Raw genomic sequence first — 57,671 nt, forward strand, 5'->3', positions numbered from 1 at the left:
CGCGCCGAAGTCCTGCCTCGGCTTCTTCGGTCCGGAAGAAGACGATCCGATCAGCTACGGCTCCTCGTACCACTCGTGCGCGGGCAAGCTGTACGCTCCGGGTGAACAGCGTCTGCCGTGGGTGAAGCAGCTCGATCTCGCCGTGGAGTACCGTCCGGCCTTCGCCGATCACAAGCTGGCCTTCGGCTTGCAGTTGTTCAACGTCACCAACGAGCGCAAGCCGCTCTTGCAGGACTACACTTACGAAGACGACAAGTTCACGCTGTCGAATACCTACGGTGCCGGCCTGTACTACCAGACGCCGCGTTACGCCCGTCTGACCGCGACCTACGACTTCTGATCCCCTCGTAGGCAAAGGGAGTAGCGGACGGAAACGTCCGCTACCTCCCCTGTGTTGACTCCCGTTTTTACTTAATTACAAGAAAAACCGGTCCAGGGACGGATCCTCATTGCAATATCCCCTCGCCGCCGTGCCAAACGGTGGCGCTTTTTTATGCGCGGGACTTCAGCTCCCCGGACTTTGCCGGTCGTTCTCCGCCTCGATCTGCTGGAGATCCAGGTCGCGTTCGAGATAGTGCAGCACCTCGTCGTGGATGCGCCCCGAGCGGTGCAGGCGCAGGAGTTCCGCGCGGCCGGCGGCGATCGCTGCCAGCACCAGGTCGTAGTGGGCCTCGCGGCCGCCGGCGAATGCCTCCGGCGTCGCGTTGTAACGCTCCAGTACCGATACGCGGTACGTGTATTGCTCCAACAGCCGCGGATGGACGAGCCTGCCCTCGTCGTCGTATGCCCTCGCCTTCACCGCTTCCAGTTGGGCGCCCTCGACGAGCAGCGACGCCTGCGGTTCGCTCAGGTAGGTGGTGTCGACATGCCGCTCCCCTTCCAGTCCCAGCCAGCGGATCACCGCGCCGACCGTGCTGCCCTGGATGACGACGGTCACGAGGATCACGGCAAACGCCGCCGCCAGTGTCAGGTCGCGCCCTGGCATCGCTTCCGGGAGCGAGAGCGCGATGGCCAGCGTCACCACGCCGCGCATGCCCGCCCAGCCGAGCAGGAACGATGCCCGCGGCGATGCCGGCAAGGGCTTCCGGCCTACCATGCGGGCCAGCGGCACGCGCAGGTAATCGGTGGCGTAGATCCACACGAAACGCGACAGGATCACGGCACCCAGCACGGCGAGGATGGGGATGCCCAGGGTTCCCACCGCATTCCCGATACCGCCCAGCCGCTCCACGACGCCGCGCAGGGAGAACCCGATGAGGATGAACACGAGCGCCTCGAGCAGGAAGATCAACACCTGCCAGAAGGCGGTGCTGCGCACGCGCACGTTCGCGGTGAAGACATCGTGCTGGTACCAGCCGAAGATGATGCCGCAGGTCACCACGGAAATGACGCCGGAGACGTGCACCGACTCGCCGCCGATATAAGCGGCCCAGGGGGACAGGCAGGCGGCCGTGATGGTGAGGAAGACATGGTCGATGCGGCGAAGCGCGAAGACCAGGATGCCGCCGACGACGAGACCCGCGGCAACGCCACCTACACTGAGTCCGACGAAGCTCAGCAAGGCGTCCTGCATGCTGAAGGCACCGGTCAGCGCGGCGGCCACGGCGAAACGGAACAGCACGAGGCCGGTCGCGTCGTTGAGCAGGCTCTCGCCTTCCAGCAGGACCATGAGGCGGCGCGGAAGGCGCACCTTGTCGAGCACCGCCTTCGCCGCGATGGCGTCGGGAGGCGACACGACGGCACCCAGGGCGAAGCAGGCGGCCCAGGGCAACGACGGCAACGCCCAATGCACGGTGACGCCCACGGCGAAGGTGGTGAACACCACGGCGCCCACCGCCAGCCACAGGATGCCGCCAAGGTATTTGCGGAATTCCGACCACACCGTATAGAAGGCGCCGTCCATCAACAGGGGCGGCAGGAACACGGTGAGCACCAGCTCGGGATCGAACCTCACCTCCGGCATGCCCGGCAGGAAGGCGATGCCGATGCCGCCGGCCAGCAGCGCGGCCGCGGACGGCAGGCGCAGGCGGCGCGCGATCAACTCGAGCGCAAGGATCGCGACGAGCAATACGAGGATGAACTTGAAAGTTTCGGTCGAAGCCATGCGTCCCCCGGGTGCGATGCCCCGCATCTTAGCCGCCGCCGATGCCGGCGCTCTTGCATATAGGAGCGCGACCCCTGCCGGAAGTCATGATTTAACTGACGCGGACATTTTGCCAGACTCGATGAACCGTCCCTGAAAACAGGTATGACCGATGTCATCCAAGCGCCCTGCCCTCCGCCACCTCAGGACCGCCTTGTCGGTCGGCGTCTCGTCGTTCTGCCTTGCCCTCCTCGCCGCGCCTGTCGCCGCACAGCAGACGAACCTCACGCGCGAGCAGATGGCGACGATCGCCAAGCGCAACGACATCGAGAATCAGCTCGAAAAGATCGCCGTCGTCGACCGCAAGGTGATGGTGAAGATGCGCGACGGCAAGCATATGGCGGCCGACGTCTACCGGCCGAAGAACGCTGCCGGCAAGGTGCCGGCGATCTTCGTCCGCACCCCGTACAACTTCAATTTCTGGGACGTGAAGCTCGGCGCTCCGCGCGACTTGTCGCATGAGCTCGAAGCCGTCAAGCGCGGCTATGCCTTCGTCGAGATGAACGAGCGTGGCCATTACTTCTCCGAAGGCAACTACGACATCCTGGGCGCGCCCCTGTCGGACGGCGTGGATGCCGTGCGCTGGATCACGTCGCAACCCTGGTCGAGCGGCAAGGTGGGCACCACCGGTTGCTCGTCCACCGCCGAATGGCAGATGGCCGTGGTGGCGCAGGGCGAACCCGGCCTGGCCACCTTCAATGTGCAGGGCTTCGGCGCCGGCGTAGGCCGTGTGGGTCCGTATTACGAGCAGGGCAACTGGTATCGCGGCGGCGCCGTGCAGATGCTCTTCATCGACTGGCTCTACAAGGAACAGAACCAGCTGCGCCCGATGTTCCCGCCGAACCTCTCGCAGGCCGAGCGCATCCAGGCCTCGAAGATGTTCGACCTCGATTCGCAGCCACCTCCGGCGGACTGGGACAAGCTTTTCTGGACCCTGCCCGAGAAAGACATCATGAAGGCGGCCGGCGGCCCGAAGGGTATCTTTGCCGATGCGATGGACGTGCCCACGGGCGGCAACATGATCGCGCGCACGCCGAACGGCGCAGCCTGGTACAAGGGCGGCCTGTGGCACGACAACATGAAGATCGACAAGCCGGGCCTGTGGTTCATGAGCTGGTTCGACGTGTCCGTGTCGCCCAACCTGGCCGCGTACAACCACGTGCGTGCCACGGCGCCGAAGAAGATCGCCGATGAACAGTACGCGGTCATCGCCCCGGTGCTGCATTGCGCCTACACCCGCGCAACCGAGCACACCATGATCGGCGATCTCGACGTGGGCGATGCCCGCTTCGACTACGAAGGCCTGGTCTACGGTTGGTTCGACAAGTTCCTGAAGGGCGTGGACAGCCCCGTCGTCGACAAGCAGCCGAAGGTCATGTACTACGTGATGGGCGAGAACAAGTGGCGCGATTCGCCGACCTGGCCGCCGGCCGGTTCGAGCACGCGCGACCTTTACTTCAGCAGCGGCGGCAAGGCCAACACCCTGTACGGCGACGGCAAGCTGGTTGCCACGGCGGACGGCACCGATCATCCGGACAACTTCCTCTACGATCCGATGAACCCCGTGACCACGCTCGGCGGCGGCGGTTGCTGCCAGGGCACGGCGGTCAAGTTCGGCTCGTTCGACCAGAACACCCAGCTCGCCCGTAACGACATCCTCGTGTACGACTCCGAACCGTTCAAGGAAGGCACCGAGGTCAGCGGTCCGATCACGGTCACGCTCTACGTTTCCTCCGACGCGAAGGACACCGACTTCACCTTCAAGGTGATGGACGTCTACCCGGACGGCCGGGCATTCAACCTCACCGAGAACATCCAGCGCATGCGCTACCGCGACGGTTACGACAAGCCGCCGGTGTGGATGAAGGACGGCGAGGTGTACAAGGTCACCTTCCAGCCGATCGACACCAGCAACTTCTTCTTCCCGGGCCACAAGCTGCGCGTGGCGGTCTCGAGCAGCAACTTCCCGCGCTTCGATCGCAACCTCAACACGGGCGGGAACAACTACGACGAGGCGAAGGGCGTGATCGCGCATAACGTGGTGCACCACGATGCGGGCCATCCCTCGAAGATCACCTTCACGGTGGTGCCGCGCTGACGTCGCCTCTGCGCAGGCGGGGGCGTAGCGACTTTTTCTCCATGTTGCGAGGAAGTCGCTGGGTTCCTGCCTTCGCAGGAAGGACGGGTCAGGCTCGGTCGCAGTTTGCCGTCTGTTTTTCATCGACGGGCGTCACGCACAACCTGAATCCGGGAGGCAGGTCGTCGACCAGCCGTTCCTCGGAGACCGCGAGCGAGAATCTCCGCACTTCCTTCGCTCCATCGAACACCGTGTAGTAACAGTGCCCTCCCTTGCTCGCCTCGCAGGCGAAGCGGGCGCGGCCCATGCGTACCTCGGTATGGCTTTCCAGGGTGGTCGCGCCGTTCTCCTGCGCGGTGGAGACCAGCGTGCGGTTCTGCGTGTCCGTGCAGCCGGCGAGGTTCATGAAGCAATAGATGATGGCCAGGAAAATGCGCATGGATGCCTCCTCGCTCACATGGCCCGGAACAGGGTCATGAAGGGCTGGCTCACGGCCAGGGTCTCCGGGCGGCCGCGCAGGCGCAGGCAGCCCTTGCCGCTGTCGTCGCGCTCCACCGAAGCCACCTGGCGCAGGTTGACGATGGTCGAGCGGTGGATCTGCCGGAACGTCTTCGGATCGAGCTGGCGAAGCAGCTCGCGGATCGGTCTGCTCAACAGCGCATCGCCTTCGGCCGTCGCGACCAGGGTGTATTTGTTGTCCGCGCGGAAGTAGATCACGTCTTCCACGAGGATCAACCGTGTCGCCCGGCCCGTGCTGGCGGTGATCCAGGTCAGCGGCTCGTCCTGGGCACCCTCCAGGCGTTCGCCCAGGTCGCGCGCGACCTGGGCCGTACGGCTCGCATGCCGCGAGGCGTCGGCCAGCCGCGTGCGCAGCCGGGTGACGGTCTGCGCCAGCCGGTCCGGCGTCACCGGCTTCAGCAGGTAGTCCACGGCACCGCGCTCGAAGGCGTCGATCGCGTATTGATCGTAAGCGGTGATGAAGACGACCAGTGTGCGCGGGCTGGCGTCGGCCGCCGCGGCGGCGACTTCCAGTCCGGTGAGGCCGGGCATGCGGATGTCGAGGAACGCCACGTCCGGCCGGTGCGTGGCGATCGCGTCGAGCGCCGCGCCGCCGTCCTCGGCCACTTCCACCACCTCCAGCTCCGGCCAGGCGATGGCGAGCTCGCGTTGCAGGGCCGCGGCGAGCAGCTTCTCGTCTTCGGCCACGATGCAGGAAGGCGTGTTAGGCATGGTCGCTCACTCCGGTCGCCGGCAACGTGATCGTCGCGGCGACCCCATGGGGAAAATTGTTGCCGATGGAGAAAGCGGCGGAGCTTCCGTACATCAGCCGCAGGCGCTCGCGCAGGTTCTTCAGGCCGATGCCGGTGCCCGCGCCGTCGCTGCGGAAACCCAGGCCGTCGTCGGCCACGGTAAGCGAAAGGCCGGAACCGTCTACGCCCGCCCTGATCCAGATGCCGCCGCCACCCTGCTTCGGCTCCAGGCCGTGCTTGATCGCGTTCTCCACGAGTGTCTGCAGCATCATGGACGGCATCGGCACTTTCAGCGCATCCTCCGGTACGTCGGTGTGCACGGCGAGGCGCTCGCCCATGCGCAGGCGCATGATTTCCAGCCACGCCGTCGAGCGTTCCAGTTCCTCGCCGAGCGTGGACAGCGAACCGTCCGTGCGCGGCAGCGAGCGGCGCAGGTAATCGATCAGATGGCCGAGCATGCGATCGGCGCGGGCGGGATCGGTACGCACCAGCTCCTGTGCGCTGGCCAGCGTGTTGTAGAGGAAATGCGGCTCCACCTGGGCCTGGAGCAGGCCCAGCTGCGCGGCGGTGAGTTCCTTTTCCATCTTCGTCTGGCGGACGTCGGCGCGTTCGCGATTGCGCCGTTCGGACAGACGCTGCGTCATCGCGCGCACCAGCGTTTCCACGTATTCCAGCGAATTGCCGCCGTCGGGATTGAACCAGTCGCTCCACGCGCCGCTGTCCGGCTCGCAGACGAACATGACGCTGCTCGAGCCGTCGCCTGGCGTGACGGTCGCCGAGACCTTGGTGGGGCGATCGAAGGTGTTCGGCCACTGGAACCGGCCACGGCGGCGCGGCTGCTCGCTCGTCGGCACCCGGATCAAGGCACGCAATTGCAGGCCGCCCCGCGCGCTGGCCACTTCCTGCACGTTCGGGAGTTCGCGGACCACGTCCTCCGCGAGCGCGAAAGCCTCGTCGGCCGGGTACGGCACTTCCACCCGGCGGCGCTGGCGGTTGGAGACCGTCTCGCCGTCGATACGGCCGGCGACGACCCGCACGCGATAGAGGTGGGTGAGGCCACGCCCGAGGGCCACCAGGAGCCCGACGAACCACGCGAGCGTGAAGATCCAGGGCAGTTCGCCGCGGTTGAATCCGATCGCGGCCCAGACGACGAGCAGCACGCACCATGCCGCGACCCACGCCACCACGATACGTCCAAGGAACATCAGGCTTGCCATCTCGCGCGCTCCATCTTGGAAACGCCGTGGAGCATACGCCGCGCATCGCCGCGACTGGCGCCCATTCCGACGAAACGACCCATGCGCCGACGAAACACCGCTTGCGCGGCGCAGCATGACCTCCGCGCCGCAATAGGCCATCCTCGGGAAACGGCTTTCGCGGTGGGGACCGCAGGCCACGACAAAGGGGTTAATGCATGGCGTTGCTGCTCGTCGTTTTCGCTGTCGTCGTACTTTCGATCTTCCTCGGCATCAACATGCTGCCGAAGCACCACCCCGCCAACTGGCTGCTCGGCATCGTCGGCGGAGCCTGCCTTGTCCTGGCCTGGTATGCGATCTTCCGTCCCATGCTGATCGCTTCCGGCGGCAGCGATCCTTCGCTCGTCGCACTCGGCCTCACCGCCGCCGGCATCGTGTCCTGCGTGCTCGGCGTGGTATGCCTCGGTGTGTGCGTATGGCGCGACCCGGCGCGCTTCTGGATGCTGTCGATCGTCTTCATCGGCGTGATCGGCGCCACCCAGGTCACCGCCCTCGCCTGATAGTCGCTACGCCCCGGGCAAACCGGGGCGGTGCAAGGCATGATCGGCCACGAAATCCGTGGGAACGTGCACGCCACGGCGTGCGATCTTCTCGGTCATGATCGTGTGGCGCATCATCAATCCCGACACGATGTAGGCCGTCGTGCAGGCGGCCAGCAGCGGCAGAAGCGCATGCGGCTGCATCGTCGTCTCGAATACGAACACCGCCGAAGTCATGAGGGCGCGCGATGCGCCGGCGAAGAGCGCCGCCATGCCGATCAGGGCCGCCATGTGCGGATCCACATGCAGTGCGGGCCACCCCGACAGCAGCACGCCGCACACGCCGCCCAGCGCGCCGCCCACGGTGAACAGCGGCGCGAGCGTGCCGCCCGAGGTACCGCTGCCGAGTGCGACCGACCATGACACCAGCTTGGCGAACGCGAGCAGCGCCATCGCGGCAAGACCCAGACGGCCGGATATCACGTTCGTGATGTTGTCGTAGCCGACGCCGAGCGTGGCAGGCATGACGTAACCGACCGCGCCGACAACGAGGCCGCCGAGCGCCGGCCACCACATCCAGTGGATCGGCAGCTTCTCGAACGCATCCTCGATGCCGTACGTCAGGCGCGTGATCAGCACGCCGGCCACGCCCATCAGGAGGCCGAGCAAGGCATAGACGATGAGCGCCTGCGGCGCCACCGCGGCGAGCGCGGGCATGGGGAAGACGGGACCGGGACCCTCCAGCGCGAAACGCACGCCAGTGCCGGTGACCGCCGCGAGTGCCACCGGCAGGAGCGACCGCGCACGGCGTTCGAAGAGTAGAAGTTCGATGGCCAGGAGCACCGCGGATACCGGAGCGCTGAAGACCGCCGCCATGCCGGCCGCGGCACCGGCGGCGAGCAGCGTCTTGCGCTCGTTCTCGTTCACGGGAAGGCGTTGGCCCAGCAGCGAGCCGAGCGCGCCGCCGGTGGCGATGATCGGCCCTTCGGCGCCGAATGGACCGCCCGTGCCGATGGCGATCGCCGACGACACCGGCTTGAGCCAGGTCATCCGCGCGGGAATGCGGCTCTCGTTGGTGAGCACCTGCTCCATCGCCTCGGGGATGCCGTGTCCGCGGATGGCGCGCGATCCCCAGCGGGCCATGCCGCCGACGATCAGGCCACCCGCGGCCGGCACGAGGATCACCCACGCGCCCAGCAGATGGCCCGCCGGCGAGGTGAGTTCGGCGCTCCACGTCTGGTGGAAGGCCAGGTTCGTCACCAGTCCGATCAGCATCGTGAGCAGCCGCGCGACGCAGCCCACGACCAGACCGAGGCCGATCGCGAGGAGGCCGATGCGCAGCACCCGCGTGCTGAGCAACGGCAGCCGCGGAGGCATGTGGGCGTCGGCGAGCGACGGATCCAGCGCGGGCGCAAGCGGAATCGCCGCACGATCGTGCGGTGGCGTATGCAGGGGATCGATCATGGGACGGCCGAAGGTGGAGAGTGCGGCGCAAGGCTACCGGGATATCGGTGGCGTAGCTGGCTGGCAGATGAACGGCTTTTCTCAGGCCGGAGCGACGGGGCCGCCATCCACGGCACCGGCATATCGATAGCCGGACGCCGTGAGGCTGGCCGCGCCATCCGCCACCGAGAGCACGGCAGGCGCGCCGAACGGCAACGTCCACTTGTCCGGGCCATGGCCGAAGGCGAGGCCGCGCAGGATGGGAAGGCCGCATGCCCGCCCGAACCGCTGCAACGCATGCTCGATGTCGTAGCCGTTGTCGTATTCGCTGACGCGCTGGCCGCCAAGGCCGCCGACGACGATCGCCCGCTGGTTGTCGAGCACGCCGGCGAGCTTCAGCTCAAACAACATGCGTTCGATACGCCAGGCCTGCTCGCCGGTTTCTTCCACGCAGAGGATGCCTCCCGCCACCGTCGGCAGGTACGGCGTGCCGGCCAGGCTGCAGAGTGCCGACAGGTTGCCGCCCCACAACGTGCCTTCCACCAGCAGGTCGCGCTGCTCCTCGCCGCAGACCCAGCTCGCTTCGGTACGCGGCGATGTCACCGTCTGCCAGAAATGCCGCCAGGTGTTTTCGCGAAGGTACCCCGCTCCGAAATCCTGCACGAGCATCGGCCCGTGCAACGATCCGATGCCGCAGCGGGCATACAGGGCGCACTGGATGGCGGTGAAGTCGCCGTGGCCCACCAGCACGGAAGAATCGTCGAGGAAGCGTGCGGCCAGGCCGTCGAAGTCGAGGCGATCGAGCAAGGGTATGGCGCCATAGCCGCCGCATATGGCCATCACGATGTCGGGCAACGGCTTGTCGGGATCCGCCAGCCGGTTGATGTCGGCGGCACGCTCGGCGTCGCTCCCCGCGAAACGCAGCAGCACCCGATCGACCACCTCCGTGCCGTGCACCCGGTGTCCGGCGGCCTGGAGCCGTTCGATGCCTCGATGGCAGGCGGCGCGGTCTTCCGCGTAGCCGGAGGGGGCGACGAGCTGGATATCGAATCGTTTCGGCATGTCGGGCAAGGGGTGGCGAGCCTTACCAATACCCCCGCCTTCCGGCGAAGGCAACCATGGGACCGCTCACCACTCGTAGTATTCGTCGGCCGGCGTGAGGTCCTCGGCGGGCGCGTGACGGGTAAGGGTCTCGCGCGGCTGCTCGCCGAACACGCTGCGGTACTTCTCCGCGAAGCGCGAAAGATCCCACATGCCGCAGCTCAGCGCCACCGATTTCACCGAGCGACGACCCGCTTCCGCCGTGACCAGGCTGCGATGCGCCGTGCACAGGCGAAGCATGGCAAGGTAGCGATTGGGCGGGATGCCGAGGAGGTCGTCGAATGCGTAACGCAGCCCGCGCTCGCTCGCCCCGGAGGCCTGGCAGAGTTCCTGGGAATAGATGTCGCGGCGCAGGTTGGCGCGCATGAAGCGCTCCGCCCGACGGACCACCTGGTAGTGCGCCCGGCGTCCACGCGACGCCACGGGGCGCTCCTCCGAAGAGGAAGCCAGCGCGACACGGATATGTTCGTCCAGCAGGTCTTCGACGGGGCCCATCACGTGCTCGCCGCCGTCGCGCACCTTCGCCGCGATCTGCCGGTAGGCGCGCTTCAGATGTTCCGAACGCACCGAGAACAGGCGCAGCCGCTGCGCGGCCATGTCGACGTCGGCATGGTCGGAGGCCAGGAACCGCGAACGGAACTTTGCGTAGGGCGCCACGACCAGCGTGAAGCGCGTGCCGCGCTCGAACATGAAGTCACTGGGCGTGCCGCGCAGCAAGGTCACGGCCATGTCCGACTCGATACCGATGCCCTGGCACCAGCTGCGTTCGCCTGTCTCGTGAAGGTAGACGAGCATGCAGGCGTCTTCGGGCACGACGAGCGAGCCGCGTACGTCGAAGTCGATATACGCGGAGAAATAAGTCACCCCTTCATACACCCGGGAGGCGATGGCGGCGCGTGGTCGCGCGGGGCTCAACGTCAGCAGGTCGACCTCGCAGACGCCGAGGACAGCGCCCAGTTTCACGAGGTCGTAGTCTTCCAGTCCCTGTATATCGGCAAGGCGGCTCATGCGATTACCTCCCAGTGCTCACTTCCCCAGACATGCCGCTCACGCTTTGGCGTCACCCTGCAGGAGTCCCCCCATTTCCTGACCCCGTGCCGGAGCGCCTTCGAAAAGGCGGCTCCGTTGACGCTTATAACTAACGATGTATGGGATCAAATGCCAGCACTTTGTGAATTTGCCGAATATGCACACTCGATAGCGGGTAACCCTCGTCCGTTTGGCGAAGTTCGTGCTTTCGGCCCTGCCCCGCCCCCGGGCTGGTGAGGCTACACTCGGATGGTTACCAGCCATGAAGGGAAAGCTCCGCCGATGCGACGCCTCGCTCTCGCCTGCCTGACCGCCCTCACCCTGGCGGCCTGCCAGTCCCACGACGAAGACAAGACCGCCGCCGCTCCGCCGGCCGCGCCGGCCGGCCCCTCCACCGCGCCGCCACCGCCCTTGCCCGCGGTGGCCAACGAACACCACGACTTCACTCCGGATATCACCGGAGCCGACTTCGCCGCGCACCTCCGGGTGATCTCGTCCGACGAGTACGACGGCCGCAAGCCGGGCACCCTGGGCGAACGCCTCACCACGAACTACATCATCGAACAGTTCAAGCAGGCCGGACTGGAGCCGGGCAACAAGGGCGAATGGATCCAGACGGTACCCTCGGTATCGACGGCCCTGAACGGCAAGGACTCGCTTGCACTGGACGTCGCGGAGGGCGGGGCCGACGAGCGGTTCGCCTTCGGTAGCGACATGGTCGCCGGAACGCTGCAGGCCAAGGCCGATGTCGACCTGAAGGACTCCGATATCGTTTTCGTGGGCTACGGTGTCGATGCGCCCGAAGCGCAGTGGAACGATTTCGACGGGCTCGACGTCAAGGGCAAGACCCTGGTGATCCTCGTCAACGACCCGGGCTGGGACGGCAACGACGCGAGCCTCTTCAAGGGCCGCGAAATGACCTACTACGGTCGCTGGACCTACAAGTACGAGGAAGCCGCGCGGAAGGGCGCGGCCGCGGCGTTCATCGTCCACCAGACCGAGCCGGCCGGGTATGGCTGGAACGTGGTCCGCAGCGGTTGGACCACCCCGCGCCTGGACCTCCCTGAAAGCGAAGACCCGGCACCGCGCCTGCCGGTGGCCGGCTGGCTGACCCGCGACGCCGCGGTGCGTCTGTTCGCGAAGGCCGGCAAGAACTTCGACGACCTCGCGAAGCAGGCCGGCGTGCGCGGTTTCAAGCCCGTGCCGCTCGACGCCAAGGCATCCATCCACCTGCAGAGCACGATCACGCATTCGCTCAGCAATAACGTGATCGGCATGGTCAAGGGCTCGGACAAACCGGACGAGGCCGTCGTCTACACCGCGCACTGGGATCATCTCGGCCACGATCCCGCGCTGAAGGGACACCAGATCTACAACGGTGCCATCGACAACGGCACCGGCATCGCCGCGATGCTCGAGATCGCCGGCAAGTTCGCCCACGAGAAACCGGAACGCTCGGTGATCTTCGCCGCCGTGACCATGGAGGAATCGGGACTTCTGGGTTCGAAGTACTACGTCGCGCATCCGCCGTTCCCGCTCGCGAAGACCGTGGCCGAGATCAACATGGATGCCCTGCCCATCGGCGGCGCGACGCACGACATGGCGGTGGAGGGCCATGGCCAGAACGACCTCGAGGACATGCTGGCGGAAGTGCTCAAGGCGGATAACCGCGTCGTCAGCGGCGATACCGCGCCGGAGAAGGGCTATTACTTCCGCTCCGATCACTTCAACTTCGCGCAGGCCGGCGTGCCGGCATTGGCCGCGGGCGGCGGCATCGACATGGTGGTGGGTGGCAAGGCCGCCGGCATGGCGGCCGAAGAAGACTACGGCAAGAACCGCTACCACCAGCCGACCGACGTGTACGACATGCGCTGGAACTTCGACGGTGTGATGCAGAACGTGAAGGCCTTCTATGCCCTGGGCGACAAGCTGGCGAGCAGCGATGTCTGGCCGGCATGGAAGGAAGGCAGCGAGTTCAAGGCGGTGCGCGAGAAGTCGCTGGCCGAAGGGGCCAGGAAGAAATGACCTAGGGCGGGAGTCGCTGGGCCCCTGCTTGCGCAGGCAGGGGCCCAGCGGCCCGTCTCTCAGTAATTCACCTGCAGTTGCACCCTCAGCAACTGTCCGTGAACCCGCCGGTACGGCGCGGCGCTCACATCCGTGCGTCGCATGTTCGCCCAGGCCACCGCCAGCTCGACGGCATTCGACGGCTGCCACTCGACGCCCGCCTCCAGTTCGTCCACGTCCATGCGCGGCGCGTTCGTGTCGAACTTCGCCGCGCCGCGATAGGTCTGCCATTTCGCATACGGCATGAGCGAGCCATACCCCCCGTCGAACTTGTACATGACCTGCGCATAGCCGCCGCGCAGCGACTTTGTGCGGATGGTGCGACCGGCGATATCCAGCTCGGGCCCCTTGCCCACCGTCCACTCCGCCTGGAAACCGAATGGCTGCGGGTAATAGATGACGTGCGCCGCGACACGACGGTCGGTGGAGCCCGCCTCGGGTGCATCGACGGAAGGGGTGAACGTGTTGCCGTCGATGGTCGCCGACGCGGTGGAGACCTTGTAGCGTCCCGAATAGGCATCGGCACCAACCTCCAGGTACTGGCCGTTCGCGAACTTGAACGGATACGAGACGTGGATGACCGCATGCAGCTGGTCGTTGCGATCCGGTCGGTTGGCACCTTGTCCGTTATAGACGCCGAAACCGACCACCCCGTAATCGCCGGAACCCTTCAGGCCCGACTTCTGCAGGTAGGCGAACCGCTCCTTCGCCACGGTCGGCGACCAATATGCGATGACGCCGAGGTCGCGCTCGTCGCGCACGCCCGAATTCAAGGCATCCGCGCGATCGGGCGCGAGACGGTTCTGGCTCGACTGGAGGTCCTCCCAGCCATAGGGGATCTTCGACTGGCCCGCGCGGATGCGCCAGGTCTTGTCGCTGTCGAGCCACAGGTCGGCATAGGCGTCGCGCAACTGGGCGAAGTGCGTGGTGCTCGAACCCGAAGGCGTGCTGGCGAGATCCGGCTGGATGTAGATCGACATCCGATCGGTCACGTCGCCGCTGATGACGACTCGGGCGCGGCGGATGCCGAAGCCCTGCTCGCGCCCGATGAAGCGGTCGCCGGGGGATTTCAGGTCCTTGGCCTGCTCGCCCAGCTCCTGGTTGTAGCGCATCTGCACGTAGCCGCGAATGCCGATCTTCTCGTACCAGGCCTTGGCCGAAGCGGACGGGCTTCGGGGTGCGGAGGTGTTCGCGGATACCGTTGGGACGGCGGCGACCGCGCCCTTCGCGCCGCGAGCGGAGGCCGTCGCCGCGGGCGCCACCTCGTCCCCGGCAGGCACGAATCGGCCGAGCCGCTGCCGGCCCGGACCAGGCTCCGCGAAGATCTGCCGCGTGGCCGCATCGACATACAGCTCCACGGCGGCCTGCGGGGCGCCTTCGGCGGCCGCGGTTCCGCACATCGTCCAGAAGGCGGCGGCCAGGGGAATTCGCTTCATGGGTCGGGCGCTCCGAAAGAATTGAGAAAATACTCAAACGTCGGCCATCACGACGGCAACGGTCGACAAATGGCGAGAACCTCGCCAGTCGCCGGAACCATAATCGGCATCCATTGCACTTCAATGACAGCCAGCCGGCCGCGTTACACGCGAACGGCGCGAAAGAGCAACACTTTCGTCATCACCACGTCACAGTGGATAATCCGCCGCAGACGCGCCTCGCCAGGGGACCGGCTCCATCGTAGTTGGCGAGGCACCTCTCCCTACCCCAGCATCCCAGGCGGAACACAACTCATGTCCTTCGCAAGCCCGCGCCGCACCCCGCGACGTCTCGTCATTGCCTTGTCCATCGCTGCGGCGCTCGCCGCCGGTACGGCTATCGCCCAGGACACTCCCCAGGACGCCCAGCCGTCCGGCGCGCCGCCGCGGACGGCGACGCTGCAGACCATCAACGTGACCGCCGAAAAGCGCACGGAAGACCTGCAGAAGGTGCCCATCTCCATGACCGTGGTGACTGCCGAGAAGCTCGAGGCGTTCGGCCAGGCTGGCGACGGCGTGCTGCAGCTCGCTTCGCGCGCGCCCAGCGTGTATGCGGAAACCTCGTACGGCCGCGAATTCCCGCGCTTCTACATCCGCGGCCTCGGCAACAGCGACTTCGACCTCAACGCGTCGCAGCCGGTGTCGATGGTCTACGACGACATCGTCCAGGAAAACCCGATCCTCAAGGGCTTCCCCCTGTTCGACCTCGAGCAGGTGGAAGTGCTGCGTGGCCCGCAGGGCACCCTGTTCGGCCGTAACTCGCCGGCCGGCGTGATCAAGTTCGAATCGCGCAAGCCCACGCAGGAAACCGAGGGCTATGCCCGCGTGTCGTATGGCTCGTACGGCACGGCCAACGCCGAAGCCGCGATCGGCGGCAAGCTCAGCTCGAGCTGGTCCGGCCGCGTCTCCGCCCTCGCCCAGCACCGCGACGGCTGGATCGACAACGACTACACCGGCAAGAAGGACGACCTCGGCGGCTACAACGATCGTGCCATCCGTCTGCAGGCGCTGTACAAGGCTTCGGAAGACTTCGACGCCCTCATCAACGTGCATGGCCGCTGGCTCGACGGCAGCGCCATGGTCAATCGCGCCAACTCGATCACCCTGGGCGGCGACCAGTTCGTGCCGGGCTTCGATCGCGACTCCGTCTCGCAGGACGGCCGCAACAAGCAGCACCTGTTCACCTGGGGCAGCAACCTGCACCTGAACTGGCACTTCGGCGACCTCAACTTCGCCTCGATCACCGGTCTCGAGCGCGCCACCACGTACAGCCTCGGCGACGTCGACGGCGGCTACGACGCCTCCGGCACGCCGGCCAAGCCCAGCTTCACCAACCGCGTGACGCCGTTCTATTCGGAGACCGCGGACGCGCTGCCGAAGGACCGCCAGATCACCCAGGAATTCCGCCTGTCCAACGACAGCGCGGAGCGCCTGAAGTGGCAGGTCGGCACCTATTATTTCGACGAAGACATCGCGATCACGAACTTCTCGTACGACACGCTCAACCATCACGCGCTCAATGGCTGGGTAGACCAGAGCCAGCGCACGAAGGCCTGGGCGGTGTTCGGTTCGGCGGACTACCAGTTCACCGACGACTTCGACGTGCGCGCCGGCGCGCGCTGGTCGCACGACAAGCGCGACTTCAAGGCCGAGCGCTTCCTCGGCTTCACCGGTCCCGTTGGCCCGCTCACCTCCAGCCCGACCGACGCACGCTGGAGCGGCGACCTGACCGGCACCTGGCAGCTGTCGAAGAACTCCAACGTCTACGCCCGTATCGCCAACGGCTTCCGTGCGCCCAGCGTGCAGGGCCGCATCAACTTCGCCAATAGCATCTCCACGGCGAAGCCGGAAACGATCACCTCCTACGAGATCGGCTACAAGTCCACGTCGGACGACAACAAGCTCCGCTTCAACGCCGACGTGTACAAGTACAACATGCACAACCAGCAGCTCACCGCCGTGGGCGGAGCGACCAACGTCACTCAGCTGATCAACGCGAAGAAAACGGAAGGCTACGGCGCCGAGTTCGACCTCGAGGCCTACCTCACCCCGAACTTCTACATGACGGCCGGCGGCAGCTACAACCACACCGAACTGAAGGACCGCAACCTCGCTGTCGCGCCGTGCGGCGGCGGTTGCACCGTGGTGGATCCGCTCAATGCCAGCGGCAACGCCCTCATCGACGGCAACGTGCTCCCCAACGCGCCGAAGTGGATCGGCACCTGGACCGCCCGCTACGGCATCCCGTACGGCGAGAGCGGCGAGTTCTTCGTCTACACCGACTGGAACTACCGCAGCGAGGTGAACTTCTTCCTGTACGACTCGGAAGAGTTCCGCAGCAAGCCATTCCTCGAAGGCGGCATCCGCATCGGCTACAACTGGGAGTTCGGCAAGCGCGAGATTGCCCTGTACAGCCGCAACATCACCAACAAGAAGGTCATCACGGGCGGTATCGACTTCAACAACCGCACGGCCTTCGTGAACGACCCGCGCATCATCGGCGTGGAGTTCCGCGCGGAGCTGTAAGGCCTGCAGCACGTCGATCGGCCAACGGCCGGCCCCTTCCGGGGGCCGGCCGTTTTCGTTTGCGGGCTTTCGCCGCTATAGCGGCTTCTACAACGTCCCGGCCCCTCTGTAGGAGCCGCTATAGCGGCGAGAGCCCGTCGCCTAAACCTTTCCAGTGAAAACGGCATCAGAACAGGTGCCCGCCCGGACCACCCCACCAGCACACCCCGGCACGGCATAGGCCATAAGTCATATGGAATTTCACGAAATTCCGGTTGACGACTCAAAATTCGGTGTTATAGTTCACTACAACACCGGTCACCCACAGCACCACAGGAGCAGACACCATGAAAAGCCCGAACTACATCGCCCTGGCCGCCTCCTTCGCCATCGCCGCCTCCGCCCTGGTCGGTTTCAGCAGCACCTCCACCAAGGTCGCCCCGCTGAGCGAGATCAACGGCACGAAAGTCACCGACCTCGCCCCGATCGTCGTCTACGCCGACGCCGGCCCGAACGTCGCTTCCCTCTAACCCGAGCACCCCGCAACACGTCATCGGAGTCGTCTCATGAAAGCGCCGAATCTGATCGCCCTGACCGCATCCGTCCTGATCGCCGGCACCGCCGTGTCCGCCTTGCGCTCCTTCGATGACCGCGCCGCCGCGATGCTCGCCGCACCGCATTTCGTCAACGGCACGCGTGTCGTCGACCTGCCCCCGCTCGAAGTACGGCCTACCGACGCCGATGTGCGCGACGCCGCCCTCCTGAGCGAGGCCACTTTCGATTCGGCCGCCGACGCCCTGAAGCGCAGCGCCGAAGACCGTGCCGCAGCGCTGATCCGTGCGCAGCTGGCCATGCCCTACTATTCGTTCGGTAACGCACTGCGCCAGACGGCGAAGGAATGACATACATGTCCATCACCTGGAACGACAGCGTCCCGATCTACCGCCAGCTCCGCGAACGCGTGGTGGCCATGATCCTGGACGGCGCCTTGAACGAAGGCGACCCGCTGCCGTCGGTACGCCAGGTCGCGGGGGATTTCCAGATCAACCCGCTGACCGTTTCCAAGGCGTACCAGGAGCTGGTCGACGAACAACTGGTTGAGAAACGGAGGGGTCTTGGCATGTTCGTGATCGATGGAGCGCGCGAAGCGCTGCTGAAGAGTGAAAGGGAGCGCTTCCTGCGCGAGGAATGGCCGGCCCTGTACGCCCGCCTGCAGCGCATGGGCCTCGATCTGAAAACCCTGATGCGTGAAGCCAACGGCTCCGCGGAGGACCCGTCATGACAGCGGTCGTCACCGCCACCGGCCTGACCAAGCGTTACAAGACGTCGCTTGCCCTGGATTCGGCTTCGTTCCAGATCGAATCCGGCCGCATCGTCGGCCTTATCGGTCCCAACGGCGCCGGCAAGACCACGGCACTCAAGGCCATCCTGGGTCTTACGACGTTCGATGGCCAGCTCAGCGTCCTCGGACTGGATCCGCGCAAGGAACGCGACAAACTGATGGAACAGGTGTGCTTCATCGCCGACGTGGCCGTGCTGCCCCGCTGGCTGAAGGTGGGCGACGCCGTCGATTTCGTGGCCCATACCCACCCCCGCTTCGACCGCGCCAAATGCGACGCCTTCCTGGCCCGCACCAAGCTGCAGCGGGGCCAGAAGGTGAAGCAGCTGTCCAAGGGCATGATCGTGCAGCTGCACCTGGCGCTGGTGATGTCCATCGACGCCAAGCTGCTGATCCTGGACGAACCGACCCTCGGCCTGGACATCCTCTACCGCAAGCAGTTCTACCAGAGCCTGCTGGAGGATTATTTCGACGAGGAGAAAACGATCCTGGTCACCACCCACCAGGTCGAGGAGATCGAACACATCCTCACCGACCTGATGTTCATCCGCGACGGGAAGATCGTGCTCGACACCGACATGGACAGCCTGGGTGAGCGCTTCGCCGAAGTGCTGGTGGGCGCCGAGCTGGCGGCCGCGGCACGCGAGCTGAAACCGCTCGACGAACGGCAGGTCTTCGGTAAGAGCGTCTTCCTCTTCGACAACGTGAGCCGGCCGCAACTCGAACGGCTCGGCGAAGTGCGGCGACCGTCGATCAGCGACCTCTTCGTCGCCACCATGAAGGGCACCTACGCATGAAAACCTTCTACTGGCTGGTCAAGCGCGAATTCTGGGAACACAAGGGCGGCTTCTTCTGGGCGCCCGTGGTCACCGGCATCGTTTTCCTGGCGCTGAACATCATGGGGATCGTCCTCGGCGAAATCTTCGGTCGGCGCAACAACTGGGGCGTGTTCAAGTATGGGGAAATGAAGTTCCACCCCGAGGATCTGAACAACGTCGGCGCGATGATGGACATCTCGCTCTACGCCATCGCGGGCATCGTGTTGTGCGTCACGGCCATCGTCGTGTTCTTCTACTGCCTCGGTGCGCTCTACGACGATCGCCGCGACCGCAGCGTGCTTTTCTGGAAGTCGCTGCCACTGTCGGATACCTCGACGGTGCTCTCCAAGGTCGCCAGCGCCATCGTGCTGGCCCCGGCGATCGCCGTGGTGATCGGGGTGATCGTGGGCCTGGCGATGAGCCTCCTGTTCGCCGTGGTCGCCTCCATGCACGGTGTCGGCCTCTGGAGCCTGCTGATGGCCTCGCACCCGATCCGCGTCGTGCTGAACATGATCCTGCTGATCCCGTTGTATGCGGTCTGGGCGCTGCCGACCATCGGCTGGCTGCTGCTGTGCTCCTCCTGGGCCCGCAGCAAGCCGTTCCTCTGGGCCATCGCCTTGCCCGTCGGCGCCGGCGTGATCGTGTCCTGGTTCGGCCTCATGGGCATCGCCGGCCTGTCGAGCGAGTGGTTCTGGAAGAACGTGGTGGGTCGCCTGCTGGGCAGCCTTGCCCCGGGTGGCTGGATCTCCAATGCCTCGCAGCTCAGCGGTGTGGGCCATGGCGACCCGGCTTCGCTGGTGAACAGCATGGGCCTGGCTTACCACTACAGCGCCCTGGCCAGCCCCTCGCTCTGGATCGGCGCGGCGGCGGGAGCGGCGATGATCGCCGGCGCCGTCTGGTTCCGCCGCTGGCGCGACGACAGCTGATCTTCGACACCAACGGACGGCTCCTTCGGGAGCCGTCTTCCTTCAGGGGAGGACGCACGATGCTTCGCACGATGCTGTTGGGTTCGTTCCTGGTTCTCGCCATGCCGGCCGTCGCGACGGACGGTTCCCTGCTTCGCGGCGCAGCCCTCGACACAAGGGTTGCCTTCCTCATGAAGGAAGCGAAAGTCCCGGGCTTCGCCGTCGCGATCGTCGAGGATGGCAAGGTCGTCTCGGTGAAGGCCTACGGGAAGCGCGATGTGGAAAAAGACCTCCCGCTGACCACCGATACCGTGATGTATGCCGCCTCGCTCACGAAGGCCGCGTTCGCCTACGCCGCGATGTCGCTCGTCGACGAGGGCAAGCTCGACCTCGACCGCAGCATCGCGAAAGATCTTCCCAAGCCCCTGCCCGCTTACCCGAAATACGCCGATCTCGCCGGCGACGAACGCTGGCGGAAGCTCACACCGTCGATCCTGCTGAGCCACCGTTCGGGTTTCCCCAATTTCCGCTTCTGGCCGCCGGGGAAGGACTATGACCCGGACGGCAAGCTGTCCTTCTACTTCGATCCGGGAGCACGCTTCGGCTACTCCGGCGAAGGCATCAACCTGATGCAGTTCGTACTCGAGAACGGCAGGGGCATCGACGTGGGCGACCTGATGAAGGCACGCCTCTTCGAGCGCTACGGCATGACGCGCTCGGGCATGACCTGGCGCGACGACTTCGCGGAGAATGTCGCCATCGGTTACGACGAAGACGGCAAGCCGCTCGGTCACAAACGCCGCGAATCGGTGCGCGCGGCGGGTTCCATGGATACGACGATCGCCGACTACGCCCGGCTCCTGGCGGCGATGTCCCGCGGCGAGGGATTGAAGCCCGCCACTTATCGCACCTGGCTGAAGCCGGTGGTGAAAATCCATTCGGTGCGGCAGTTCCCGACCATCGGGCTGGCCGACTCCCGCGACAACGATTCGATTTCGCTGGGTTACGCGATGGGCGTGGGGACGTTCGAATCGCCGCGTGGCCCGGCGTTCTTCAAGGAAGGGCACGACGACGGCACGAACAACCTCTTCGTGTGCCTGGAACGGTCGAAGACCTGCGTGTTGATGATGAGCAACAGTTCGAACGGGGAGTCGATCTTCGCCTACCTGCTGGACGACGTCCTGGGGAAGACCTGTTTTCCCTGGTACTGGGCGAGCTATATCCCCTATGACCGCGCGGCGATGCGTCCGGAGCCGGTGTTGCCCGATCGGCATCCGGCTTGCCGGTTGTAAGCGCGTGAGCATGAACGGGTACCGACGCCCTGGATCCCGGCTGTCGCCGGGATGACGATCAGCCACCGCCACCGCCACCGCCACCGCCATGGATGCCGCCCTTGGTCAGGGCGGCGGGGTCCAGCAACTTCGCCAGCTCGGCCTTCGAAAGCCCGGTGGTTTCCAGCGCCACTTCCATGATCGGCCGCTTCTCCTTGTAAGCCTGCTTTGCCGTCGCCGCGCCCTTCTCGTAGCCGATCACGGGGTTGAGGGCCGTGACGAGGATGGGATTCTTGTCCAGCGCTTCGCGGATGTGTTCCTCGTTCACCTTGAACCCCGCGATCGCCTTATCGGCAAGCAACGTCGCGACGTTGGCGAGAATCTCGATCGACTGCAACAGGTTGTACGCGATCACGGGCAGCATCACGTTGAGCTGGAAGTTGCCCGATTGGCCGGCGACGGCGATCGTCGCGTCGTTGCCGATGACCTGGGCCGCGACCATCGCGGCCGCCTCCGGGATCACCGGGTTCACCTTCCCCGGCATGATCGAGGAGCCGGGTTGCAACGCGGGCAGTTCGATCTCGCCCAGTCCCGCGAGCGGACCGGAGTTCATCCAGCGCAGGTCATTGGCAATCTTCATCACGGCGACCGCGAGGGCGCGGAGCTGCCCCGACAGTTCCACCGGCGCATCCTGTGCGGCCATGCCCGCGAAGTAGTTGTCGGCCGATTCGAATGTCACGCCGGTGAGTTTCGAGAGTTCCGCGGCGACGGCCGGCCCGAACTTCGGATCGGCATTGATGCCGGTGCCCACGGCACTGCCGCCCTGTGGCAGGCGGCGCGTGCGTTTCAGCGTATCGGCGATACGCTCGGCGGCGTCGCGGATCTGCGCCGACCAGCCCGAGAGCTCCTGCCCGAAGGTGATCGGCATGGCATCCATCAGGTGGGTACGCCCCGTCTTCACCACCTTCTTCAGTTCCTTCGCCCGCCCGTCGATGACCTTGCGCAGCTGTTTCAGCGCCGGCAGCAGCTTCTCGCTGGTGGCCAGCGTGGCGCTCACGAGGATCGCGGTGGGGATCACATCGTTGGAGCTCTGGCCCGCATTGACGTGGTCGTTGGGGTGCACCTTCCGACCGGCCGCCGCGGCGAGATGGGAGATCACCTCGTTGGCATTCATGTTCGAACTGGTGCCTGACCCGGTCTGGAAGACGTCGATGGGAAAATGCTCGTCGACCTCGCCCGCGGCGACCCTGGCGGCGGCGTCGCGGATGGCCTTCGCCGAGACCTTGTCGAGGTGGCCCAGCTTCACGTTCGCCTCCGCCGCGGCCGACTTGATCAGGCCCAGGGCGCGGATGAACTCGCGCGGCATGGTCAGCCCCGACACCGGGAAGTTGTCCACGGCCCGTTGGGTCTGCGCCCCGTAGAGGGCCTTGGCGGGTACCTTCAACTCGCCCATGCTGTCGCGTTCGGTGCGGAACTTGCTCATTGCGGGGACTCCAGAGGGGGGATGCGCATACAGTAAAGCCGGACCCCCCGCTTTTGTAGGAGCCGCTATAGCGGCGAGGAAACCCGCCTCGCGGCTTCATGGCTTCACCGGCTTCCCACCGCTACGACGGCTCCTGCAAAGAGGAGCGCCAGCCGGCGGGGCAACCGTCCTCGGGGCCGCTATAATTGGGGATTACCCCGCTACGCCTTCAGGAACCCTCCATGTCCCACGCCACGCTGACCGCCCTCTCGCCGCTGGATGGCCGCTATGCCGCCAAGATGGAGTCGCTGCGTCCCATCTTCAGCGAATTCGGCCTCATGCACCGCCGGGTACACGTGGAGATCCACTGGCTGCTGGCCCTCGGCGCCCAGCCGGGCATCGTGGAGCTGCCGGCGTTCTCCGCCGACGCCGTGACCCGCCTGCTGGCCATCTCGAACGAGTTCTCCGTCGAGGACGGCGAACGCATCAAGGCCATCGAGGCCACCACCAACCACGACGTCAAGGCGGTCGAGTACTTCATCAAGGAGAAGATCGGCAGCGACCCGGCGCTGGCCCAGGCCAAGGAGTTCGTGCACTTCGCCTGCACCAGCGAGGACATCAACAACCTGGCCTATTCCCTGATGCTGCGGGACGCGCGCCACGAGGTGCTGCTGCCCGCGCTCGACCAGGTGATCGCGACGCTGCGCGGCCTCGCCCATGCCCATGCCGGTCTCCCGCTGCTTTCGCGCACGCACGGCCAGACCGCGTCGCCGAGCACCATGGGCAAGGAAATCGCCAATGTCGTCGCGCGCCTCGAGCGCCAGCGCCGCCAGCTTGTGGCCATCGAGATCCCGGGCAAGATCAACGGCGCCGTCGGCAACTACAACGCGCACGTTGTCTCGTATCCCGAAGTGGACTGGCCGGCGCTCGCCGCCAGCTTCGTGGACGGTCTCGGCCTCGTCTTCAATCCGTATACCACGCAGATCGAACCCCACGACGGCATCGCCGAATTCGCCGACGTGCTGCGCCGGATCAACATCATCCTCATCGACCTCGCCCGCGATATCTGGGGCTACATCTCGCTGGGCTACTTCCGCCAGGCGCTGAAGGCCGGCGAAGTCGGTTCGTCGACCATGCCGCACAAGGTCAACCCGATCGACTTCGAGAACGCCGAGGGCAACTTCGGCCTCGCCAACGCCCTGCTCGGCCACTTCGCCGAGAAGCTGCCGATCAGCCGCTGGCAGCGCGACCTCACCGACTCCACCGTTTTGCGCGCCCTCGGCACCGCCTTCGGTCACTCGCTGGTCGCGCTGGAGTCGCTCATGAAGGGTCTCGGCAAGCTCAACGTCAACGCGGAGCGCGTCGCGGCCGACCTCGACGCCAGCTGGGAAGTGCTCGCGGAAGCCGTGCAGACGGTGATGCGCCGCTACGGCCTGCCGGAACCGTACGAACAGCTGAAGGCGCTCACCCGCGGCCAGGGCATCACGAAGGACTCCATGCGCGCCTTCATCGCGGGCCTCGACCTGCCCGCCGACGCGAAGCAGGCGCTCGCCGAACTCACGCCGGGAAGCTATATCGGCCTGGCCGAGAAGCTTGCCAAGGCTGTTTGAGCAAGCCCCCTCCCACCGTCGTTATAGTCCCGACATGTCCATCCAGCCATCCAGCCGCAAACCCCTCGCCATCGAAGTGCGCGGCAGCGCCAGCCAGCCGCTCGGCATGAGCGCGGCACAGTTCCTGCGCGACTACTGGCAGAAGCGCCCGCTGCTGATCCGCAACGCCTTCCCCGACTTCCGGCCACCGATCGAGCCGAACGACCTCGCCGGTCTCGCCTGCGAAGAGGGCGTGCTTGCGCGCCTCATCGTGCATGACGAGAAGCGCGACCGCTGGACGGTGAAGAACGGCCCCTTCGAGGAAGCCGAATTCGGCAAGACCCCTAAGCGCGACTGGACCCTGCTGGTGCAGGACGTGGACAAGTGGGACCCCGACGTGGCCGGCCTGCTCGACCATTTCGCCTTCCTGCCCAGCTGGCGCCTCGACGACATCATGGTCTCCTACGCGGAAGACGGTGGCGGCGTGGGCGCCCATGTCGACCAGTACGATGTGTTCCTGCTGCAAGGCCTGGGCGAACGGCACTGGGCCATCAGCGACGATCCCGACGCGCCGCTGGACTTCCGCGACGACGTGGAACTCAAGCAGCTGAAAGTCTTCGAGCCGACCCACGAGTGGCTGCTCGAACCCGGCGACATGCTTTACCTGCCGCCCGGCGTGCCCCACGACGGCGTGGCCATCGGCGACTGCATGACTTTCTCCATCGGCATGCGCGCGCCCTCCCAGGCCGAGCTGACCGTCGATCTCTCGGACTTCCTCGCCGAACGCATGCCCGAGGAGCTGCGCTATACCGATCCGGACCTGGTTCCCGCCAGGCGCGCCGGCGAGATCGACGCGGCCGCGCTCAACCGCCTGCGCCAGGCCCTGCCCTTCGCCGCCGCGCTGGACCGCGACCTGCTCGCGGACTGGTTCGGCCGCTTCATCACCCGTTATCGCAACGCCCAGGTCGCCGCGGCACCGCCGAAGGCCACCACCGAGGCCGCCCTCGACAAAGCCATGGCCGCAGGCGCCACCCTGGTGCGCCACCCTTACGCGCGGGTCGCCTGGGTCAAAGGGAAGAAGGAAACCACGCTCTATGTGAGCGGCCAGGCATACGCATGCCCGCCCGAGCTGGCCGAGCGCCTCGCGGGAGCGCGCGAATTCGCCTTCGATCGCGCACCGAAGCCCGCCGAGAAGACCGTCCTCCTGGCCCTGATCAACGACGGCCACCTCGGCGTGCGCAAGAGTCGCCGGCGGTGACCGACCCGGCGGACATGCTGCTGACGGCCGACGACCGGGTTGGCCTCGAGGCCGCCCATGTCCGCCTGCTCGCCGGCGCCCGCCATCGGCTCTGTATCTACCTGCCTGCGCTGGAGCCCGGCCTGCTCGAGGGGGACGCGGCGCAGGCCGAGCTTCGCCGGATCGCGACGAGCGGCCGTCAGGCGCAGATCCGGGTCCTCACCCACGACGCCGAACGGGCCCACCGCGACGGACACCGGCTGCTGGCCCTCGCCCAGCGGCTGCCGACCGCCGTCGCCATCCGGGTTCCGACCGAGGAGGCGCATCTCCGCTACGGCTCGGCCTTCGTCACGGATCAGGCCGGTGGCTTTCTGTTCAGGCCCGTCGCCAGCCGTTACGACGCTCGCGGCGCCCTCGACGCCCCCGGTGAGACCTCTCGTCTCACGGCATATTTCGAGGAAGTCTGGGAGCGGGCCGAGCCCGCGTGGCAGATAAGACCACTCGGCATCTAAGGCAAATCGGAAACTGCGTTTTGGGTTGGCGCGGCGCAGCAGCACGGGGCTATAATTAACGGATTCTTATGCCGCAGGCAGTCCCCACGAGCCTCGCGGCGGCCCGTCCTTTTCGTGTGCCGGTGGTGACGTGAGCGCAAACCTGATCCGCGAGTTTTCCGAATCCTCCCAACTCGCCGGCGGCAACGCCGATTACGTAGAGCAAGTCTACGAAGCCTGGCTGGCCGATCCTGGCGCCGTCCCGGCCGAATGGGACAGCTATTTCAAAGGCTTCAAGGGCCGTGAGGCCGGCGACGTCGCCCACTCCGACGCCATCGCGCGCATCGAGGCGGCGCAGAAACAGCGCCGTGCCGCGGCCGCCGCGCCGGCCGGCCCCGCCGACAACGCCTATGCGCAGAAGCAGGCCGGCGTGCTCCGCCTGCTCACCGCCTACCGCTCGCGCGGCCATATCGCCGCCCAGCTCGATCCGCTCGGCCTGACCGTTCCGGACATCGAAACGCCCGACCTGGGCCTCGCCTTCCACGGCCTTTCCGACGCCGACCTCGACACCGAGTTCGACGCCGGCACCTTCGCCGGCGGCGGCCAGAGGATGAAGCTGCGCGACCTGCTCGCGAAGCTCAAGCAGATCTACACCGGTTCCGTCGGCACCGAGTTCATGTACATCTCCGACCACGACCAGCGCGCCTGGATCCACTCGCGGCTGGAACAGGCCGGCGGCTCGCCGGGTCTTGCAAAGGCCGAGAAGGTCCGCGTGCTCGAGGCGCTCACCGCCGCCGAGGGCCTGGAGCGTTACCTGCATACCAAGTACGTGGGCCAGAAGCGCTTCTCCCTCGAGGGTGGCGACAGCCTCATCCCGATGGTCGACGACATCGTCCGCGCCGCCGGCGACAACGGCGTCAAGGAAGTCGTGATCGGCATGGCCCACCGCGGCCGCCTCAACGTGCTGGTGAACATCCTCGGCAAGGCGCCCTCGCAACTCTTCAACGAGTTCGAAGGCAAGTTCGAGCACGACGACAGCCCGATCCATTCCGGCGACGTGAAGTACCACATGGGCTTCTCCGCCGACGTCAAGACGCCGAACGGCGGCGTGCACGTGGCGCTGGCGTTCAACCCGTCGCACCTCGAGATCGTGAATCCCGTGGTGGCCGGCTCGGTGCACGCGCGCCAGGCGCGCCGCCGCGATACCGCGCGCGACAAGTCGATCGCCGTGCTGATCCATGGCGACGCCGCCTTCGCGGGCCAGGGCGTCAACATGGAACTGATGCAGATGTCGCAGGCGCGCGGTTTCGCCATCGGCGGCACGCTGCACCTGGTGGTGAACAACCAGGTGGGCTTCACCACGTCCAAGCGCGAGGACGCCCGCTCCACGCTGTACTGCACCGACCTCGCCAAGATGGTGAATGCCCCGGTGTTCCACGTGAACGGCGACGACCCGGAAGCCGTGATCCAGGTCACCCGCCTGGCCTACGAATTCCGCAAGCGGTTCAAGAAGGACGTGGTGATCGACCTCGTGTGCTATCGGCGCCACGGCCATAACGAGGCCGACGAACCGGCGGCCACGCAGCCGCTGATGTACCAGATCATCCGCAAGCGCCCGACCACGCGCGACCTCTACGCGCAGCAGCTGGTGAAGCAGTCCGCCATCGGTGCCGACGACGGCCAGAAGATGCTCGACGATTACCGCGCGCGCCTCGAGAAGGGCGAGCCGCTGATCGCGATCGACCCGAACCCGGACCGCGACATCTCGGTGGACTGGACGCGCTTCCAGAAGAACAGCCTGTCGATGGAAGTCGACACCGGCGTGTCGCGCGAGACGATGGCCAAGGTGCTGGACGTGATCCTCGACGTTCCCGCCGACATCACCCTGCACTCGCGCGTCGCGAAGATCTACGAAGACCGCCGCAAGATGGCCGCCGGCGAACTTCCGGGCGACTGGGGCTTCGCCGAGAACCTCGCTTACGGCACGCTCATCGCCGAAGGCAACGACCTTCGCGTGGTGGGCCAGGACGCCGGCCGCGGCACGTTCTTCCACCGCCACGCGGTGCTGCACGACCAGAAGACCGGCAACACCCTGCTGCCGCTGTCGAAGGTGCGCGGGAACGCCCGCGTCGAGGTCATCGACTCGCTGCTCTCCGAAGAGGCCGTCATGGCCTTCGAGTACGGCGAAGCCACCACCTCGCCCGACCAGCTCACCATCTGGGAAGGCCAGTTCGGCGACTTCGCCAACGGCGCCCAGGTCGTGATCGACCAGTTCATCAGCTCCGGCGAAGCCAAGTGGGACCGTCTCTGCGGCCTCGCCCTGTTCCTGCCGCACGGCTACGAAGGCCAGGGCCCGGAGCACTCCTCCGCGCGCCTCGAGCGCTTCCTGCAGCTGTGCGCGCTGGACAACATGCAGGTGTGCGTGCCCACCACGCCCGCCCAGGCCTTCCACATGATCCGCCGGCAGCAGGTGCGCCCGGTGCGCAAGCCGCTGATCGTGATGACGCCGAAATCGCTGCTGCGCCACAAGCTGGCCGTGTCCACGCTGGACGAGCTGGCCACCGGCCACTTCCAGCTGGTGATCGGCGAGCACCGCGAGCTGCCGGCGAAGAAGGTGAAGCGCGTGGTGCTGTGCTCGGGCAAGGTCTACTACGACCTGCTCGAGGACGCCGAGAAGCGCGGCCTCAACGACGTCGCCATCGTGCGCGTCGAACAGCTCTACCCCTTCCCGCGCCCCGAAGTCACGGCCGAACTGGAAAAGTACCCTTCCGCCAAGGAAGTGGTGTGGTGCCAGGAAGAACCGATGAACCAGGGCGCCTGGTTCCAGATCCGTCACCACCTGCAGGCCTGCGTGGGTCCGAAGAACAGCCTGTCCTATGCGGGACGCGCTCGTTCGCCGGCACCGGCCGCGGGTCACCTCAACACCCATATCGCCGAACAGACGGCGCTCGTCGAACAGGCGCTGGTCGCGCCGGTCGGCACCGATCACGCAGCGGAGTAAGACAAGCATGTCCATCGAAGTCAAAGTCCCGGTCCTGCCCGAGTCGGTCTCCGACGCGCTCATCGCCACCTGGCACAAGAAAGCCGGCGAAGCCGTCAAGCGCGACGAGAACCTGCTCGACCTCGAGACCGACAAGGTCGTCCTCGAAGTCCCGGCGCCGGTCGACGGCGTACTGAAAGAGATCAAGTTCGAGGAAGGTTCCACCGTCACCAGCAACCAGGTGATCGCGGTGATCGAGGAAGGCGCCGCCGCTGCCGCGCCGGCTCCGGCCGCCGCCCCGGCCGCCGCCGAAGCGCCGAAGGCCGCCAAGGCCGAAGCGCCGGCCGCCCCGAAGGGCGTTGACGAACTCTCGCCGGCCGGCCGCCGCGTCGCCGTGGAAGAAAACATCGACCCGTCCAAGGTCGCCGGCACCGGCCGCGACGGCCGCGTGACCAAGGAAGACCTGGTCAACGCCGGCAAGGGCGCCGCCGCCCCGGCCGCGGCTCCGTCGGTCCCGGCCGCGAAGCCCACCCCGGGCAGCCGTCCGGAAGAGCGCGTGCCGATGACCCGCATCCGCACCCGCATCGCCGAGCGCCTGATGCAGTCGAAGAACTCCATCGCCATGCTCACCTCGTTCAACGAGGTGAACCTTGCCGAGGTGGTCAAGCTGCGCAAGGCCCTGGGCGAGCAGTTCGAGAAGGCCAACGGCGTGAAGCTGGGCTTCATGAGCTTCTTCGTGAAGGCCGCCACCGAGGCGCTGAAGCGCTACCCGGTGATCAACGCCTCGGTCGACGGCAACGACATCATCTACCACGGGTACCAGGACATCTCGATCGCCGTGTCGACCGACAAGGGCCTGGTCACGCCGGTGCTGCGCGACGTGCAGGACATGTCCTTCGCCGATGTCGAGAAGGGCATCATCGGTTACGCCAAGAAGGCGCGCGACGGCAAGCTGGGCCTGGACGACCTCCAGGGCGGCACCTTCACGATCACCAACGGCGGCACCTTCGGCTCGCTGCTCTCCACCCCCATCGTGAACCCGCCGCAGAGCGCCATCCTGGGCATGCACACGATCAAGGAGCGCCCGGTCGTCGAGAACGGCCAGGTGGTGGCCGCCCCGATGATGTACATCGCCCTGTCCTACGACCACCGGATCATCGACGGCCGCGATGCCGTGCTGTTCCTGGTCGACATCAAGAACCAGCTGGAAAACCCGCAGCGGATGCTGCTCGGCCTGTAATGGGCGTTTGATGGCAAATGTGAACACGGGAGTCGAAAGACTCCCGTTTTCATGTTTCCGCCCCCATATACGCGGTAACAGATACCGCCGTTCCATCGGAGCTAAGCAAATGAGCGACAAGTTCGACGTCATCGTCATCGGTGCCGGCCCCGCGGGCTATGTGGCCGCGATCCGCGCCGCGCAGCTGGGCCTGAAGACCGCCGTGGTCGACGCCTTCGTCGGCAAGGACGGCAAGGCGGCCCTGGGCGGCACCTGCCTCAACGTGGGTTGCATTCCGTCCAAGGCGCTGCTGGATTCCTCCAAGCAGTTCCACAACCTCACGCACAACTTCAAGGATCACGGCATCACCGCCGAGAACCCGAAGATCGACGTCGGCACGTTCATTGGCCGCAAGGACAAGATCGTCAAGCAGTTCACCGGCGGCGTGACCATGCTGTTCAAGGCGAACAAGATCACTTCGTTCTTCGGCAAGGGCAAGCTGCTGAAGGGCAACCAGGTCGAAATCACGGGCAATGACGGCGCGGTGCAGACCCTCTCGGCCACGAACGTCATCCTGGCCTCGGGCTCGGTGCCCATCGAACTGCCGTTCGCGAAGTTCGACGGCAAGCACATCATCGACAACACCGGCGCGCTGGACCTCACCGCGGTGCCGAAGCGCATGGGCGTGATCGGCGCCGGCGTCATCGGCCTGGAGCTGGGCAGCGTGTGGAAGCGCCTCGGCGCCGAGGTCACGGTGCTGGAAGCCCTGCCGAAGTTCCTCCAGGTCGCCGACCAGGACATCGCCAAGATGGCCGCGCGCGAATTCGCCAAGCAGGGCCTCGACATCAAGGTCAATGCCAAGGTCACCTCCGCCGAGGTCAAGGGCGACGAAGTCCATGTCGGCTACACCGACAAGGACGGCGCCGCGCAGACCCTCGTCGTCGACAAGCTGCTGGTGGCCGTGGGCCGCCGCGCCTACACCGCCGGCCTGTTGGCCGACGATACGGGCGTGAAGCTCGACGAGCGCGGCCGCATTGTGGTCGACGAGCACAACCACACCGGCGTCGATGGCGTCTGGGCGATCGGCGACGCCGTGCGCGGCCCGATGCTCGCGCACAAGGGCTCCGAGGAAGGCGTGATGGTCGCCGAGCTGATCGCCGGCAAGCCGGGCCATGTCAATCTGGACACCGTGCCCTGGGTCATCTACACCGAGCCGGAAATCGCCTGGGTCGGCAAGACCGAAGAACAGCTGAAGGAAGAAGGCATCCCCTATAAGACGGGCGCCTTCCCCTTCGCCGCCAACGGCCGCGCCGTGGCCATGAACGAAGGCATCGGCCAGGTGAAGATGATCGCCCACGCCGAAACCGATCGTATCCTCGGCGTGCACATGGTCGGCCCGGTCGTCTCCGAGCTGATCCACGAGTGCGTGGTGGCAATGGAATTCAAGGGCTCGTCCGAGGACCTCGCCCGCATCGTCCACGCCCATCCGGCCCTGTCGGAAGTGGTGCACGAGGCGGCGCTCTCGGTCGACAAGCGCGCCATCCACAAGGGCAACTGATCGCCCTTTGCCTGTAGGAGCCGCTATAGCGGCGAGAAGCCTACGGAAGCACTGAAGCGGTGAGGCACATTCCCCTCGCCGCTGTAGCGGCTCCTACAGCATGGCAGCCGCACGACCTGGAGACTGCGGCATGCGAGACATCACATCCCTCTGCGTCTACTGCGGTTCCAGCAGCGGTTCGCATCCGGCCTACGCCGAGGCTGCCCGTGCCTTCGGCACGCGCATGGCGAAGGAAGGCATCACCCTCGTCTACGGCGGCGGCAAGGTCGGACTCATGGGTACCGTGGCCGACGCGGTGCTCGCCGCCGGGGGCAGGGCCATCGGCGTGATCCCGCGACAGCTCGTCGAGAAGGAAGTGGCCCATACCGGCCTGTCCGAGCTGCAGGTGGTCGAGACCATGCACGAGCGCAAGACGCGCATGTATGAACTGTCCGACGCCTTCGTCGCCCTGCCCGGCGGTTTCGGCACCATGGACGAGATGTTCGAGATGCTTACCTGGGCGCAGCTCGGTCTGCACGGCTACCCCTGTGCCTACCTCGACGTGCGCGGCTTCTACCGGAACCTCGCGGCGACGATGGATCACATGGTGTCCGAGGGCTTCGTCAAGGCGACACAGCGCGAGCAGGTGTGGTTCGGCGAGGACATCGATGCGCTGTTCGAGTGGATGACGAACTTCGAATCCACCTTCACGCCGAAGTGGATCACGGCCAGCTCGGTCGACGGGACGCCCGCATGACGTCGTTCCGCGCTTTCCGCATCCACCAGGACGACGCCGGCTACCGCGCAGGCATCGAGACCATGGATACCGAAGCCTTGTCGCCCGGCGAGGTGCTCGTGCGCGCCGAGTGGTCCTCGGTGAACTACAAGGACGCGCTCGCCGGAACCGGCAAGGGCAAGATCCTGCGCAGCTTTCCCTTGAACGGCGGCATCGACGTGGCCGGTACCGTGGTCGCGTCCACCGACCCCTCCTTCAAGGAGGGCGACAAGGTACTCGCCACGGGCAGCGGCCTCTCGGAAACACGCGACGGCGGCTACGGCGAATACGTGCGCCTGCCGGCCGCGTGGACGATCGCCCTGCCCGCCACGCTCACGACCCGCGAAGCGATGATCGTCGGTACCGCGGGCTTCACGGCGGCATTGGCGCTCCTGCGCATGACCGAGAACCGCCAGGCGCCCTCGCAGGGACCCATCGCGATCACGGGCGCCACGGGCGGCGTGGGCATGCTCGGCATCGACATCTTCAGCCGGGCCGGCTACGAAGTGCACGCCATCAGCGGCAAGCCCGACCGCTTCGACTTCCTCCGCAACATCGGCGCCAGCGAGTGCGTCGACCGCCACCAGCTCGTCTTCAGCGGCCGGCCCATGGATTCCGCGAAATACGGCGGCCTCCTCGACAACGTCGGCGGCAAGACGCTCGCCGGTTTCCTGCCGCTGATCGCCCCTTACGGCAATGCCGCCATCTGTGGCCTGGCGGGCAGCCCTGAGCTGGCCACGACGGTCATGCCCTTCATCATCCGCGGCGTCAGCGTGCTGGGGATCGCCTCGGCGGGCACGGCGCGCGATGTGCGCGATGAAGTCTGGCGTCGGCTCTCCGGCGACTGGAAGCCACGCCACCTCGACACCATCTGCACGAAGGAAGTGGCACTGGAGGACGTGGCGAGCGTGTTCGGGACGATGCTCGAAGGCGGATCCTTCGGTCGCACGATCGTCCGCATAGGCGGCTAGCCACCCGTAGGTGCTTGCTTTGGCAGGTACTTATCGTGCCACCATTGATACACGCGCGGTGCCCGGTAGAATGGCGCTTCGCCAAAGGCGCCACGCGCGACGTTTTTTCGTCACCGCGGTTTGAATTTTAAGGACAACATCGGGCACCGCCCCGGGGGAAAGTGAATGGCTCGCATCCTGATCGTCGACGATTCGCCGTCGCAGCTGCTGGGAATCAAGCGCATCGTCGAGAAGCTCGGCCATGAGGCCCTCACGGCCGAGGACGGTGCGGCGGGCGTCGAGGCGGCCAAGAAAGAGCTGCCCGACCTGATCCTGATGGATGTCGTGATGCCGAACCTCAACGGCTTCCAGGCCACGCGCACGATCAGCAAGGAAGAGACGACGAAACACATTCCCATCATCCTGGTGACGACGAAGGACCAGGACACCGACAAGGTATGGGGCCTGCGCCAGGGAGCGAAGGCTTATGTGGTGAAGCCGATCAAGGAAGACGAACTGGTCGCGGCTTTGAAGGAACACCTGCCCGGCTGAACGGCTCGAAGGGCCGCTGTGGGAGCCGCTTCAGCGGCGATCCCGCGGCAGCGGGCCAGGTTGCCGCAAGTCGGAAGCGGCTCCCACGGAATGTCTCACCCCCGCCGCGGATCGAACCCCGCGAACGCATCCTTGAACTCGGCATAGGCCGCCTGCTCCTCGTGCGTCTCCGGCACGGGCACGCGGATTTCCAGCACCACGATCTGGTCGCCCGGTTCCGATCCCGGCAATCCCCGTCCCTTGAGGCGCAGCTTCCGCCCTGACTGCGAACCGGCGGGAATCCGCAGGTCCACGTGCCCGCCGAGCGTCGGCACGGGCACTGTGGCACCGAGGGCCGCCTCCCAGGGCGCGATCGGCAGCACGTGGGTTACCGTGCGCCCGTCAAGGCGGAACCGTGCGTCGTCGCGGATGCCGATTTCCAGCAGAAGGTCGCCCGAGGGGCCGCCGCCCGCACCCGGGTGACCCTGCCCGCCCAGGCGGATGGTCTGGCCGGACGTGATGCCGGCCGGAATCTTCACCTCGAGCACGCGTTCGCCACCCGACGCGTCGTTGAGCACCACGCGGGTCTTGCCGCCGTAGTAGGCGGTCTGCAGGTCGGTCTCGATCTTTGCCTGGATGTCGCGCCCGCGCCGGGCCTGTTGCTGCCCACGCGCCCGGCCGCCGCCGCCGAACAGGCTCTCGAAGAAGTCGCTGAAGTCGCCGCCTCCGCGGCCGCCCATGTCGCCGAAGTCGAAACCGCCGCCCTGCCCCCATCCCGGCGGCGGACGGAACTGCTCGCCCTGGCGGTAGCCGCCGGCGCGGAACTGGTCGTAGGCACGGCGCTTTTCGGGGTCTTTCAAGGCCTCGTTGGCCTCGTTGACCGCCTTGAACTTCTCCTCCGCACCCGGCTCCTTGTTCTTGTCCGGGTGATACTTGCGCGCAAGCTTGCGGTACGCCGCCTTGATCTCGGCGTCGGTCGCGTCCGGCTTGACGCCCAATGTCTCGTAGTAATCCTTGAACTCCACAGGCTCTCCCGGGCTTGTGTCGAAAATCCCAAATGAAACGCCCGCGGTGGACAGCGTCCACCGCGGGCCAGACCTGCAAGCTTAGGCCGTTTTAGCCCGCAGCGTTAATCTCGATGCGGCGCGGCGCGCTTTCGGCCTTCTTCGGGATGGCGATTTCCAGCACGCCATGGCTTCCCGAAGCGGTGATGCCGTCGGCGTCGGCGCTCTCCGGCAGCGTGAAGCTGCGCTTGAACGCACCCGCCACGCGCTCGACGCGGCTGAACTTGCCCTCGGCCTCGCCGGCGAACGCCTTGCGCTCGCCCTTGATGCTGAGCACGTTCTTGTCCATCTGGATCTCGATATCGGACAGGTTCACCCCCGGCACGTCGGCCAGGATCAGGAAGCGGCCGGCTTCCTCGCGAATGTCCACCCGGGGTGCCCAGGCGGTATCGGAACCCGTGGCCGGCGCGGCGATGTCGCCGCCGAAGAAATGCTCGAAGACACGGTTGACGTCGCCGCCGAACAGCGGCGCACGGCGAAACGAAACCTGACGAAGCTGGCTCATCTGTTTGACTCCCATGAAGTTTTCCGGCCCCGTGGCCGTCTGGCAACAAACATATGAGCGCCCGGCAGCGATTCAAGAGGGAGGCCTTTCCGGTTGCCTTGGCTTCAGGTCCGGACCTTCACGTACACTCGGGTTTTCCCCTTTCCCACAAGGCATTCCCCATGACCATCGCCGTTGGCGACACCCTTCCGGAAGCGACCCTCGCCGTGTTCGACGGCGGCATCAAGACCGTGACGAGCACCGATGTGCTGGGCCGCGGCAAGGTCGTGCTGTTCGCCGTGCCGGGGGCCTTCACGCCTACCTGCTCGAACAAGCACCTGCCGGGCTTCATGCAGCACATGGAAGATTTCCGCGAGCGCGGGGTCACGGTGGCCTGCATGTCGGTGAACGATGCTTTCGTCATGCATGCGTGGGCCGATTCGCAGGGCGTGCCCGCCGACCTGCTGATGCTGGCCGACGGCAATGCCACCTTTGCGCAGGCGCTCGGCCTCGAACTCGACGGCACGAAGAACGGCATGGGCATTCGCGCGAAGCGCTTCGCGCTTTACGCGGAAGACGGCGTGGTGAAGATCCTGCATGTGGAGGCACCGGGCGAATTCCGCGTATCGACGGCGGAGGCGATGCTGGAAGCCATCGACGCCTGACGGACTTCGGTGTTGTAGGAGCCGCTATAGCGGCGAGAGCAATCTCGCGGCCACACGGCAAGATTTTCTCGCCGCTATAGCGGCTCCTACAGAAAAAAAACCCCGCAATTCCTTGCGGGGTTTTCTTTTTAAGCTTCGGGCTCGTCGCCGTCACCCACTGGGCCGCTCTCGATCGGCGGCATGTCGGCGGCGGCTTCACCGTCGGGCGCTTCACCGTCGCCCTCCAGCTCTTCCTCGGCGTCCACGCGAACCACGCCGATCAGCGTTTCTTCCTTGGGCAGCTTGATCAGGGTGACGCCCTGCGTGTTGCGGCTGAGCTGCGACACTTCGGAGACACGCGTCCGCACCAGCGTACCCTGGTCAGAGATCAGCATGAGCTGCTGCGCTTCGGTGACCTGCGCGGCGGACACAAGATTGCCGTTGCGTTCCGAGCACTGGATGGCGATGACGCCCTGCGTGCCGCGGCCCTTCTTCGGGAACTCCTCCAGCGCCGTGCGCTTGCCGTAGCCGCGCGCCGTGGCGGTGAGGATGTCGCCATCGCCCGAGGCCACGATCAACGAGACGACCTCCGCATCGTCGGCGAGGCGCATGCCGCGCACGCCGGTGGCGGTACGGCCCATCGAACGCACGCTGCCCTCGTCGAAGCGCACGGACTTGCCGTTCGAGGCGAACAGGAGGACATCGCTTTCGCCGTCGGTCATGGCGACGTCGACCAGCGCATCGCCTTCCTCGAGATTGATGGCGGCCTTGCCCTTCTGCAGCTGGAAGGCGAACTCGGTGAGCGGCGTCTTCTTGACCGTGCCCTGACGGGTGGCGAAGAACACGAAGCAGTTCGGGTCGTAGTCGCGTACCGGCAGCAGGGCCTGCACCTTCTCGCCCTCGGCCAGCGGCAGCAGGTTCACGATGGGCTTGCCACGCGCGCCCGGGCCGGCTTCCGGCATCTGGTACACCTTGAGCCAATAGACGCGGCCGGTGCTGGTGAAGGTGAGCAGCGTGTCGTGGGTGTTCACCACCCACAGCATCTGCACGACGTCCTCGTCCTTCAGTGCGGAGGCCGAGCGGCCCTTGCCGCCGCGGCGCTGGGCGCGATAAAGACTGGCCGGCTGGCGCTTGACGTAGCCCGTGTGGGACAGCGTGACCACGACGTCTTCCGGCGCGATCAGGTCGAGGACATTGAGGTCTTCCTGCGAATGCTGGATCTCGGTACGGCGCGCATCGCCGTAGTCCGTGCGGATCTGTTCCAGCTCCTCGCGGATGACTTCGAGCAGGCGGTTCGGATTCTCAAGGATCTCGATGAGGCCACGGATCGTTTCGAGGATCTGGCGGTACTCGTCGGAAAGCTTTTCCTGCTCCAGGCCGGTGAGGCGATGCAGGCGCATCTGCAGGATTTCGGTGGCCTGGGCTTCGGACAGCTGGTAGCCGTCTTCACGCAGGCCGTCGCGCGGGTCCATGTCTTCCGGACGCGATGCCGCCGCGCCGCTGGCGGCCAGCAGCGCCTTTACCAGGCCCGGCTCCCAGCGTCGCGCGACCATGCGCTCACGGGCCTCGGCCGCCGAAGTGGACGTGCGGATCAGCTCGATCATCTCGTCGATGTTGGCGAGCGCGACGGTGAGGCCTTCGAGGATGTGGGCGCGCTGGCGTGCCTTGCGCAGCTCGAAGATGGTGCGACGGGTGACGACCTCGCGGCGATGGCGGATGAAGGCCTCGAGGATGTCCTTGAGGTTCAGCAGCTTCGGCTGGCCGTCCAGCAGCGCCACCATGTTGATGCCGAAGGTGACCTGCAGCTGGGTCTGCTGGAACAGGTTGTTCAACACCACGTCGGCCATGGCGTCGCGGCGGATCTCGATGACCACGCGCATGCCGTCCTTGTCGGACTCGTCGCGCAGCTCGCTGATGCCCTCGATCTTCTTTTCCTTGACCAGTTCGGCGATCTTTTCGATCAGACGCGCCTTGTTCACCTGGTAAGGCAGCTCGTGGACGATGATCGTCTCGCGACCGTTGGCTTCGGTCTCGATTTCGGTGCGCGCACGCACGAGGATGCGCCCACGTCCGGTGCGATAGGCCTCGACGATGCCGGAGGAGCCGTTGATGATGCCCGCGGTCGGGAAGTCCGGCCCCGGGATGTGGGTCATGAGGTCGTCGACGCCGAGCGACGGCTCCTCGATCAAGGCCAGCGTGGCGTTGATCACCTCGGTCATGTTGTGCGGCGGGATGTTCGTCGCCATACCCACCGCGATGCCGGCGGAACCGTTGACGAGCAGATTCGGCACACGGGTGGGCAGCACCAGCGGCTCGTGTTCGCTTTCGTCGTAGTTCGGCCCGAAGTCGACGGTTTCCTTGTCGATGTCGGCCATCAGTTCGTGGGTGAGGCGCGCCATGCGCACCTCGGTGTATCGCATGGCCGCCGCGTTGTCGCCGTCCACCGAACCGAAGTTGCCCTGGCCGTCGACCAGCATGTAACGCAGCGAGAAAGGCTGCGCCATGCGGACGATGGTGTCGTACACCGAGGCATCGCCGTGCGGATGGTATTTACCGATGACGTCGCCGACCACGCGGGCCGACTTCTTGTAAGGCTTGTTCCAGGCGTTGCCCAGCTCGTTCATCGCGAAAAGCACGCGTCGATGGACGGGCTTCAGGCCGTCGCGCACATCGGGCAGCGCACGGCCCACGATCACGCTCATGGCGTAGTCGAGATAGCTCTGGCGCATCTCGTCTTCGATGTTGACGCGGATGACTTCTTTGGCGAGTTCTGCCATCAATCGGCTTCCTGGATGTCCGTGAAATACCCCCAACCGGCCTTGCGTCTCGCGCTTGCGAGACACCGCCGACTCAACCTGTCGATCATAGCACAGGGGGCGTAGAAAAGACAGCTAAAAATGTCGCAAATTCAATGGCTTACACGGAGGTTCCGGCGCTCCGGAAAAGCACCGTCCGGGCCAGCAGGAAATTGGCCACCGAACCCGCCGCCGAACCCGCCGCGACCGCGACCGCGGGCCAGGCGTGAAGTCCCGGGAACAGCTTGAACGAGAGGACGTAGACACCGTTGTTGACGATGGCGCCCAGGGCCATCAACCCCATCCAGTGCGCCCATTCCGCATGCCGGCCGCGGCCCGAGTCGCGATGGGCGAAGGTATGCGTGCGGTTCCACCACCAGGTCACCGTGGCGGCACTCAGGAAGGACACGACACGCGCCGTGTAGACGTTCCAGCCAGCCAGTCCCACCAGCGCCTGTGCGATCCCGGCGTCGACCGCCAGGCCGATGATTCCCCCGACGGCGAACAGCGCGATCTCCCGGCGCAGCCGTGTCACGGAAAGAGGATCCGCATCTGCTCTTCGTCGGGCTTCAGGATCACGCCGCGCTCGGTGACGATCGCATCGATGAGTTCGGCGGGCGTGACGTCGAACACCGGATTCCAGGCATCGGCGCCTTCGATCACCGTGCGGTTGCCGCCCACCGATAGCAGTTCGGTGGCATCGCGAAGTTCGATCTCGATGTCGTCGCCCGTCGCCGTGGCCATGTCCACGGTGGTCGAAGGCGCCACCACCATGAACTTCACGCCGTGATGCTTCGCGGCGATGGCAAGCTGGTAGGTGCCGATCTTGTTCGCGGTGTCGCCATTGGCGGCGATGCGGTCCGCGCCGACGATCACCCAGGTGATCTTGCCGTCCTTCATCAGGTGCGACGCGGCGGAATCGGCGATCAGGCGGGCCGGGATGCCGTCGCGCACGAGTTCCCACATCGTGAGGCGCGCACCCTGCTGCCAGGGCCGTGTCTCGCCGGCGTAGACCTGCTCGATCTGTCCCGAGGCGACGCCCGCGCGGATCACGCCCAGCGCCGTACCATAGCCGGCGGTGGCGAGCGAGCCCGTGTTGCAGTGGGTGAGCACGTGGGAACCGGCCTCGATCAGCGCCGCGCCCAGTTCGCCCATGTGCCGGTTGGCGGCCAGGTCTTCGTCCTGGATCGCCTGCGCTTCGCGCTCGAGCGCCGCGGTGTCCGCCCCACCCGCCACGCGCTGGTTCATGCGGTCCAGCGCCCACATCAGGTTCACGGCGGTCGGCCGCGCGGCACGCAGCGTGGCCATGGCCGAAGGCAGGTCTTCGCCGGACTGTGCCGCCAGCACCACGCCCCAGGCCGCCGCGATGCCGATGGCCGGCGCGCCGCGCACGGCGAGGTCGCGGATGGCACGGGTGACGTCGCCGGACGTCATGCAATCGATCCAGGTCTCCTCCGCCGGAAGACGGCGCTGGTCGAGCAGGCGCAGGCGGTCGCCATGCCATTGCACGGCGCGGATGGAGTCGTGGGAGGGATTCGCGTTCATTACCGGATTATCACATGGCAACCTGTGCAGGAGCCGCTATAGCGGCTCCCACGGTTTCGGTTAGTCAGGATCGGCTTGATTGACGAAGATCAGCACGCCCAGGAGGGCCATGTAAAACCTGAATGCACCCTCCTGCCCGTTCCAGATCTTCGACTGCCACATGGCGAACCACTCGCCGCCGACCACCATGAAGCCGAAGAACCAGACGAGGAAGCCCATGGTGCAGCCGGCGATAGCCCAGCGTTTGGCCGCCTGGAAAGCGGCTTGGCTCGCGTGTCGCGCACGCCAGAGCGCGACGGCGCCGGCCAGCAGGAGGACGCAGGTCGCGGCCTCGCCGGCGATGATGAGCGCGTACCCGACATGCCACAGCGCGGGCGTGGCGATGGCACGGCCCATCAACGCATTGCCCGGGAACGTCGTGTCCATGGACAGCACGTGGCGCACGAAGGCGAAGTTCGAGCCGTAGTCGACGAGGTTGTCGTACGCCACCACGAACGCGAAGGCGGCTAGCGCCAGGGTCATGACGATCTTGGCGAAACGGGCGGTCATCGGTCGGCGAGCCAGGCGTGGATGGCCGGCGGCACCTGTTTCTGCGCACGGCCGGAAACGTAGATGCCGATATGCCCGCCCTTGAAGGCCAGCGCGGTGTAATCCTTGCTGCCCACGAGTCCCCCCAGCGGCGCGGACGCCGCCGGCGGAACGAGATGGTCCTGCTCCGCGTAGATGTTGAGCACCGGCTGGGTGATCTTCCGCAGGTCGACGACACGGTTGCCGATGCGCGCCTCGCCCTTCATCAGGAGGTTCTTCTGGAAGAAGTCGCGGGCGAACTCGCGGAACGCCTCGCCGGCCTGATCGGGCGAATCGAATATCCACTTTTCCATGCGCAGGAAGTTCTCGACTTCCTTCGGGTTGTCCAGGATGTCGACGAGTCCGATGTATTTCTGCTGGTTGAGACGCAGCGGCTTGAGCGTGAGGTATGCGAAATTCATCACGTCGGCCGGTACATTGCCCATGGTGTCGACGAAGAGGTCGATGTCCACGTTCCGCGCCCAGTGCGACAACATGTTGTCGGGCGTGTGGAAGTCCACGGGCGTCACCATGGTGACGAGGTTGCGCACCTTCTCCGGATGCAGCGCCGCGTAGCACAGCGAGAACACGCCGCCCTGGCAGATGCCGAGCAGGTTCAGCGATTCGATGCCGTGGCGCTCGCGTACCACGTCGACGCAACGGTCGAGGTATCCGTCGATATAGTCTTCGAGGGTGAGCCAGCGATCCGCGCCGTCGGGGTAGCCCCAATCCACGAGATAGACGTCCTCGCCCTGCGCCAAAAGGTTGCGCACCATGGAGCGGTCTTCCTGCAGGTCGATCATCCACGGCGTGTTGACCAGCGCGTAGCAGATCAGCAGCGGTGTCTTCGATGCCGGCTTCTTGCCGCCCTTGAAATGCCAGAGGGTGAGCTTGTCCTCCGTATAGACGGCTTCGCGCGGGGTCGCGCCGAGTTCGATCGGGCCTACCTTCTTCAGCGTCTCGAGGCCGGCCTCGAGCTTCCGCCGGAACGCCTCGACTTCGGCGCGGGCGCGCTCCGGATCGATAAGGAACGGATTCTCGTTCACGGCCGGCGGTCCTTCGGCTTCGTCGCGCGTTTTGCCGCGGGCTTCTTCGTGCCGCGCAGCGCGGCCACTTCGGCTTTCAGCGACTCGACCTCCGCGGCCAGCCCACGCATGTGCGCCAGTTCGCGACGAGCCGCCTGCAGGCGCTCGCCAAGGCTGTCGACTTCCTTGCGCGTGGGCATGCCGGCCTGCACGGCCATGCGTTCCACCTGCCGTTGCTGGAGCAGCTTCACGCGCATCTGCGCGTTCACGAGCGACGCGTACACCTCGCGGAATTCTTCCGACAGCGCCGCTTCGGCGTAGCTTTCCTCGGCGAGGTTCACCCAGCGGTCGTAGACCGATCGCATGGATTCCGCGTCGGTCGGCGGCGCCTGCTCGCGCAACGCGGCGTTCGCCCGCTCGTGCACGCCCTGGAGCAGCGTCCGGTAACGCTGGTAGTGCTCCATGTACTCGATCCACGCCTTGAGCAAGGCCTGCTGTTCTTCCTGTTGCTCGCGGGTCAGGCCGAATGCAGGCAGCGACAACATGTCCTTGGCGGCCCGCGCCCATGCGTCGAATTCCGCGGACCCGCCGGGCACGTGGCCGAAAGGCGGCAAGCCCCCGTCCAAGGCCGCGCCGGGACCTTCGCCACCGGCCATGGAGCGCATCCATTCACCGTAACCGCCGAGGCCGGCGAACAGGCGTGCCGCGATATCCGGCGGCGGTACCGTGGCGCCTTCAGGACCCGCTTTCGGGTCGAACTGTCGCGACCAGGCTTCCAGGCCCTGGCGGACCCAGGCCTGGTACTGGTCGATGAAATCGTGCGGCTTGTCGGACATGCGGCAATCGTAGCAGCCCGGCCCGCCCGTCATCCTCGCACCTTCCCGTCATTCCCGCGCAGGCGGGAATCCAGCGCCTTTAACGCACGGTCGGCATGGGGTCCCTGCCTTCGCAGGGACGACGATCAGTGGACGATGTCGAAGCTGGCCTGCTGGTCCGCCCTCGAGCTGCCGCCGACCCACACCGTGTAGCGTGTCGGCTCCACCACTTCCTGGCTCTTCGCGTTCCAGAACGAAAGCTCGGGAAAGCCCAGCTGGAAGGTCACGCGGCGCGACTCGCCGGGCTTCAGCGCGACGCGCTGGAAGCCCCGCAGGCTGCGCATGGGTTGTTCGACGCTGGCACCCAGGTTGCGCACGTAAAGCTGGACCACCTCGGTGCCCGCGCGCTTGCCGGTGTTCTTCACCGTGGCCGTGACGGTCACGAGGTTCTTCGCGCCGGGTACGTTCGCCTCCGCCAGCGGCACGCGATGGCGCGACACCTGGACGTCCGAATAACCGAAGGTGGTGTACGAAAGACCGTGGCCGAAGGGATACAGCGCATCGTTCGGCACATCGATATAGCGCGAGATGAAGGTCGTGTCGGGCCCCGGCGGCTTGCTCAGGTCGGCATCGCCCGGCGGCCTGCCGGTCGGGAACTGGTTGTAGTACAGCGGCTCCTGGCCCTCCGCGTACGGAAAGCTCATGGTGAGCTTGCCGCTGGGCGCGGTATCGCCGAACAGCACGTTGGTCACGGCGTTGCCCGCTTCCGTCCCCGGGAACCAGACGGCCATGATCGCGGGCACGTGCCTGTCGGCCCAATCCAGCACCAGGGGACGCCCGGAGAACACCAGGAGCACCACCGGCTTGCCGGTGGCGGCGATCTGCTCAAGCAGCGCCTGCTGGTTGCCGGGAAGATCCAGGCGCGCGCGCGAACCGGCTTCGCCGCTCATGCGCGACGACTCGCCGAGGGCCATCACGACCACGTCGGCCTCGGCCGCCGCCTTCTTCGCGTCGGCGAAACCGGCCTCCGAATCCGTATCGATACCGGTGCCTTCGGCATAGATCAGTTCGCCGCCCCGTGCCTTCATGCGTGCCGACAGGCCACTGCGCAGCGTGACCACGTCGGGGAACCGTTGCGCACCGCCCCAGGCGCCCTGCATCTCGCCCGCGGCATCGGCCAGCGGACCGATCAGCGCGAGCTTCCTTACGCGACGATCGAGCGGCAGCACGGGTGCGGCGCCGGTACCGCCGTTCTTCAGCAGCACGAAAGACTCCTCGGCGGCACGCCGCGCGAGCGGACGGTTCGCCTCCACGGCCTGGGTCACCTCGGTGCCGTGCGCGTATGGATGCTCGAACAGGCCCAGCGCGAACTTCACGCGAAGCACGCGGCGCACCGCTTCGTCCACGGTGGCCATGGACAGCTTGCCTTCCTTCAGGAGACCGGGAATCTCGGTGTCGTAGTAATGGCTCATCATGTCCACTTCCACGCCCGCCTGCAGCGCTTTCCGTGTCGCGGTGGCGGCGTCCAGCGCGACACCATGATTGTTGAGCTCCATGACAGCGGTGTAATCGCTCACCACGAAGCCGTTGAAACCCCATTCCTTGCGCAGGATGTCCGTCATCAGATAGCTGTCGGCGGTGGCGGGGACGCCGTTGAGCGCATTGAAGGCGCTCATCATCGTCGCGGCACCGGCCTCCACGGCGGCACGGTACGGCGGCAGGTAGACCTGGCGCAGGCGGATGTCCGACATGTCGGTGGTGTTGTATTCGCGTCCCGCTTCCGCCGCGCCATAGGCGGCGAAATGCTTGACCGACGCCGCCACGCTTTCGGGATCGGCAAGGCTCTTGCCCTGGTATCCGCGGATGTACGCGCGTGCCATGGCCGCGCCGAGGTAAGCGTCCTCGCCCGCGCCTTCCGTCGAACGACCCCAGCGTGCGTCGCGCGAGATGTCGACCATCGGCGAGTAGAACCATTTGACGCCACCGGTAACGGCCTCCGCCGCGGACATGTGCGAAACGTCCTCCACGAGCGCCGGGTCCCACGTCGCCGACAGTCCGAGCGGCACGGGATAGATCGTGCGGTAACCATGGATGATGTCGGCACCGAACAACAGTGGGATGCCCAGGCGGCTGTGCAGCGCCGCTTCCTGGAACCTGCGTGTCTTCGCGGCGCCGACCACGTTGAGCATCGAGCCCAGTTCGCCCTTGCCGGCCAACGCCAGCACGTCGACGTGCGCGCGCGCCTCCGGGTTCGCCGCGATGGCGTCTGCCCCGGTGGGCTCGGACGCACCGTCCGATCCGTACTGCACCAGCTGACCCATCTTCTCGGCCAGGGTCATCCGGGCCAGCAGCGCATCCACCTTCCGCTCGATGTCCGGCGACGCCAGTTGCGCATTGGCCGCGGGGACGGCAAGGGTACCGGCGGCCGACGCGGGTGCGCCAACCGCCAAAGCAAGGGATACGCCAAGGAACAGGGACGAAAGTCTCATGCGCTTTCCGGAACGTGAACGAACTTAAAATGTAAACGTTTACACGCGTCCAGGTAAACAAAAAAGCCCGGCATCTCGCGATGCCGGGCTTCTTCGGACGCTTCAGAGCAAGATCAGCTCGCGGCGCCTTCTTCTTCGGTGACGGCCTTCATCGACAGGCGGATGCGGCCCTGCTTGTCGACTTCCAGGACCTTGACCTTGACGATGTCCCCTTCCTTCAGCTTGTCGGAGACCTTCTCGACACGCTCGCTGGAGATCTGCGAGACGTGCACGAGGCCGTCCTTGCCCGGCATGATGGTGACGAACGCGCCGAAGTCCATCAGCTTGGCGACCTTGCCCTCGTAGATGCGGCCCGGCTCGACGTCCGAGACGATCTGCTCGATGCGCTTGCGCGCGGCTTCGGCGGCTTCGCGGTTGACCGAGGCGATGACGACGTTGCCGTCGTCGGTGATGTCGATCGTGGTGCCGGTCTCTTCCGTGATCGAACGGATGGTGGCGCCACCCTTGCCGATCACTTCGCGGATCTTGTCCGGATGGATCTTGATGGTCAGCAGGCGCGGCGCGAACTCGCTCATTTCCGAGCGGGCCGTGCTCATCACCTTGGCCATCTCGCCGAGGATGTGCGTGCGGCCGCGCTTGGCCTGGGCCAGCGCCGTACGCATGATTTCCTCGGTGATACCCTCGATCTTGATGTCCATCTGCAACGCGGACACGCCGTCGGCGGTACCGGCGACCTTGAAGTCCATGTCGCCGAGGTGGTCTTCGTCACCCAGGATGTCGGAGAGCACGACGAAGTCGTTGCCTTCCTTCACCAGGCCCATGGCGATGCCGGCCACCGGCGCCTTGAGCGGCACACCGGCGTCCATCATCGCGAGCGACGAGCCGCAGACCGAGGCCATCGACGACGAACCGTTCGACTCGGTGATCTCCGAGACGACGCGGACGACGTACGGGAACTCGTCGATCGTCGGCTTGACGGCCTGCACGCCGCGCTTTGCGAGACGGCCATGGCCGATCTCGCGACGCTTCGGAGCGCCGAAGCGGCCGGTCTCGCCCACCGAGAACGGAGGGAAGTTGTAATGGAACAGGAAGGTGTCCTTCGACTCGCCTTCCGGCGCGTCGATGATCTGCGCGTCGCGGGTGGTGCCCAGCGTCGCGACGACCAGCGCCTGGGTTTCGCCGCGGGTGAACAGCGCGGAACCGTGGGTGCGCGGAAGCACGCCGACGCGGACCGAGATCGGACGAACGTCGTCCAGCTGTCGGCCGTCGATGCGAACCTTGGTCTTCAGCACGCCGTCGCGCAGGGTGCGGTACTCGACATCGCCGAACGCGGTGGCGATGTCGCCGTCGCTCCAGCCGGCGGCTTCGGCCTGCGCGGCGATGGCCGTCTTCACGTCGGCCTTGATGCCGGCGATGACGTCGCGGCGGGCCAGCTTGTCGCGGATCTGGAAGGCCTCGGCGAGACGGTTGCCGACGGCGCCGCGGACGGCATCGTGCAGCGCATCGTTGGAAGCCGGGGCTTCCCACGCGAAGGTCTTGCGGCCGGCGTCGGCGGCGAAGGCGTTGATGGCTTCGATCGCGGCCTGCATCTGCTGGTGACCGAACACCACCGCGCCGAGCATGACGTCTTCGCTGAGCAGCTTGGCTTCGGATTCGACCATGAGCACGGCGTTGGCCGTGCCGGCCACGACGAGGTCGAGGTCGGAGGTCTTCAGCTCGGTGGCCGACGGATTCAGCAGGTACTTGCCGTTGGCATAACCGACGCGGGCGGCGCCAATGGGACCCTTGAACGGGACGCCGGCGAGATGCAGCGCGGCGGACGCGCCGAGCATGGCCGGGACGTCGCCGTCGACTTCCGGATTCAGCGAAACGACCTGCGCGATGATCTGGACTTCGTTCTTGAACTCTTCCGGGAAGAGCGGACGAATCGGGCGATCGATCAGGCGGGAAGTAAGGGTTTCCTTCTCGGTCGGACGGCCTTCGCGCTTGAAGAAGCCGCCCGGGATGCGACCCGCGGAGTAGAACTTCTCCGTGTAGTCGACGGTGAGCGGGAAGAAATCCTGCCCTTCGCGCGCCTTGGGCGCCGCGACCGCCGTTACCAGGACGACCGTGCCGCCCATGCTGACCATGACAGCGCCGGAGGCCTGCCGGGCGATTTCGCCCGTCTCCAGCGTGACTTCATGACTACCGTACTGGAATGACTTGGTTACTTTCGCCACTTCGATCTCTCCTCGTCCTGTTCCGGTGGTTTAGCGGCGCAGGCCGAGGCGTTCGATCAAGGTCTGATAGCGAGCGAGGTCGCTCTTCTTGAGGTAGGCCAGCAGCGTCTTGCGCTTGTTGACCATCTTCAGCAGGCCGCGACGCGAATGGTGATCCTGCTTGTGCGCCTGGAAGTGATCCTGCAGCGCGGTGATGTTGGCGGACAGCAGGGCAACCTGGACTTCGGTCGAGCCCGTGTCGTTGGGCGCGCGGCCGTAGTCTTTGATGATCTGGCTGGTCTGTTCGACGGTGAGCGACATGTGTATCGATTCCTTAAAAAGCGGATGCGAGACTTGCGCAACCTCAACGGCCCCCGATGAAGTTGCGCAAGCCTCGCTTTTGATGAAAGCCGTTAAACGAGCACGTAATTGTAACGTCCTGCGCGTAGCGGCAACAAGCCCGGTCAGGCCCCGGCCATTCCAGGGGGCAGGTTGAACCCCCGGAGCACCCGGAGAACCCCTCCCCCGTCGACCTCGGCGAGGGCCATGAGCCGTCCGTCGCAGCCGTAAGCGGCGCAGCGGCCGTGGATGCCGGTCGCCGCCACGGGCGAATCCGCCGCCGGGTGGCCGGCAGAGCCGGCTCCCGAGGGGGCGACGGCCCCCAACGGCACCGGCTGGCCGAAGCCCAGTATCCGGGTCTGTTCGGGGTCCAGATCCACCCGGGGAATGTGCGCCAGGCCCGCTTCCACGGGCAGCAGGCAGGCGTCCAGCGGATCCGGGCCCGCCTCGGCGGCCTGGCCCAGCTGGTCCAGGGTCACCATGGCGGGCGTCATGAACGGTTCCACCCAGAGGCGGCGCAAACCGGTCAGGTGGGCGCCGCAACCCAGGTTTTCGCCGAGGTCCACGGCCAGGCTGCGCACGTAGGTGCCGGAGCCGCATTCGACGTGGAGGCGGATCGTGTCGCCGCGGCGTTCGATCACGTCGAGGCGATAGACGTCGACCTCGCGTGCGGGCACGTCCACCGCCTCGCCCCGGCGGGCCTTCACATAGAGCGGCACGCCATCCTGCTTGATCGCCGAATACGCCGGAGGAACCTGAACGATGCGCCCGCGCAGAGGCGCGAGGGCGGCTTCGAGCATGGCATCGTCCAGCGCCGGCACGGCACGGGTCTGCACCACCTCGCCTTCGAGGTCGGCGGTGGTGGTGGTGACGCCGAGCCTCACCTCGGCCTCGTAGGCCTTGCGCGAACCGAGCAGCCAGCCCGCGATCTTGGTCGCTTCGCCGAAGCACAAGGGCAACAACCCCGTCGCCAGCGGATCGAGGCTGCCGGTATGACCGCCCTTGGCCGCGCCCACCAGACGACGCGCCATCTGCAGCGCCTGGTTGGAACTCAGGCCGAGCGGCTTGTCGAGGAGGAGGATGCCGTGGATGTCGCGGAAGCTTCGGCGCATAAAAAAATAAATGTAGGAGCCGCTATAGCGGCGAGAAGCCAACGAAGCGACGATGCCGTGAGGCGGGCTCCCCTCGCCGCTATGGCGGCTCCTACAAGGCAGTCGTCAGTCTTTTTCGGAATCGTCGATCGGAGGCACCGGGTTATCGCGGAGCAGGCGCTCGATGCGCTCGCCCTGGTCCACCGATTCGTCGTACTTGAAGCGTAGCTCGGGCACGCGACGCAGGCGCATCGAGCGCGACAGGCTGCGGCGGAATTCCGGGGCCAGCTCCTTCAGTGCCTTCACCGCGACGGTGGACTGTTCGGGCATGAGCGCCGTGACCCACACGGTGGCCCAGTCCAGGTCCTTGGTGGTTTCCACGTCGGACACGCTGACCGACGGCAAGGCGTGGTCGCGCACGGCGGCGTGCACGAGGAGGCCGATCTCGCGGCGGAGCTCGGCGGACACCCGGTCGGTGCGCTTGAAATCACGGGACGGCATGGGCTGTCTCCTTAGGTTGCGAGAGTGCCGTCGTCCCTGAGCAGGCAGGGGACCCGATGACTTGTGCGCCGAGGTGCAAGTCACTGGGTTCCTGCCCGCGCAGGAACGACGGCTGTGGTTCAACGCCTCGCCATGCTCTTACAGCGTACGGGCGACTTCGATGCGCTCGAAGCACTCGATCTGGTCGCCGACCTTCACGTCGTTGTACTGCTTCACGGCGATACCGCACTCCATGCCGTTGCGCACTTCGTCCACGAGTTCCTTGAAGCGGCGCAGCGATTCGAGTTCGCCCTGGAACACGACCACGTTGTCGCGCAGGACGCGGATCGGCTTGGAGCGCTTGACCACGCCCTCGATGACCATGCAACCGGCCACCGCACCGAACTTCGACGAGCGGAACACGTCGCGGACCTGGGCGACGCCGATGATCTCCTCGCGGATTTCCATGCCGAGGAGGCCGGAAGCCGCCTGCTTCACCTGGTCGATGACGTCGTAGATGATCGAGAAGTAACGGACGTCGAGGCCGTTGGTGTCGATCACCTTGCGTGCCGACGCGTCGGCACGGACGTTGAAGCCGATGATCAGCGCCTTCGAGGCCGCCGCCAGCGTGGCTTCCGACTCGGTGATGCCGCCCACGCCGGACGAGATCACGTTCACCTTCACCAGGTCGTTGCCGATCTGGGTCAGCGAATCGCGCAGTGCTTCCACCGAGCCCTGCACGTCGGCCTTGACCAGGATGTTGAGCGTCTGCTGGCCTTCGCCCTGGCCCATCTGGGCCATGATGTCTTCCAGGCGGTTGGACTTGCTCACCAGGCGGTTCTCGCGGCGCTTCTGCTGGCGTTCCGCGGCCACCTGGCGGGCGAGGCGCTCGTCCTCGACGGCCACGAAGTCGTCGCCCGACTCCGGCACGCCGGAAAGACCCAGCACCTGCACCGGAATGGACGGACCGGCTTCGTTCACCTGCTTGCCGGTCTCGTCGACCAGCGCGCGCATGCGGCCGTATTCCACGCCGCAGACGACGAAGTCGCCCTTCTTGAGCGTGCCCTGCTGGACCAGCACCGTGGCCACCGGGCCGCGGCCGCGGTCGAGGCTGGATTCGATCACGACACCCGAGGCGCGGCCATCGGCCACCGCCCTGAGTTCCATGACTTCCGCCTGGATCGAGATCGCATCGAGCAGCGCTTCCACGCCGTCGCCGGTCTTCGCCGACACCGGCACGAACTGCGTGTCGCCACCCCAGTCTTCCGGGATGACCTCGAGGTTCGCGAGGCCCTGCTTCACGTGGTCCGGATTGGCGTCGGACTTGTCCATCTTGTTGATCGCGACGATCAGCGGCACCTTCGCGGCACGCGCATGCTTCACCGCTTCCGCCGTCTGCGGCATGACGCCGTCGTCGGCCGCCACCACCAGCACCACGATGTCCGTCGACTGCGCGCCACGGGCACGCATCGAGGTGAACGCGGCATGGCCCGGGGTGTCGAGGAAGGTGATGACGCCACGACTGGTCTCGACGTGGTACGCGCCGATGTGCTGCGTGATGCCGCCCGCCTCGCCCGAGGCGACCTTGGTGCGGCGGATGTAGTCGAGCAGCGAGGTCTTGCCGTGGTCGACATGGCCCATGATCGTGACGACCGGCGGACGCTGGATCTTCTCGCCCTCGAGTTCCACGTTCTGGGTGTGCGACGCCAGCGCGGCCTCCGCGTCGTTATCGGTGGCGCGAACGGGGTTATGGCCCAGTTCTTCCACCACGAGCGCGGCGGTGTCGTGGTCGATCGTCTGGTTGATCGTGGCCATGACGCCCATCTTGAACAACGCCTTCACCACCTCGGCGCCCTTCACGGCCATCTTCTGCGCCAGCTCGGTGACAAGGTTGTTGTCGCCGATCATGACGTCGCGCACCACCGCGGCGGTGGGACGCGTGAAGCCGTGCGGACCCGACGTCGCGGCACCGCGGGGAGCCTCGGAACGGCCCTTGACCTTGCCGCCGCGACGGTTGCCGCTGGAACGGCGCGCGCGGTCGGCATCGGACAGGTGCAGCTCGCCGGCGGCAAAACGCTTGCCACCCGGCTCGCGATCGCCACCGCGACCGTTGCCGGCACCGCCACCACCGTGCTTCGGACGCGCCGCGCCGCGTGCGTCGTTCGACGACGGCGCGGAGGACGGCGCCGGGCGCGCGGAAGACGGCGCGGCCGGACGCGCCGCCGGCGTGGCCGCCGCCGGTGCGGGCGCCGGCGCCGGCGCCGGGGGCGGAGCAGGCTTGGACACCACGCGCTCGCGCTTACGCGGCTCGTGGATGCGCGGCAGGATCATGCCGAGCGAACGGGTGTCGAGCTTGGCCGTCTGGTGGCCGACGCCGTCGTCGCTGGCGGCCGGCGCCGGCGCTTCGACCGGAGCCTCGGGCTCGGCGACCGGCGCCGGGGCTTCGGCGCGGGCTTCCTCGGCGCGGGCGCGCTCGGCCGCAGCCTCTTCCGCCTGGCGGCGCGCCTCGGCGGCGGCCTCTTCCTGGCGACGGGCTTCGGCTTCGGCATGCTGGCGGGCCTCTTCAGCCTCGCGGCGGCGCTCGGCTTCCTCGCGGCGCTGCGCTTCCTCGTGCTCGCGCTGTGCCTGCGATTCGGCCAGCTTGCGCGCGGCCTCCTCGCGCTCGGCATCGTGCGAGGCTTCCTCGGCGATGGTGCTGCGCTTCACGTACGTACGCTTCGCACGAACCTCGACGTTCACCGTCTTGGCCGGACCGGCGCCACGGCCGCTGCCCGAGTTCACCTTCAGCTCGCCGACGGTGCGGCGCTTCAGGGTGATCTGGCGCGGAGCCGAGTCGTCCGCTTCGGGAGCGGCTTCGTTCTTGCCGTGCGTGCGGCGCAGGAAACCGAGCAGTTTCACCTTCTCGGTGCTGCTGATGACCTGATCCGCGTTGTTGAATTTCATCCCGGCCTGGTCGAGCTGCCCGAGGAGCTTCTCGACTGGCATCTCCAGGACCTGGGCCAGTTGTTTGATAGTGACGTCCGACATCGTTCTTTAATCTCCGCCGTTCCCGCGCGTAACCTTACGTGCCGACGATGACCCGTACGGCTGCCTCCATCCCTGGGGGGAAACCTCGCGGTTTCCCTCGGGGCGCCCCTCCAGGGCGCTTCCGGACTCGCGCTTAGCCGCCCTTCTCCAGGCGGGCGATCATCGGAGCGCGCGCGGCCATGATCAGCCGCGATGCGCGTTCCTCGGTCATGCCTTCGATATCGATCAGCTCGTCGACGGCGAGGTCGCCCAGGTCGTCGAGCGTCTTCACGTTGCGCTCGGCGAGCGCGAAGGCGGTGGGTTCGTCCATGCCTTCCAGCTCGAGCAGTTCGGCGGAAGGGCCGTTTTCGTCGATGCCTTCCTCGACCGCGAGGGCCTCGGTGAGCAGTGCGTCGCGGGCGCGGGCACGAAGCTCCTCGACGATATCCTCGTCGAAGCCTTCGATGGCCAGCAGCTCGGCGCTGGGTACATAGGCGATTTCCTCGACCGAGGAGAAACCCTCCTGGACGAGGATACCGGCGATTTCCTGGTCGACTTCCAGGCGCTCCATGAACAGGTTGAGCGCCGCCTGCTGCTCGGCCTCGGACTTCGCCGTGACCTGGTCCTGCGTCATCACGTTGAGCTGCCAGCCGGTGAGCTTGCTGGCGAGGCGCACGTTCTGGCCGCCGCGGCCGATGGCCTGGGACAGCTTGTCCTCGGCCACCGCGATGTCCATCGAGTGCTTCTCTTCGTCCATGATGATCGACTGAACTTCGGCCGGTGCCATCGCGTTGATGACGTACTGGGCCTGGTTCTCGTGCCACAGGATGATGTCGACGCGCTCGCCGTTCAGTTCGTTGGACACGGCCTGCACGCGCGAACCGCGCATGCCGATGCACGCGCCGATGGGATCGGTGCGGCTGTCATGGGCCACCACGGCGATCTTGGCGCGGTCGCCCGGATCGCGGGCGCAGCCCTTGATCTCGACGAGGCCCTGGCCGACTTCCGGCACTTCCAGCTTGAACAGCTCGATCATGAACTCGGGCGCGCTGCGCGAGACGAACAGCTGCGGACCGCGGATCTCCGACTTCACCTCGTAGAGGTAGCCGCGCACGCGGTCGCCCACGCGGGCCGATTCGCGGGGAATCGTCTTGTCGCGCGGAATGAACGCCTCGGCGTTGCTGCCCAGGTCGAGGTAGACGTTGCCGCGTTCCACGCGCTTCACGATGCCGGTGACGAGCTCGCCCACGCGGTCACGGAAGGCGTCGACCACCTGCTGGCGCTCGGCCTCGCGCACGCGCTGCACGATCACCTGCTTGGCGGCCTGCGCGGCGATGCGGCCGAACTCGGCGTTCTCGATCTGGTGCTCGATCCAGCCACCCACCTCGGCGACCTCGCCCTCGCCCGCTTCGTCCTGGGCGTCCATCAGGCGGATCTGGAAGGACGGATCCTCCATCTCGCCGTCGTCGGCGATGATCTCCCAGCGACGGAAGGTCTCGTAGTCGCCGCTGTTGCGGTCGATCTCGACACGGATGTCCGGGTCCTCGTCGGGGTAGCGTTTCTTCGCGGCAGAGGCCAGCGCCGCTTCCATGGCTTCGAAAATGACTTCGCGCGGCACGCCCTTCTCGTTGGCGACCGCGTCGACTACCAGCAAAAGTTCTTTGCTCATTGCCGCTACTCCCGTAAGGATGCCCCGCATCCCGTCGTTGCGTTATTTGGATTTCTTGCCGCCCGGCGTGGGCTTCGGCTGCGGCGCATAGCCGAGGGCCACCCAGTCGGGAACCACGCGGGCGCTTTCGACGTCCGCATGCTCGAATTCGAATCTGCCTGCCTCGCCCTCGACCACAATGTGCTCGCCGTTTACTTCAACGACGTTGCCCTTGAGGCGCCGGCGGCCCTCGACCGGGGCTTTCAGCAGCACCTTGACCTCCTGGCCGTTCACGCGCGCGAACTGCTCCGCCGTGAACAGGGGGCGGTCGATACCGGGAGAGGAGACTTCCAGTACATAGTTGCCCGGGATCGGATCTTCAACGTCCAGGAAGGCCGAGAACTCGCGGCTCGCGGCCTCGCAGTCGTCGACCGTGACCTCGCGTTCGGAGCCGGACACGTCGAGGTAGACGCGCAGGGTGCTCTGCCCGCCGGACGGGAGGAACTCGATGCCCAGCACCTCGAGGCCAAGGTCGGCCACGATGTCGCTGAATCGCTGTGAAAGTGCGTTGGTATCCACGTTACCTGCGGTTTTTCTGGTCGCCAGAAACAAAAAAAGGGCGCGAACGGCCCATTCCTTTCGTCGCCGATGTATCCCGACACTTTCCTCCAGCGCCCACGCGATGCCTTGACGGCGCTCACAGTTGTGTCGCAGGACGCCTCCATGCGCCCAACAAAAAAGCCTCACGAGGAGGCTTTCTTGTAAAAAGAAAGTTCCTGAAGGAGTGCCCGCCACAGGCCTTGGCCGTCGCGAACGCCGCTTAAGATTCACGGATTCTATCGTATTTTTGTAGCTTCATGCAAGGTTCCGGACAGATGGAAGAAGCACCCTACCCTCGGTTCGCCTCCCGCGGCCGGGCCTTCGTCTACGTGGTGCCCTGCCGGGACGAGGATCTGCTGAAGCTGGGCTTCTCGCGCGATCCCTTCACCCGGTTCAGCACCCTGCACCGCCGGTTCTTCGAGTTCTTCGACCTCGACCGGGGCATGCTGGTGGACGCGGAGCGGGTGGCCGCCGCCCGGGGGATCGAACGGCAGCTGATCGAGGCCTTCACGGAACACCAGGCCACGGCGCCGCTGGCGGTCCGCGCCGCCGCCGGCGGGCATACCGAATGGTACCGCGGCGCGCATGCCGACGTCGCAGCCACGCTGCGACGCCTCGCCGACGGCGAGGGCCTGCTCCTCCGCGAGAACTTGCGCCCCTGGTTGCGCGAGCACCTGATGGCCCGCGCCGACCTCCTTCACGACTGGTCCCTGCGGATCGTCGATACGCTGGACTGGGCGCGGAACAACGCGCCCGACGATCCCGGCGCGGCCCGCCTGCGTCGGGCACTGCTCGATACCTGGGACATGTTCGAAGCCGCCGGCATCGACGTGAGGTCCCTCGTACCGGCCTCCGTGAGCCACTGGCACGAACACGGCGATCACCGCCGCCTGTTCCCGGACCAGCACCACTTGTAGGAGCCGCTATAGCGGCGAGGGGAACCTGCCTCGCGATACATCGCTCCGCGGGCTTCTCGCCGCTATAGCGGCTCCTACAGAGGTGTGGCGACGCTCCTATGACGCACTACCCAACTCCACGACCAACCGCGTCCGCCAGCCCTCCGGTACGCGTTCCATCACATACACCTGCCGCGCGAGGCAGGGCACCGGCCCATTCGCGTGCAGCCGCTCCTCCAGGGTGGCCGCGATGGCGCCGCGGTCGCGGCGCACCTCCCTGGCCACCGACACATGGGGCACGTAGTCCGGAAACTCGCGGTCGCGACGCGGACGTTCCGGGAACGCCAGTTGCAGCGCCGCCGCCAACGATCCGATCCCGGCCGCGGGCGACGGCGCCAGCCACACCGTGGACGGAAACATGCGCACCGCGTCCAACTGGAACGCCAAGGGCTCCCGCGCCGCGGCCACCGTCCGCAACCGGTCCGCGACGGCCGGCGTGATCCGCTCGCTGTCGAGAAAGGGATAGACCAGGGTGATGTGCGCGCCGAGGCCCAGTTTCGCCGCGGGATCCAGACGCGCGCGAAGGTCGCCGACCAGGGGTTCGGCCTCGGGGACCATGAGTGCCAGCAAGGTGCGGCTCATGCCCCAGAGCTTATACCGCGGAGCGTATCCGGCTGGGAGGAAAATCGTTCAACCGGCCCCATGCACGCCGCAGTTGCCGGGCCGAACCGAAGCCGGCCCGCTCGGCCACCGCTTCCACGTCCAGGCGCGAGCCGGTCAGCAGTTCCTTCGCCAGCGCCACGCGCATCCGGTTGACGTAGTCGGTGACGCTCATGCCCGCGTGCTCGTTGAACAGGCGCGAAAGATGGCGCGGGCTGGACGCCGCGACACGCGCCAGGGAGGCGACGGTCCAGTCCCGCGCGGGGTCACCCGCCACGGCGTCCTGGGCGCGGTGGATGGCGGCATGCAGATGATTGCGTCCTTCCAGCCACGGCGACAGCTGGGGGTCGCCGCCGGCCCGGCGCAGGTAGATCACCAGGTAGCGCGCCACGGCAACGGCTACGGCCGGGCCGGCGAGTTCGGCCACCACGTGAAGCATGAGGTCGATGCCGGCCGTGATGCCCGCGCTGGTCAGGCGTTCGCCGTCCTCGACATAAAGCCGGTTCTCGCGCACCCGCGCCGCGGGCGCTTCGCGCGCGAGTTCGTCGATGCAGCCATGGTGGGTCGTGCATTCATGACCGTCGAGCAGGCCCGCGCGGCCGACCAGCAGCGCCCCGGAGCAGATCGAGACGACACGCATGCCCGGCCTCACCACTTTGCGCAACCAGGCGACGATCGCCTCCCGGCCTTCCTCGTCCTGTCGCGGCGAGGTCATCGCGTCGCCTTCCGGCACGTCCGCATCGCCGGGCACCAGCAGCATGGCACCGTCGGGCAGCTTCGCCGGCAACGGTGCGATGGGTGAAATGCCGAGCCCGATGGAACTGCCCACCTTGCGCAACGGCCCGACATAGCTTACGTCGAAGCGCACGCCGGATTGCTCCAGGTTCGCCTTGCGCAGCACCTCCATCGGCCCGGCGACGTCGAGCAGCAGCAACCGCGGCGGCAGCACCACGTAAACCGGGATCCGCCGTGGCGCGTGGGCCGTCATCAGGCGGCGACGCGAAGGCTGCCGGACAACGCCTCGTCCACCGTGACAATGCGGGCGAAGCGATCGGCCAGGACGAGTTCGGTGCGGGCACGGATGTCCTCGGCGCTCCATTCGCGGCCGTCCGCGTCGGTCATCGGGAAGGTCAGCGTGGCCTCGCCGACGAAGTCCACCATGTAACCGAGGTCGGACGCATGGCGCGTGGTCGTTTCGCAGCACTGTTCCGTGCGGATGCCCGAGACGATCAGGCGGCGGACGCCATGTTCCGTCAGCCAGACATCCAGCCCCGAGCCCACCAGCGCGCTATGCCGGCGCTTGCGGAATACCGCATCGGCCTGGATGCGCAGCGGCGCCAGCGCCGTGACGAAGCCCGAGGCTTCCGAGAAGACGCCCTGCTCTTCCACGTGGAAGATC

At 66.4% G+C, this 57,671-nt stretch carries 50 protein-coding genes (2 of these 50 only partly in view); 22 read left to right on the top strand and 28 right to left on the bottom strand.

Annotated features, from left to right (window positions below):
* Nucleotides 1-340, top strand: the 3' end of a protein-coding gene (locus HBF32_RS06095) for a TonB-dependent receptor (protein WP_166698816.1). The gene continues 2,687 nt to the left of window position 1, outside the view; the window shows 340 of its 3,027 coding nt (coding positions 2,688-3,027); its start codon lies off the left edge, out of view; it ends in the stop codon at nucleotides 338-340.
* Between the two features lie 165 nt (nucleotides 341-505).
* Here the strand turns inward: HBF32_RS06095 and HBF32_RS06100 are convergent, their stop codons facing one another.
* Entirely contained in the window at nucleotides 506-2,104 is a 1,599-nt protein-coding gene (locus HBF32_RS06100) for a Na+/H+ antiporter (RefSeq protein ID WP_166698817.1), read from the bottom strand.
* A 151-nt stretch (nucleotides 2,105-2,255) separates the two neighbouring features.
* On the opposite strand from HBF32_RS06100, the gene HBF32_RS06105 reads away from it, so the two are divergent.
* Nucleotides 2,256-4,241 (top strand): CocE/NonD family hydrolase, encoded by a 1,986-nt coding sequence (locus HBF32_RS06105; RefSeq protein ID WP_166698818.1) that lies wholly within the window; start codon nucleotides 2,256-2,258, stop codon nucleotides 4,239-4,241.
* Nucleotides 4,242-4,329: 88 nt separating this feature from the next.
* Here the strand turns inward: HBF32_RS06105 and HBF32_RS06110 are convergent, their stop codons facing one another.
* Genes HBF32_RS06110 through HBF32_RS06120 form a run of 3 tightly spaced genes read right to left on the bottom strand, consistent with a single transcriptional unit; the run spans nucleotide 4,330 to nucleotide 6,687 of the window.
* Complete coding sequence (locus HBF32_RS06110) at nucleotides 4,330-4,659, bottom strand: hypothetical protein (protein ID WP_166698819.1); 330 nt, start codon at nucleotides 4,657-4,659, stop codon at nucleotides 4,330-4,332.
* 14 nt (nucleotides 4,660-4,673) lie between these two features.
* Nucleotides 4,674-5,450 carry a LytR/AlgR family response regulator transcription factor gene (locus HBF32_RS06115; RefSeq protein ID WP_166698820.1) on the bottom strand — a complete coding sequence of 259 codons (777 nt, stop codon included), beginning with the start codon at nucleotides 5,448-5,450 and terminating at the stop codon, nucleotides 4,674-4,676.
* Entirely contained in the window at nucleotides 5,443-6,687 is a 1,245-nt protein-coding gene (locus HBF32_RS06120; RefSeq protein WP_166698821.1) for a sensor histidine kinase, read from the bottom strand. Before HBF32_RS06120 ends, HBF32_RS06115 begins: the two co-directional genes overlap by 8 nt.
* Nucleotides 6,688-6,884: 197 nt before the next feature.
* Here HBF32_RS06120 and HBF32_RS06125 point away from each other — a divergent pair, with 197 nt between their 5' ends.
* Entirely contained in the window at nucleotides 6,885-7,226 is a 342-nt protein-coding gene (locus HBF32_RS06125) for a hypothetical protein (protein ID WP_166698822.1), read from the top strand.
* A 6-nt stretch (nucleotides 7,227-7,232) separates the two neighbouring features.
* On the opposite strand, the gene HBF32_RS06130 is transcribed toward HBF32_RS06125, so the two are convergent.
* The 3 genes from HBF32_RS06130 to HBF32_RS06140 all read right to left on the bottom strand — a co-directional run bounded on the left by HBF32_RS06130 (nucleotide 7,233) and on the right by HBF32_RS06140 (nucleotide 10,757).
* Entirely contained in the window at nucleotides 7,233-8,669 is a 1,437-nt protein-coding gene (locus HBF32_RS06130) for a chloride channel protein (protein ID WP_338039740.1), read from the bottom strand.
* 81 nt (nucleotides 8,670-8,750) lie between these two features.
* Nucleotides 8,751-9,710: an LD-carboxypeptidase gene (locus tag HBF32_RS06135; RefSeq protein ID WP_166698823.1), complete on the bottom strand. Its 960-nt coding sequence runs from the start codon at nucleotides 9,708-9,710 to the stop codon at nucleotides 8,751-8,753.
* Nucleotides 9,711-9,776: 66 nt separating this feature from the next.
* Nucleotides 9,777-10,757, bottom strand: a complete 981-nt coding sequence (locus tag HBF32_RS06140; RefSeq protein ID WP_166698824.1) for a helix-turn-helix domain-containing protein — start codon at nucleotides 10,755-10,757, stop codon at nucleotides 9,777-9,779.
* Between the two features lie 303 nt (nucleotides 10,758-11,060).
* Here HBF32_RS06140 and HBF32_RS06145 point away from each other — a divergent pair, with 303 nt between their 5' ends.
* A complete protein-coding gene (locus tag HBF32_RS06145) occupies nucleotides 11,061-12,803 on the top strand; it encodes a M28 family metallopeptidase (protein ID WP_166698825.1) in 1,743 nt (580 codons plus the stop codon).
* 59 nt (nucleotides 12,804-12,862) lie between these two features.
* Here the strand turns inward: HBF32_RS06145 and HBF32_RS06150 are convergent, their stop codons facing one another.
* Nucleotides 12,863-14,278, bottom strand: coding sequence for a porin (locus HBF32_RS06150; RefSeq protein ID WP_166698826.1), 1,416 nt, complete (start codon nucleotides 14,276-14,278; stop codon nucleotides 12,863-12,865).
* Nucleotides 14,279-14,572: 294 nt separating this feature from the next.
* On the opposite strand from HBF32_RS06150, the gene HBF32_RS06155 reads away from it, so the two are divergent.
* From HBF32_RS06155 to HBF32_RS06185, 7 genes are all read left to right on the top strand, one after another.
* On the top strand, nucleotides 14,573-16,843 hold the full coding sequence (locus HBF32_RS06155; RefSeq protein WP_166698827.1) for a TonB-dependent receptor: 2,271 nt from the start codon (nucleotides 14,573-14,575) through the stop codon (nucleotides 16,841-16,843).
* Nucleotides 16,844-17,169: 326 nt separating this feature from the next.
* Nucleotides 17,170-17,352 carry a hypothetical protein gene (locus HBF32_RS06160; RefSeq protein ID WP_166698828.1) on the top strand — a complete coding sequence of 61 codons (183 nt, stop codon included), beginning with the start codon at nucleotides 17,170-17,172 and terminating at the stop codon, nucleotides 17,350-17,352.
* A 36-nt stretch (nucleotides 17,353-17,388) separates the two neighbouring features.
* On the top strand, nucleotides 17,389-17,724 hold the full coding sequence (locus HBF32_RS06165; protein ID WP_166698829.1) for a hypothetical protein: 336 nt from the start codon (nucleotides 17,389-17,391) through the stop codon (nucleotides 17,722-17,724).
* A gap of 5 nt (nucleotides 17,725-17,729) precedes the next feature.
* Nucleotides 17,730-18,104: a GntR family transcriptional regulator gene (locus tag HBF32_RS06170; RefSeq protein WP_166698830.1), complete on the top strand. Its 375-nt coding sequence runs from the start codon at nucleotides 17,730-17,732 to the stop codon at nucleotides 18,102-18,104.
* Nucleotides 18,101-18,958, top strand: coding sequence for an ABC transporter ATP-binding protein (locus HBF32_RS06175; RefSeq protein WP_166698831.1), 858 nt, complete (start codon nucleotides 18,101-18,103; stop codon nucleotides 18,956-18,958). The genes HBF32_RS06170 and HBF32_RS06175 overlap by 4 nt, the downstream gene beginning before the upstream one ends.
* On the top strand, nucleotides 18,955-19,905 hold the full coding sequence (locus tag HBF32_RS06180) for a hypothetical protein (protein WP_166698833.1): 951 nt from the start codon (nucleotides 18,955-18,957) through the stop codon (nucleotides 19,903-19,905). Before HBF32_RS06175 ends, HBF32_RS06180 begins: the two co-directional genes overlap by 4 nt.
* A gap of 59 nt (nucleotides 19,906-19,964) precedes the next feature.
* On the top strand, nucleotides 19,965-21,176 hold the full coding sequence (locus HBF32_RS06185) for a serine hydrolase domain-containing protein (protein ID WP_166698834.1): 1,212 nt from the start codon (nucleotides 19,965-19,967) through the stop codon (nucleotides 21,174-21,176).
* Between the two features lie 58 nt (nucleotides 21,177-21,234).
* Here HBF32_RS06185 and HBF32_RS06190 read toward each other — a convergent pair whose 3' ends face one another.
* Complete coding sequence (locus HBF32_RS06190) at nucleotides 21,235-22,638, bottom strand: class II fumarate hydratase (protein WP_166698835.1); 1,404 nt, start codon at nucleotides 22,636-22,638, stop codon at nucleotides 21,235-21,237.
* A 221-nt stretch (nucleotides 22,639-22,859) separates the two neighbouring features.
* Between HBF32_RS06190 and purB the strand changes: the two genes are divergently transcribed.
* The 9 genes from purB to pilH all read left to right on the top strand — a co-directional run bounded on the left by purB (nucleotide 22,860) and on the right by pilH (nucleotide 33,947).
* Nucleotides 22,860-24,227 carry an adenylosuccinate lyase gene (gene purB / locus HBF32_RS06195; RefSeq protein WP_166698836.1) on the top strand — a complete coding sequence of 456 codons (1,368 nt, stop codon included), beginning with the start codon at nucleotides 22,860-22,862 and terminating at the stop codon, nucleotides 24,225-24,227.
* A 34-nt stretch (nucleotides 24,228-24,261) separates the two neighbouring features.
* Nucleotides 24,262-25,464, top strand: coding sequence for a cupin domain-containing protein (locus tag HBF32_RS06200; protein WP_166698837.1), 1,203 nt, complete (start codon nucleotides 24,262-24,264; stop codon nucleotides 25,462-25,464).
* A complete protein-coding gene (locus HBF32_RS06205; protein ID WP_166698838.1) occupies nucleotides 25,461-25,955 on the top strand; it encodes a DUF7931 domain-containing protein in 495 nt (164 codons plus the stop codon). The genes HBF32_RS06200 and HBF32_RS06205 overlap by 4 nt, the downstream gene beginning before the upstream one ends.
* A 130-nt stretch (nucleotides 25,956-26,085) precedes the next feature.
* Complete coding sequence (locus HBF32_RS06210; RefSeq protein WP_166698839.1) at nucleotides 26,086-28,935, top strand: 2-oxoglutarate dehydrogenase E1 component; 2,850 nt, start codon at nucleotides 26,086-26,088, stop codon at nucleotides 28,933-28,935.
* A 7-nt stretch (nucleotides 28,936-28,942) separates the two neighbouring features.
* Nucleotides 28,943-30,154 (top strand): 2-oxoglutarate dehydrogenase complex dihydrolipoyllysine-residue succinyltransferase, encoded by a 1,212-nt coding sequence (odhB, locus tag HBF32_RS06215; RefSeq protein WP_166698840.1) that lies wholly within the window; start codon nucleotides 28,943-28,945, stop codon nucleotides 30,152-30,154.
* 109 nt (nucleotides 30,155-30,263) lie between these two features.
* Nucleotides 30,264-31,691, top strand: coding sequence for a dihydrolipoyl dehydrogenase (gene lpdA / locus HBF32_RS06220; RefSeq protein ID WP_166698841.1), 1,428 nt, complete (start codon nucleotides 30,264-30,266; stop codon nucleotides 31,689-31,691).
* A 130-nt stretch (nucleotides 31,692-31,821) separates the two neighbouring features.
* Entirely contained in the window at nucleotides 31,822-32,427 is a 606-nt protein-coding gene (locus tag HBF32_RS06225; protein WP_166698842.1) for an LOG family protein, read from the top strand.
* Nucleotides 32,424-33,416 carry an acrylyl-CoA reductase family protein gene (locus HBF32_RS06230; protein WP_166698843.1) on the top strand — a complete coding sequence of 331 codons (993 nt, stop codon included), beginning with the start codon at nucleotides 32,424-32,426 and terminating at the stop codon, nucleotides 33,414-33,416. Before HBF32_RS06225 ends, HBF32_RS06230 begins: the two co-directional genes overlap by 4 nt.
* A gap of 165 nt (nucleotides 33,417-33,581) precedes the next feature.
* On the top strand, nucleotides 33,582-33,947 hold the full coding sequence (pilH, locus tag HBF32_RS06235) for a twitching motility response regulator PilH (protein ID WP_166698844.1): 366 nt from the start codon (nucleotides 33,582-33,584) through the stop codon (nucleotides 33,945-33,947).
* A gap of 95 nt (nucleotides 33,948-34,042) precedes the next feature.
* Here pilH and HBF32_RS06240 read toward each other — a convergent pair whose 3' ends face one another.
* A complete protein-coding gene (locus HBF32_RS06240; RefSeq protein ID WP_166698845.1) occupies nucleotides 34,043-34,951 on the bottom strand; it encodes a DnaJ C-terminal domain-containing protein in 909 nt (302 codons plus the stop codon).
* 91 nt (nucleotides 34,952-35,042) lie between these two features.
* A complete protein-coding gene (locus HBF32_RS06245) occupies nucleotides 35,043-35,495 on the bottom strand; it encodes an Hsp20/alpha crystallin family protein (RefSeq protein ID WP_166698846.1) in 453 nt (150 codons plus the stop codon).
* Between the two features lie 161 nt (nucleotides 35,496-35,656).
* Between HBF32_RS06245 and HBF32_RS06250 the strand changes: the two genes are divergently transcribed.
* Complete coding sequence (locus HBF32_RS06250; protein WP_166698847.1) at nucleotides 35,657-36,139, top strand: peroxiredoxin; 483 nt, start codon at nucleotides 35,657-35,659, stop codon at nucleotides 36,137-36,139.
* Nucleotides 36,140-36,267: 128 nt separating this feature from the next.
* Here the strand turns inward: HBF32_RS06250 and gyrA are convergent, their stop codons facing one another.
* The 14 genes from gyrA to HBF32_RS06320 all read right to left on the bottom strand — a co-directional run bounded on the left by gyrA (nucleotide 36,268) and on the right by HBF32_RS06320 (nucleotide 54,695).
* Complete coding sequence (gene gyrA / locus HBF32_RS06255) at nucleotides 36,268-38,895, bottom strand: DNA gyrase subunit A (RefSeq protein ID WP_166698848.1); 2,628 nt, start codon at nucleotides 38,893-38,895, stop codon at nucleotides 36,268-36,270.
* A 139-nt stretch (nucleotides 38,896-39,034) separates the two neighbouring features.
* Nucleotides 39,035-39,448, bottom strand: coding sequence for a GtrA family protein (locus tag HBF32_RS06260; RefSeq protein ID WP_166698849.1), 414 nt, complete (start codon nucleotides 39,446-39,448; stop codon nucleotides 39,035-39,037).
* Complete coding sequence (mtnA, locus tag HBF32_RS06265) at nucleotides 39,445-40,458, bottom strand: S-methyl-5-thioribose-1-phosphate isomerase (RefSeq protein WP_166698850.1); 1,014 nt, start codon at nucleotides 40,456-40,458, stop codon at nucleotides 39,445-39,447. Before mtnA ends, HBF32_RS06260 begins: the two co-directional genes overlap by 4 nt.
* 60 nt (nucleotides 40,459-40,518) lie before the next feature.
* On the bottom strand, nucleotides 40,519-41,007 hold the full coding sequence (locus HBF32_RS06270) for a DUF2165 family protein (protein ID WP_166698851.1): 489 nt from the start codon (nucleotides 41,005-41,007) through the stop codon (nucleotides 40,519-40,521).
* Nucleotides 41,004-42,071 (bottom strand): class III poly(R)-hydroxyalkanoic acid synthase subunit PhaC, encoded by a 1,068-nt coding sequence (locus HBF32_RS06275; RefSeq protein ID WP_338039741.1) that lies wholly within the window; start codon nucleotides 42,069-42,071, stop codon nucleotides 41,004-41,006. The genes HBF32_RS06270 and HBF32_RS06275 overlap by 4 nt, the downstream gene beginning before the upstream one ends.
* Nucleotides 42,068-42,886: a poly(R)-hydroxyalkanoic acid synthase subunit PhaE gene (locus tag HBF32_RS06280; RefSeq protein ID WP_166698852.1), complete on the bottom strand. Its 819-nt coding sequence runs from the start codon at nucleotides 42,884-42,886 to the stop codon at nucleotides 42,068-42,070. The genes HBF32_RS06275 and HBF32_RS06280 overlap by 4 nt, the downstream gene beginning before the upstream one ends.
* A 125-nt stretch (nucleotides 42,887-43,011) precedes the next feature.
* On the bottom strand, nucleotides 43,012-45,354 hold the full coding sequence (locus tag HBF32_RS06285; protein ID WP_166698853.1) for a glycoside hydrolase family 3 N-terminal domain-containing protein: 2,343 nt from the start codon (nucleotides 45,352-45,354) through the stop codon (nucleotides 43,012-43,014).
* Between the two features lie 113 nt (nucleotides 45,355-45,467).
* Nucleotides 45,468-47,573, bottom strand: a complete 2,106-nt coding sequence (pnp, locus tag HBF32_RS06290) for a polyribonucleotide nucleotidyltransferase (RefSeq protein WP_166698854.1) — start codon at nucleotides 47,571-47,573, stop codon at nucleotides 45,468-45,470.
* 30 nt (nucleotides 47,574-47,603) lie between these two features.
* A complete protein-coding gene (gene rpsO, locus HBF32_RS06295; protein WP_166698855.1) occupies nucleotides 47,604-47,873 on the bottom strand; it encodes a 30S ribosomal protein S15 in 270 nt (89 codons plus the stop codon).
* A 143-nt stretch (nucleotides 47,874-48,016) separates the two neighbouring features.
* Complete coding sequence (gene truB, locus HBF32_RS06300) at nucleotides 48,017-49,003, bottom strand: tRNA pseudouridine(55) synthase TruB (protein WP_166698856.1); 987 nt, start codon at nucleotides 49,001-49,003, stop codon at nucleotides 48,017-48,019.
* 105 nt (nucleotides 49,004-49,108) lie between these two features.
* Entirely contained in the window at nucleotides 49,109-49,483 is a 375-nt protein-coding gene (rbfA, locus tag HBF32_RS06305) for a 30S ribosome-binding factor RbfA (RefSeq protein ID WP_166698857.1), read from the bottom strand.
* A 138-nt stretch (nucleotides 49,484-49,621) separates the two neighbouring features.
* Nucleotides 49,622-52,489, bottom strand: a complete 2,868-nt coding sequence (gene infB, locus HBF32_RS06310; protein ID WP_166698858.1) for a translation initiation factor IF-2 — start codon at nucleotides 52,487-52,489, stop codon at nucleotides 49,622-49,624.
* Between the two features lie 133 nt (nucleotides 52,490-52,622).
* A complete protein-coding gene (nusA, locus tag HBF32_RS06315; RefSeq protein WP_166698859.1) occupies nucleotides 52,623-54,137 on the bottom strand; it encodes a transcription termination factor NusA in 1,515 nt (504 codons plus the stop codon).
* Nucleotides 54,138-54,179: 42 nt separating this feature from the next.
* The gene (locus HBF32_RS06320; RefSeq protein WP_166698860.1) at nucleotides 54,180-54,695 is read right to left on the bottom strand and encodes a ribosome maturation factor RimP; all 516 of its coding nucleotides are present in this window, start codon (nucleotides 54,693-54,695) and stop codon (nucleotides 54,180-54,182) included.
* 296 nt (nucleotides 54,696-54,991) lie between these two features.
* On the opposite strand from HBF32_RS06320, the gene HBF32_RS06325 reads away from it, so the two are divergent.
* Entirely contained in the window at nucleotides 54,992-55,633 is a 642-nt protein-coding gene (locus tag HBF32_RS06325; protein WP_166698861.1) for a GIY-YIG nuclease family protein, read from the top strand.
* Between the two features lie 96 nt (nucleotides 55,634-55,729).
* Here the strand turns inward: HBF32_RS06325 and HBF32_RS06330 are convergent, their stop codons facing one another.
* The 3 genes in view from HBF32_RS06330 to HBF32_RS06340 are tightly spaced (at most 10 nt apart) and all read right to left on the bottom strand, a layout consistent with a single transcriptional unit that may run on beyond the window.
* On the bottom strand, nucleotides 55,730-56,254 hold the full coding sequence (locus HBF32_RS06330; protein ID WP_166698862.1) for a 2'-5' RNA ligase family protein: 525 nt from the start codon (nucleotides 56,252-56,254) through the stop codon (nucleotides 55,730-55,732).
* A 10-nt stretch (nucleotides 56,255-56,264) separates the two neighbouring features.
* Nucleotides 56,265-57,260: a GlxA family transcriptional regulator gene (locus tag HBF32_RS06335; protein ID WP_166698863.1), complete on the bottom strand. Its 996-nt coding sequence runs from the start codon at nucleotides 57,258-57,260 to the stop codon at nucleotides 56,265-56,267.
* On the bottom strand, nucleotides 57,260-57,671 hold the 3' portion of the coding sequence (locus HBF32_RS06340; protein WP_166698864.1) for an isochorismatase family protein. The gene runs 152 nt beyond the window's last position; the window shows 412 of its 564 coding nt (coding positions 153-564); its start codon lies off the right edge, out of view; its stop codon occupies nucleotides 57,260-57,262. The genes HBF32_RS06335 and HBF32_RS06340 overlap by 1 nt, the downstream gene beginning before the upstream one ends.

The organism is Luteibacter yeojuensis (assembly GCF_011742875.1).
In the GTDB taxonomy this organism is placed as follows: domain Bacteria; phylum Pseudomonadota; class Gammaproteobacteria; order Xanthomonadales; family Rhodanobacteraceae; genus Luteibacter; species Luteibacter yeojuensis.

Coding starts and splice junctions, on each gene's coding strand:
- HBF32_RS06155 (WP_166698827.1), top strand. CDS start 14,573: ATGTCCTTCGCAAGCCCGCGCCGCACCCCGCGACGTCTCGTCATTGCC.
- HBF32_RS06200 (WP_166698837.1), top strand. CDS start 24,262: ATGTCCATCCAGCCATCCAGCCGCAAACCCCTCGCCATCGAAGTGCGC.
- HBF32_RS06190 (WP_166698835.1), bottom strand. CDS start 22,638: ATGAGCAAGTTCCGCACCGAACGCGACAGCATGGGCGAGTTGAAGGTA.
- gyrA (WP_166698848.1), bottom strand. CDS start 38,895: ATGGCAGAACTCGCCAAAGAAGTCATCCGCGTCAACATCGAAGACGAG.
- HBF32_RS06110 (WP_166698819.1), bottom strand. CDS start 4,659: ATGCGCATTTTCCTGGCCATCATCTATTGCTTCATGAACCTCGCCGGC.
- HBF32_RS06100 (WP_166698817.1), bottom strand. CDS start 2,104: ATGGCTTCGACCGAAACTTTCAAGTTCATCCTCGTATTGCTCGTCGCG.
- HBF32_RS06160 (WP_166698828.1), top strand. CDS start 17,170: ATGAAAAGCCCGAACTACATCGCCCTGGCCGCCTCCTTCGCCATCGCC.
- rpsO (WP_166698855.1), bottom strand. CDS start 47,873: ATGTCGCTCACCGTCGAACAGACCAGCCAGATCATCAAAGACTACGGC.
- HBF32_RS06150 (WP_166698826.1), bottom strand. CDS start 14,278: ATGAAGCGAATTCCCCTGGCCGCCGCCTTCTGGACGATGTGCGGAACC.
- HBF32_RS06130 (WP_338039740.1), bottom strand. CDS start 8,669: ATGATCGATCCCCTGCATACGCCACCGCACGATCGTGCGGCGATTCCG.
- HBF32_RS06325 (WP_166698861.1), top strand. CDS start 54,992: ATGGAAGAAGCACCCTACCCTCGGTTCGCCTCCCGCGGCCGGGCCTTC.
- purB (WP_166698836.1), top strand. CDS start 22,860: ATGTCCCACGCCACGCTGACCGCCCTCTCGCCGCTGGATGGCCGCTAT.
- mtnA (WP_166698850.1), bottom strand. CDS start 40,458: ATGAACGCGAATCCCTCCCACGACTCCATCCGCGCCGTGCAATGGCAT.
- rbfA (WP_166698857.1), bottom strand. CDS start 49,483: ATGCCGTCCCGTGATTTCAAGCGCACCGACCGGGTGTCCGCCGAGCTC.
- HBF32_RS06105 (WP_166698818.1), top strand. CDS start 2,256: ATGTCATCCAAGCGCCCTGCCCTCCGCCACCTCAGGACCGCCTTGTCG.
- truB (WP_166698856.1), bottom strand. CDS start 49,003: ATGCGCCGAAGCTTCCGCGACATCCACGGCATCCTCCTCCTCGACAAG.
- HBF32_RS06270 (WP_166698851.1), bottom strand. CDS start 41,007: ATGACCGCCCGTTTCGCCAAGATCGTCATGACCCTGGCGCTAGCCGCC.
- HBF32_RS06170 (WP_166698830.1), top strand. CDS start 17,730: ATGTCCATCACCTGGAACGACAGCGTCCCGATCTACCGCCAGCTCCGC.
- HBF32_RS06230 (WP_166698843.1), top strand. CDS start 32,424: ATGACGTCGTTCCGCGCTTTCCGCATCCACCAGGACGACGCCGGCTAC.
- HBF32_RS06135 (WP_166698823.1), bottom strand. CDS start 9,710: ATGCCGAAACGATTCGATATCCAGCTCGTCGCCCCCTCCGGCTACGCG.
- HBF32_RS06115 (WP_166698820.1), bottom strand. CDS start 5,450: ATGCCTAACACGCCTTCCTGCATCGTGGCCGAAGACGAGAAGCTGCTC.
- HBF32_RS06145 (WP_166698825.1), top strand. CDS start 11,061: ATGCGACGCCTCGCTCTCGCCTGCCTGACCGCCCTCACCCTGGCGGCC.
- HBF32_RS06330 (WP_166698862.1), bottom strand. CDS start 56,254: ATGAGCCGCACCTTGCTGGCACTCATGGTCCCCGAGGCCGAACCCCTG.
- HBF32_RS06180 (WP_166698833.1), top strand. CDS start 18,955: ATGAAAACCTTCTACTGGCTGGTCAAGCGCGAATTCTGGGAACACAAG.
- HBF32_RS06245 (WP_166698846.1), bottom strand. CDS start 35,495: ATGAGCCAGCTTCGTCAGGTTTCGTTTCGCCGTGCGCCGCTGTTCGGC.
- pilH (WP_166698844.1), top strand. CDS start 33,582: ATGGCTCGCATCCTGATCGTCGACGATTCGCCGTCGCAGCTGCTGGGA.
- HBF32_RS06280 (WP_166698852.1), bottom strand. CDS start 42,886: ATGTCCGACAAGCCGCACGATTTCATCGACCAGTACCAGGCCTGGGTC.
- lpdA (WP_166698841.1), top strand. CDS start 30,264: ATGAGCGACAAGTTCGACGTCATCGTCATCGGTGCCGGCCCCGCGGGC.
- HBF32_RS06225 (WP_166698842.1), top strand. CDS start 31,822: ATGCGAGACATCACATCCCTCTGCGTCTACTGCGGTTCCAGCAGCGGT.
- HBF32_RS06125 (WP_166698822.1), top strand. CDS start 6,885: ATGGCGTTGCTGCTCGTCGTTTTCGCTGTCGTCGTACTTTCGATCTTC.
- HBF32_RS06250 (WP_166698847.1), top strand. CDS start 35,657: ATGACCATCGCCGTTGGCGACACCCTTCCGGAAGCGACCCTCGCCGTG.
- infB (WP_166698858.1), bottom strand. CDS start 52,489: ATGTCGGACGTCACTATCAAACAACTGGCCCAGGTCCTGGAGATGCCA.
- HBF32_RS06285 (WP_166698853.1), bottom strand. CDS start 45,354: ATGAGACTTTCGTCCCTGTTCCTTGGCGTATCCCTTGCTTTGGCGGTT.
- HBF32_RS06185 (WP_166698834.1), top strand. CDS start 19,965: ATGCTTCGCACGATGCTGTTGGGTTCGTTCCTGGTTCTCGCCATGCCG.
- HBF32_RS06175 (WP_166698831.1), top strand. CDS start 18,101: ATGACAGCGGTCGTCACCGCCACCGGCCTGACCAAGCGTTACAAGACG.
- HBF32_RS06120 (WP_166698821.1), bottom strand. CDS start 6,687: ATGGCAAGCCTGATGTTCCTTGGACGTATCGTGGTGGCGTGGGTCGCG.
- HBF32_RS06335 (WP_166698863.1), bottom strand. CDS start 57,260: ATGACGGCCCACGCGCCACGGCGGATCCCGGTTTACGTGGTGCTGCCG.
- HBF32_RS06165 (WP_166698829.1), top strand. CDS start 17,389: ATGAAAGCGCCGAATCTGATCGCCCTGACCGCATCCGTCCTGATCGCC.
- nusA (WP_166698859.1), bottom strand. CDS start 54,137: ATGAGCAAAGAACTTTTGCTGGTAGTCGACGCGGTCGCCAACGAGAAG.
- odhB (WP_166698840.1), top strand. CDS start 28,943: ATGTCCATCGAAGTCAAAGTCCCGGTCCTGCCCGAGTCGGTCTCCGAC.
- HBF32_RS06140 (WP_166698824.1), bottom strand. CDS start 10,757: ATGAGCCGCCTTGCCGATATACAGGGACTGGAAGACTACGACCTCGTG.